The organism is Pseudoalteromonas sp. H103 (assembly GCF_001469205.1).
GTDB lineage: Bacteria > Pseudomonadota > Gammaproteobacteria > Enterobacterales > Alteromonadaceae > Pseudoalteromonas > Pseudoalteromonas carrageenovora.
Map to the genome: position 1 here is coordinate 428,560 of NZ_LOFG01000015.1, position 57,671 is coordinate 486,230.

General features: G+C 38.5%; 51 protein-coding genes and 1 tRNA gene (2 of these 52 only partly in view). 34 read left to right on the forward strand and 18 right to left on the reverse strand.

The genetic code is table 11. From position 1 onward, the window contains the following. On the reverse strand, positions 1-551 hold the 5' portion of the coding sequence (locus ATS74_RS11705) for a DUF1624 domain-containing protein (RefSeq protein WP_058549072.1). The gene continues 634 nt to the left of window position 1, outside the view; only the first 551 of its 1,185 coding nucleotides appear in the window; its start codon is at positions 549-551; its stop codon lies beyond the left edge, outside the window. Positions 552-691: 140 nt separating this feature from the next. Then, complete coding sequence (locus ATS74_RS11710; RefSeq protein ID WP_058549073.1) at positions 692-1,108, reverse strand: MgtC/SapB family protein; 417 nt, start codon at positions 1,106-1,108, stop codon at positions 692-694. 347 nt (positions 1,109-1,455) lie between these two features. Here ATS74_RS11710 and ATS74_RS11715 point away from each other — a divergent pair, with 347 nt between their 5' ends. Further along, complete coding sequence (locus tag ATS74_RS11715; RefSeq protein ID WP_235592008.1) at positions 1,456-2,961, forward strand: BCCT family transporter; 1,506 nt, start codon at positions 1,456-1,458, stop codon at positions 2,959-2,961. A gap of 154 nt (positions 2,962-3,115) precedes the next feature. Next, positions 3,116-3,490, forward strand: a complete 375-nt coding sequence (locus tag ATS74_RS11720; protein WP_058549075.1) for a hypothetical protein — start codon at positions 3,116-3,118, stop codon at positions 3,488-3,490. Here ATS74_RS11720 and fghA read toward each other — a convergent pair. Beyond that, a complete protein-coding gene (gene fghA, locus ATS74_RS11725; protein ID WP_058549076.1) occupies positions 3,444-4,286 on the reverse strand; it encodes an S-formylglutathione hydrolase in 843 nt (280 codons plus the stop codon). The genes ATS74_RS11720 and fghA overlap by 47 nt on opposite strands. Before the next feature lie 68 nt (positions 4,287-4,354). Continuing rightward, positions 4,355-5,476 carry an S-(hydroxymethyl)glutathione dehydrogenase/class III alcohol dehydrogenase gene (locus tag ATS74_RS11730; protein ID WP_058549077.1) on the reverse strand — a complete coding sequence of 374 codons (1,122 nt, stop codon included), beginning with the start codon at positions 5,474-5,476 and terminating at the stop codon, positions 4,355-4,357. Between the two features lie 131 nt (positions 5,477-5,607). Here ATS74_RS11730 and ATS74_RS11735 point away from each other — a divergent pair, with 131 nt between their 5' ends. The 5 genes from ATS74_RS11735 (at position 5,608) to ATS74_RS11755 (ending at position 10,332) form a co-directional block, all read left to right on the forward strand. Beyond that, positions 5,608-6,480 carry a LysR family transcriptional regulator gene (locus ATS74_RS11735; RefSeq protein WP_201023027.1) on the forward strand — a complete coding sequence of 291 codons (873 nt, stop codon included), beginning with the start codon at positions 5,608-5,610 and terminating at the stop codon, positions 6,478-6,480. A gap of 137 nt (positions 6,481-6,617) precedes the next feature. After that, positions 6,618-7,835: a lipoprotein-releasing ABC transporter permease subunit gene (locus ATS74_RS11740; RefSeq protein WP_058549079.1), complete on the forward strand. Its 1,218-nt coding sequence runs from the start codon at positions 6,618-6,620 to the stop codon at positions 7,833-7,835. Next, complete coding sequence (gene lolD, locus ATS74_RS11745; protein WP_058549080.1) at positions 7,828-8,526, forward strand: lipoprotein-releasing ABC transporter ATP-binding protein LolD; 699 nt, start codon at positions 7,828-7,830, stop codon at positions 8,524-8,526. Before ATS74_RS11740 ends, lolD begins: the two co-directional genes overlap by 8 nt. Then, positions 8,516-9,760 carry a lipoprotein-releasing ABC transporter permease subunit gene (locus tag ATS74_RS11750; protein ID WP_058549081.1) on the forward strand — a complete coding sequence of 415 codons (1,245 nt, stop codon included), beginning with the start codon at positions 8,516-8,518 and terminating at the stop codon, positions 9,758-9,760. The genes lolD and ATS74_RS11750 overlap by 11 nt, the downstream gene beginning before the upstream one ends. A 107-nt stretch (positions 9,761-9,867) precedes the next feature. Next, complete coding sequence (locus ATS74_RS11755; RefSeq protein ID WP_058549082.1) at positions 9,868-10,332, forward strand: DUF1456 family protein; 465 nt, start codon at positions 9,868-9,870, stop codon at positions 10,330-10,332. 104 nt (positions 10,333-10,436) lie between these two features. Here the strand turns inward: ATS74_RS11755 and ATS74_RS11760 are convergent, their stop codons facing one another. The 3 genes from ATS74_RS11760 to ATS74_RS11770 form a co-directional block, all read right to left on the reverse strand. Then, on the reverse strand, positions 10,437-12,170 hold the full coding sequence (locus ATS74_RS11760) for an AMP-binding protein (RefSeq protein ID WP_058549083.1): 1,734 nt from the start codon (positions 12,168-12,170) through the stop codon (positions 10,437-10,439). A 178-nt stretch (positions 12,171-12,348) separates the two neighbouring features. After that, positions 12,349-13,521, reverse strand: coding sequence for a zinc-binding metallopeptidase family protein (locus ATS74_RS11765; RefSeq protein ID WP_058549084.1), 1,173 nt, complete (start codon positions 13,519-13,521; stop codon positions 12,349-12,351). A gap of 74 nt (positions 13,522-13,595) precedes the next feature. Further along, positions 13,596-14,426, reverse strand: a complete 831-nt coding sequence (locus tag ATS74_RS11770; protein ID WP_058549085.1) for an SHOCT domain-containing protein — start codon at positions 14,424-14,426, stop codon at positions 13,596-13,598. Positions 14,427-15,022: 596 nt separating this feature from the next. Between ATS74_RS11770 and ATS74_RS11775 the strand changes: the two genes are divergently transcribed. The 5 genes from ATS74_RS11775 to ATS74_RS11795 all read left to right on the forward strand — a co-directional run bounded on the left by ATS74_RS11775 (position 15,023) and on the right by ATS74_RS11795 (position 24,275). Next, the gene (locus ATS74_RS11775; RefSeq protein ID WP_082660589.1) at positions 15,023-18,334 is read left to right on the forward strand and encodes a transglutaminase family protein; all 3,312 of its coding nucleotides are present in this window, start codon (positions 15,023-15,025) and stop codon (positions 18,332-18,334) included. 139 nt (positions 18,335-18,473) lie between these two features. Beyond that, positions 18,474-20,972 (forward strand): circularly permuted type 2 ATP-grasp protein, encoded by a 2,499-nt coding sequence (locus ATS74_RS11780; protein ID WP_235592009.1) that lies wholly within the window; start codon positions 18,474-18,476, stop codon positions 20,970-20,972. Further along, positions 20,969-21,847 carry a transglutaminase family protein gene (locus tag ATS74_RS11785; protein WP_058549086.1) on the forward strand — a complete coding sequence of 293 codons (879 nt, stop codon included), beginning with the start codon at positions 20,969-20,971 and terminating at the stop codon, positions 21,845-21,847. The genes ATS74_RS11780 and ATS74_RS11785 overlap by 4 nt, the downstream gene beginning before the upstream one ends. A gap of 42 nt (positions 21,848-21,889) precedes the next feature. Beyond that, positions 21,890-23,341, forward strand: coding sequence for a circularly permuted type 2 ATP-grasp protein (locus ATS74_RS11790; RefSeq protein ID WP_058549087.1), 1,452 nt, complete (start codon positions 21,890-21,892; stop codon positions 23,339-23,341). A 4-nt stretch (positions 23,342-23,345) separates the two neighbouring features. Next, positions 23,346-24,275 (forward strand): alpha-E domain-containing protein, encoded by a 930-nt coding sequence (locus tag ATS74_RS11795; RefSeq protein ID WP_058549088.1) that lies wholly within the window; start codon positions 23,346-23,348, stop codon positions 24,273-24,275. A 63-nt stretch (positions 24,276-24,338) separates the two neighbouring features. Here the strand turns inward: ATS74_RS11795 and ATS74_RS11800 are convergent, their stop codons facing one another. Then, a complete protein-coding gene (locus tag ATS74_RS11800) occupies positions 24,339-24,785 on the reverse strand; it encodes a DUF3010 family protein (RefSeq protein WP_058403926.1) in 447 nt (148 codons plus the stop codon). A 382-nt stretch (positions 24,786-25,167) separates the two neighbouring features. Here ATS74_RS11800 and thrS point away from each other — a divergent pair, with 382 nt between their 5' ends. From thrS to ATS74_RS11850, 10 genes are all read left to right on the forward strand, one after another. Beyond that, a complete protein-coding gene (gene thrS / locus ATS74_RS11805; RefSeq protein ID WP_058549089.1) occupies positions 25,168-27,078 on the forward strand; it encodes a threonine--tRNA ligase in 1,911 nt (636 codons plus the stop codon). 63 nt (positions 27,079-27,141) lie between these two features. Further along, the gene (infC, locus tag ATS74_RS11810) at positions 27,142-27,702 is read left to right on the forward strand and encodes a translation initiation factor IF-3 (RefSeq protein WP_008466946.1); all 561 of its coding nucleotides are present in this window, start codon (positions 27,142-27,144) and stop codon (positions 27,700-27,702) included. A 211-nt stretch (positions 27,703-27,913) separates the two neighbouring features. Then, the gene (rpmI, locus tag ATS74_RS11815; RefSeq protein ID WP_002960713.1) at positions 27,914-28,114 is read left to right on the forward strand and encodes a 50S ribosomal protein L35; all 201 of its coding nucleotides are present in this window, start codon (positions 27,914-27,916) and stop codon (positions 28,112-28,114) included. 15 nt (positions 28,115-28,129) lie between these two features. Next, positions 28,130-28,492, forward strand: a complete 363-nt coding sequence (rplT, locus tag ATS74_RS11820; protein WP_004587841.1) for a 50S ribosomal protein L20 — start codon at positions 28,130-28,132, stop codon at positions 28,490-28,492. Positions 28,493-29,205: 713 nt separating this feature from the next. Beyond that, positions 29,206-31,026, forward strand: a complete 1,821-nt coding sequence (locus ATS74_RS11825) for a M14 family metallopeptidase (protein ID WP_058549090.1) — start codon at positions 29,206-29,208, stop codon at positions 31,024-31,026. A gap of 1 nt (position 31,027) precedes the next feature. Beyond that, a complete protein-coding gene (locus tag ATS74_RS11830; RefSeq protein ID WP_058549091.1) occupies positions 31,028-31,669 on the forward strand; it encodes an MBL fold metallo-hydrolase in 642 nt (213 codons plus the stop codon). A gap of 108 nt (positions 31,670-31,777) precedes the next feature. Then, complete coding sequence (locus ATS74_RS11835; RefSeq protein ID WP_002960703.1) at positions 31,778-32,236, forward strand: Lrp/AsnC family transcriptional regulator; 459 nt, start codon at positions 31,778-31,780, stop codon at positions 32,234-32,236. Between the two features lie 117 nt (positions 32,237-32,353). Continuing rightward, positions 32,354-33,910, forward strand: coding sequence for a SulP family inorganic anion transporter (locus tag ATS74_RS11840; protein ID WP_058549092.1), 1,557 nt, complete (start codon positions 32,354-32,356; stop codon positions 33,908-33,910). Positions 33,911-34,135: 225 nt separating this feature from the next. Continuing rightward, a complete protein-coding gene (locus ATS74_RS11845; RefSeq protein ID WP_058549093.1) occupies positions 34,136-35,209 on the forward strand; it encodes a sensor histidine kinase in 1,074 nt (357 codons plus the stop codon). Then, positions 35,206-36,030: a LytR/AlgR family response regulator transcription factor gene (locus tag ATS74_RS11850; RefSeq protein ID WP_058549094.1), complete on the forward strand. Its 825-nt coding sequence runs from the start codon at positions 35,206-35,208 to the stop codon at positions 36,028-36,030. Before ATS74_RS11845 ends, ATS74_RS11850 begins: the two co-directional genes overlap by 4 nt. 71 nt (positions 36,031-36,101) lie before the next feature. Here ATS74_RS11850 and pyk read toward each other — a convergent pair whose 3' ends face one another. Further along, positions 36,102-37,538 (reverse strand): pyruvate kinase, encoded by a 1,437-nt coding sequence (gene pyk / locus ATS74_RS11855; protein WP_058549095.1) that lies wholly within the window; start codon positions 37,536-37,538, stop codon positions 36,102-36,104. A gap of 379 nt (positions 37,539-37,917) precedes the next feature. Here pyk and gndA point away from each other — a divergent pair, with 379 nt between their 5' ends. Beyond that, positions 37,918-39,291 carry an NADP-dependent phosphogluconate dehydrogenase gene (gene gndA / locus ATS74_RS11860; protein WP_058549096.1) on the forward strand — a complete coding sequence of 458 codons (1,374 nt, stop codon included), beginning with the start codon at positions 37,918-37,920 and terminating at the stop codon, positions 39,289-39,291. Positions 39,292-39,372: 81 nt separating this feature from the next. Here gndA and ansA read toward each other — a convergent pair whose 3' ends face one another. Both ansA and sppA read right to left on the reverse strand, forming a co-directional pair. Next, complete coding sequence (gene ansA, locus ATS74_RS11865; protein WP_058549174.1) at positions 39,373-40,383, reverse strand: asparaginase; 1,011 nt, start codon at positions 40,381-40,383, stop codon at positions 39,373-39,375. Between the two features lie 81 nt (positions 40,384-40,464). Next, the gene (gene sppA / locus ATS74_RS11870) at positions 40,465-42,330 is read right to left on the reverse strand and encodes a signal peptide peptidase SppA (protein WP_058549097.1); all 1,866 of its coding nucleotides are present in this window, start codon (positions 42,328-42,330) and stop codon (positions 40,465-40,467) included. A 219-nt stretch (positions 42,331-42,549) separates the two neighbouring features. Here sppA and ATS74_RS11875 point away from each other — a divergent pair, with 219 nt between their 5' ends. The 7 genes from ATS74_RS11875 to ATS74_RS11905 all read left to right on the forward strand — a co-directional run bounded on the left by ATS74_RS11875 (position 42,550) and on the right by ATS74_RS11905 (position 48,203). After that, a complete protein-coding gene (locus ATS74_RS11875; protein WP_058549098.1) occupies positions 42,550-44,511 on the forward strand; it encodes an oxidoreductase in 1,962 nt (653 codons plus the stop codon). Positions 44,512-44,604: 93 nt separating this feature from the next. After that, complete coding sequence (locus ATS74_RS11880) at positions 44,605-45,288, forward strand: HvfX family Cu-binding RiPP maturation protein (RefSeq protein ID WP_058549099.1); 684 nt, start codon at positions 44,605-44,607, stop codon at positions 45,286-45,288. A gap of 416 nt (positions 45,289-45,704) precedes the next feature. Beyond that, positions 45,705-46,253: an NAD(P)H nitroreductase gene (locus ATS74_RS11885; RefSeq protein WP_058549100.1), complete on the forward strand. Its 549-nt coding sequence runs from the start codon at positions 45,705-45,707 to the stop codon at positions 46,251-46,253. Positions 46,254-46,456: 203 nt separating this feature from the next. Next, complete coding sequence (locus ATS74_RS11890) at positions 46,457-46,834, forward strand: hypothetical protein (RefSeq protein ID WP_058549101.1); 378 nt, start codon at positions 46,457-46,459, stop codon at positions 46,832-46,834. Positions 46,835-46,983: 149 nt separating this feature from the next. Next, positions 46,984-47,074, forward strand: a tRNA-Ser gene (locus tag ATS74_RS11895). A gap of 52 nt (positions 47,075-47,126) precedes the next feature. After that, a complete protein-coding gene (locus ATS74_RS11900; RefSeq protein WP_082660590.1) occupies positions 47,127-47,513 on the forward strand; it encodes a hypothetical protein in 387 nt (128 codons plus the stop codon). Between the two features lie 69 nt (positions 47,514-47,582). Further along, positions 47,583-48,203 (forward strand): FKBP-type peptidyl-prolyl cis-trans isomerase, encoded by a 621-nt coding sequence (locus ATS74_RS11905; RefSeq protein WP_058549102.1) that lies wholly within the window; start codon positions 47,583-47,585, stop codon positions 48,201-48,203. A gap of 148 nt (positions 48,204-48,351) precedes the next feature. Here the strand turns inward: ATS74_RS11905 and ATS74_RS11910 are convergent, their stop codons facing one another. Continuing rightward, entirely contained in the window at positions 48,352-50,730 is a 2,379-nt protein-coding gene (locus ATS74_RS11910; protein WP_058549103.1) for a TonB-dependent receptor, read from the reverse strand. A gap of 133 nt (positions 50,731-50,863) precedes the next feature. Continuing rightward, a complete protein-coding gene (locus ATS74_RS11915; RefSeq protein WP_058549104.1) occupies positions 50,864-51,250 on the reverse strand; it encodes a YkgJ family cysteine cluster protein in 387 nt (128 codons plus the stop codon). A gap of 201 nt (positions 51,251-51,451) precedes the next feature. On the opposite strand from ATS74_RS11915, the gene ATS74_RS20025 reads away from it, so the two are divergent. Next, complete coding sequence (locus ATS74_RS20025; RefSeq protein ID WP_165491314.1) at positions 51,452-51,625, forward strand: hypothetical protein; 174 nt, start codon at positions 51,452-51,454, stop codon at positions 51,623-51,625. 265 nt (positions 51,626-51,890) lie between these two features. Continuing rightward, entirely contained in the window at positions 51,891-52,319 is a 429-nt protein-coding gene (locus ATS74_RS11920) for a hypothetical protein (RefSeq protein ID WP_058549105.1), read from the forward strand. Positions 52,320-52,447: 128 nt separating this feature from the next. Here the strand turns inward: ATS74_RS11920 and ATS74_RS11925 are convergent, their stop codons facing one another. Together ATS74_RS11925 and ATS74_RS11935 are read right to left on the reverse strand one after the other, a co-directional pair. After that, entirely contained in the window at positions 52,448-53,443 is a 996-nt protein-coding gene (locus tag ATS74_RS11925) for an alpha/beta fold hydrolase (RefSeq protein WP_058549106.1), read from the reverse strand. A gap of 564 nt (positions 53,444-54,007) precedes the next feature. After that, positions 54,008-54,427, reverse strand: coding sequence for a hypothetical protein (locus tag ATS74_RS11935; RefSeq protein WP_058549176.1), 420 nt, complete (start codon positions 54,425-54,427; stop codon positions 54,008-54,010). Positions 54,428-54,711: 284 nt separating this feature from the next. On the opposite strand from ATS74_RS11935, the gene ATS74_RS11940 reads away from it, so the two are divergent. Together ATS74_RS11940 and ATS74_RS11945 are read left to right on the forward strand one after the other, a co-directional pair. After that, positions 54,712-55,185, forward strand: coding sequence for a hypothetical protein (locus tag ATS74_RS11940; protein WP_058549108.1), 474 nt, complete (start codon positions 54,712-54,714; stop codon positions 55,183-55,185). A gap of 60 nt (positions 55,186-55,245) precedes the next feature. Then, positions 55,246-55,803 carry a DUF1287 domain-containing protein gene (locus ATS74_RS11945; RefSeq protein ID WP_370592839.1) on the forward strand — a complete coding sequence of 186 codons (558 nt, stop codon included), beginning with the start codon at positions 55,246-55,248 and terminating at the stop codon, positions 55,801-55,803. Between the two features lie 65 nt (positions 55,804-55,868). Here ATS74_RS11945 and yfaE read toward each other — a convergent pair whose 3' ends face one another. The 3 genes from yfaE to nrdA form a co-directional block, all read right to left on the reverse strand. Then, the gene (yfaE, locus tag ATS74_RS11950) at positions 55,869-56,141 is read right to left on the reverse strand and encodes a class I ribonucleotide reductase maintenance protein YfaE (RefSeq protein WP_058549110.1); all 273 of its coding nucleotides are present in this window, start codon (positions 56,139-56,141) and stop codon (positions 55,869-55,871) included. Further along, a complete protein-coding gene (gene nrdB / locus ATS74_RS11955) occupies positions 56,141-57,271 on the reverse strand; it encodes a class Ia ribonucleoside-diphosphate reductase subunit beta (protein ID WP_058549111.1) in 1,131 nt (376 codons plus the stop codon). Before nrdB ends, yfaE begins: the two co-directional genes overlap by 1 nt. Before the next feature lie 66 nt (positions 57,272-57,337). Further along, positions 57,338-57,671: the 3' portion of a class 1a ribonucleoside-diphosphate reductase subunit alpha gene (nrdA, locus tag ATS74_RS11960; RefSeq protein ID WP_058549112.1), read on the reverse strand. It continues 1,949 nt past the right edge of the window; only the last 334 of its 2,283 coding nucleotides appear in the window; its start codon lies off the right edge, out of view; the stop codon is at positions 57,338-57,340.

The window sequence follows — 57,671 nt, forward strand, 5'->3', positions numbered from 1 at the left end:
AGTTCGAGTACATTTTTTTGATGAGCGATAGACCAAAGCGTATTTGCTAGAGTATTAGGCTCAAAACTTACACCATCAAACATATTGTGGCCAAATACTAATAGCAAACCCGCTATAAATACAGCATGTAAGCCAATTAAACGAAGCAGCCCCAGCATTACAAAGCCCCAACCTATAGCCCAAATAACTTGTGCGTATAACATAGGAAATAACGGGTTAAAGCTCCACGACCATGAAACGATAGTAAATTCAAACAAAATAAGTACTAAACCGCGGACAATCAAGTTGAGTGAAAATGCTTTGGTAGAGGCGTATTTATGCTCGGTTATAGCCGCAGACAGCCCCGCTAAAAATACAAAAAGAGGCGCACAAAAGTGCGAAACAAAACGGGTGAAAAAGGTTAGCGGATCAGTCCCCGGAATAGTCATCGGATCGGTCACAGAATAATTTAGGCAGTAATACATGCCATGGTCTATAACCATAAATATTATGATAATACCTCGAAGTAAATCAATGTGATGCAGTCGAGGCGTAGCGGATGTGATTGACATTAATAAGTTCAAAACGCGTGATAAAAATTTGCCATTATTATATGTTATATAATAACGCCATGCGAGTTTGAGGGAGTTAGTTTATATACATTAAGCTAACTCTTTAAAGTTTGTAAAAAGTTTAGTATCCAGATTTGTGGCTATTTAAACTTTTTAACGTACCTGAGTGTTATAAAATTAATAACAGCGAGCAATATCGCTATTTCATAACGGCTATACGCTACAGCAATGCCAATTAACCCCATATTCCAAATACTTGCTGCGGTTGCAGTGCCTGATGTTGACTTATTATTTTTTAAAATTGCACCACCGCCTATAAAACCAATACCGGTTATTATGCCTTGCAGCATTTTAGATTGCGCCTCAGCACCATCTAGTACCGACATCGCTATTAGCGCATAACCACATGATGCTACGGCAACTAAAGGGAAAGTTCTTAATCCTGCACCATCGTGGCTGCGCTCTCTATCGTAAGCCATAGGAAGAGCAAGCAAATAGGCTATGCCAAGGTGAATTAAATTATCTATGATTTCATTCCACTGTAAATCAATTTCCATTGTTATTCCTGTTGGTAAAGTTTGTAAATTAATAGCAATAGATAAGCCAACTTAAAACTAATTATAAAACAGTGGTTTATTAGTTAATTGTGCCCCTAAAGTTAAAGGAACTAGAAACATTTACACAATCAGTTACGCTTTTACTCAATAATGAACATAAATAGCAATGTGCAGACGTTGCTTTTTAGAGAATTTTAATAATACGTTTTTCATTACTTCCGCCGAGGTTTTCACCTATAAAACCCTAAATTAGCTCACTTAATTAAGCAATTGGCAGAAGAACATTTGAACTGTGTATTAAAGCGCCTTATTCTTTTAAACATAAACAACATATGCGCGAGAGCCACTTGCACTTAACAACTTCAAAGCTTGAAAAAACAGCTTTATTACTTTGCATTAGTTTATCTATTGTCGCTTTTTTATTTCCTGAATTACTAACGACAAACTTACAGCCAGTTATTAATGATTTATTAGGCTTGTTAGGAGCACCATTTTTTATTTTGGTAAATTTTTTACTATTTGCGGTAATTGCCATTGCGATTAGCCCAATTGGGCAACGTAAAATGGGTGGAGAACATGCCCATATTGAATTTAGTCTGTTTGGCTGGCTTTCTATGCTTTTTGCGGCGGGTATGGGGTCTGGGTTAATTTTTTGGGGCGTAGCTGAACCTGCACTTCATTCAGTTAATTCTGTACTAAAACAAAGTTTATATGCAAACACTCAAACTAGTGGCTTGGCGCTTACACTTGTAAATTGGGGAGCGCATGCATGGGCACTGTATGCGGTGTTTGGTTTAGTTTTAGGAGAGCTTAGTACTAAAAGTGGTAACGCTGGCGATATAACCGCGCCTGTAATTAATGCAACCAAAGGGGTTATTAATAGAGGTTGGCAATTAAAGTTGAGCTTTAGTATTAAACTTATAGCCATATTTGCAATATTTTTTGGCGTCGTAGGGACTATTGCAAACTCAACGTTATTGCTTCGTAAAGGATTGGAGTTAAAGCTTGGCGTTGAGTCGGTATTGCTTTCAGGTTTTATTATAATTAGTTTGATCGTTATTTTATATACGGTTTCGGCAAAGCTTGGCCTGAAAAAGGGTGTTCAAGCGCTGAGTAAGTTTAATGTTTTTTTAGCTTTTGGGCTGATTATATGGTTATTATTTTATGTACCGATAAAACCAATTATTGATATAGCAATAGGGGGTACTTGGGATTATATTCAACTAATTACTACTGGTACTTGGCAATTAGAAAGCGTACTTAAAAACCCTGAGTGGGCAAATGGTTGGACCTATAATTATTACTTTTGGTGGTTAGCTTGGGGGCCATTTGTAGGTGTGTTTTTAGCTAAAATAAGCCAAGGTAGACCAGTCTGGCAATACATTGTAGGCGTAGTGTTAGTACCTACCTTTGTAACCATAATATGGTTTAGTGTTTTTTCGGGGTCGGCCATAGCGTGGGACCAAACGCATAATGCAGGTATTTTAGCGGCTATTAAAGCCGATTATACACAAGGACTATTTGTGTTTTTTGCACAATTAGGCTGGCAAGGAAGTATTTTAATTTGGTCAAGCTTGCTGCTTTTGCTAATTTTTGTAGCAACATCGGCAGACTCAGCAATACTTGTAATAAAAGAGTTAAGTTCGTCAAATAAAAATATGCATACTAATAACTCAGCTAGTTTATATGGGTGGTCTTTTGCTTTAGGTATATGTGCCTTTGTATTACTTGTTCAAAATAACGAACCACTCAATAGAAGTGTTGCCATTATTGGCGCGCTTCCCTTTTTGGTTATTTTTATTTTACAGCTGGTGGGTTTTATTAAAGAGTTTGTAAGTGAATTTAAGTACTAGGCGTATACTAATTTTAAAAACATGAGTAAGCATCGTATTAAATAGTAGATTTACTGTGTTCAAAATTAATTATATTGATTAGATATACATATTTTTACAATGCTGTTTGTAAAGTTGTATATAATTTAGGTAATATTTTTGATCAGGATGAATCATGAGAACGCTAACTTTATTTTTATGTGTTATTTACCTAAGTGGCTGCACTGTCGCCGGTGCTATAATTGATGGGCAAGCACAGTCAAATGCACGTGATAATAAATATAGTAATAGTCCTGCTCGTTCAGAGCCTTACAAAAATCCACTCGAACCTGTACCTACAGACAAAAATGGGTTCAGTTTTACCGATGTAGGGTTAAAAATAGATTCATTACTGATCAATTTAGTAAAAGGTGAGAGCAATACTGTACAAGTATGCAGGCAAGTGAGTAGGGTGTTGAAAGAGTGTGTAGAAGTAGATAAATCAAACCTACACACTAATGAGACTACGCAGTCAAAAACTGACTATGAAATAATAAGTGTTGGTCAATAAAGCTACTTATAAAAAAGTAACTATGATCGTACCCTTCTTGCATTTCAAGCGTCAACGGGTAAGCTTTCTCGTGAGCGACAGCTACTAGGTTTTGTGGTTTAAGTTGCTCTTCTAAAAACCCGTCTGCGCCTCCTTGAGTGGCTAGCATAGGTAGGTAATCGTCTTGCTTTGCTAGCTTCATAAGTTCGCACGTATCGTATTGTGCCCAAAGCGATTTATCATTGCCTAAATAACCTGTAAACGCTTTTATGCCCCAAGGGCAATTTATTGGGTTAACTATTGGGCTAAACGCAGAGGCACTTACATAAGCTTTTGGGTTTTTAAGTGCAACCATTAAAGCACCGTGCCCACCCATAGAATGACCACTAATTGCTTTGGTACTTGTTACCGGAAAGTGCTGCTCTATAAGTGCTGGTAGCTCATCAACCACGTAGTCGTACATATTAAAATGTGTATTAAAAGGTGCTTGCGTTGCATTTAGATAAAAGCCAGCACCTTGACCAAAGTCGTAATTATCATCATTGGGTACGTTATCGCCACGCGGGCTTGTATCAGGTGCAACGATTGCTATACCCAGCTCGGCGGCTTTTTTAAACGCGCCCGCTTTTTGCATAAAGTTTTCGTCTGTACAGGTTAAACCCGATAGCCAATAAAGCACAGGTACTTTGTTTGTTTCACTTGCACCTGGTGGTAAAAATACCGCAAAGCGCATAGTGCAATGTGTACTTGTTGCAGGATGAGTATATTGCTTATGCCAACCACCAGCTACTTTTGTACTTGAGATATTCTCTAACATAAAAATCCTTAAAAGCCGCAAACCTTTAGGTTTTACGGCTTTTTATTAAGTCGTTTACTAAGTACTTATTAGTAATGAATTACTGTACGAATACTTTTACCTTCGTGCATTAAATCAAATGAATCGTTAATTTGTTCAAGGCTCATTGTATGAGTAATAAAGTCGTTTAGGGCAAATTCACCCGCCATGTAGCGCTCAACTATTTCAGGAAGTTGCGAGCGGCCTTTAACGCCACCAAATGCGCTACCACGCCATACACGACCAGTAACCAGTTGGAAAGGGCGTGTAGAAATTTCTTGGCCAGCACCGGCTACACCAATAATTACCGACTCCCCCCAACCTTTATGACAACACTCAAGGGCAGAGCGCATTACATCAACATTACCAATACATTCAAACGAGTAGTCAACGCCACCGTCAGTCATTTCAACAATCACTTCTTGAACTGGCTTATCGAAATCTTTAGGGTTAATTAAATCTGTTGCGCCAAGTTTCGTCGCAAGGTCAAATTTACTGGTGTTAATATCAACACCAATAATACGACCAGCACCTGCCATTTTTGCACCAATAATTGCAGATAAACCAATACCACCCAGGCCAAAAATTGCAACTGTCTCGCCAGGTTTTACGTTTGCAGTATTTGTAACAGCGCCCATACCCGTTGTTACACCACACCCTAATAAACAAATTTCTTCAAGTGATGCTTCTTTATTTACTTTGGCTAATGAAATTTCTGGAAGTACTGTGTACTCAGAAAACGTTGAGCAACCCATGTAGTGGTAAATTGGTTGGCCCTCTTTAAAAAAACGTGTTGTGCCGTCTGGCATTAAGCCTTTACCTTGTGTTTCGCGTACTGCTGAACACAAGTTAGTTTTGCCAGATGTACACATTTTACAAACGCCACATTCAGCTGTGTATAAAGGAATTACATGATCGCCCACTTCAACACTCGTTACGCCTTCGCCAACTGCGTATACAACGCCTGCGCCTTCGTGGCCCAAAATAGCTGGGAATATACCTTCAGGATCTTCTCCTGATAAGGTAAATGCATCGGTATGACAAACACCAGTAGCGGTAATTTTTACCATTACTTCGCCTTTTTTAGGCATCATCACATCAACTTCTTCAACGCTTAAAGGTTGGTTAGGACCCCAAGCTATCGCCGCTTTTGATTTTATAAATTCAGACATGTGTTTATCCTTTGTAGTGGTATTAAATATCAATTGTAGACCCAATTTGTTTGGGTAATGCGACTATTGTATTTGTTTCTCGTATAGTGATAATCTCTGTTTTATTAAAACACTTTTACAGTATGGTAATAATGGCGCGTTGGGACGGGATTGACGAATTTATAGCAGTCGGTGAAGAAGGGAGCTTTACTGCTGCGGCAAAAACGCTAGGGCTTTCGGTTGCGCATATTAGCCGGCATGTAACCGCCCTTGAGCAACGTTTAAATACCCAGCTCTTAACGCGTACCACCCGAAAAGTTGTTCTTACCAAAGAAGGAGAGATTTTTTTACATCAAATAAAACACTTACAGCATGCAATGGACGATGCTACGCAAGGCCTTGCAACACATCAAACTACGCCTAAAGGAAAAATTAAGCTAACGGCCCCTGTTATGTATGGGGAGACATTTATTATGCCTATTGTGCACAATTTTATGCACGATCACCCTGAAGTAGAAGTTATTGCTACACTAAGTAACGAACAAGAAGATTTACTAGAAGGTGGGTTCGATTTAGCAATACGGTTAGGGCATTTAAAAGATTCAAGTTTAAAAGCACGAAGATTAAGTGCTCGGCGCTTTATTATGTGTGCATCACCTTCGTATTTAAGGCGCTTTGGTGAGCCGCATACCTTGGGGGAATTAAATAACCACCAATGCTTAATAGGTAATAGCAGTTATTGGCGTGTACACGAAAGTGAGCGTGAAAAACACATTAAAATTGCTGGCAGGCTACAGTGCAATAGTGGGTGGGCACTTGTTGATGGTGCTAAAAAAGGCTTAGGAATTGTGCAACTGCCTGACTACTACATAGGGAACGAAATTAACAGTGGGGAGCTTGTGCCTATTTTAACGTCATATCAACCTAAGCAAGAAGGTGTGTGGGGCATTTATCCGCCGCGTCAATTTGTAGCTACTAATGTACGTGTATTGCTAGACTATTTAGTTGCTGGCCTTAAAGAATAAATTGCACTAAATAAATTGCTGAAAAATAAGCCAAGTCTCAGATTTATAAATTATTTCTTACATTTATGGTCATATTCAATAGCGCTAACTTCGTGCTATTATAGCCGCACACTTTTAACATAAATGTTTTAAATAATATGTTTCAACCGGTTAGCTTATTTATAGGACTTAGATACAGCCGCTCCTCAAAAGGGAACGCGTTTATATCGTTTATTTCGTTTTTTTCTATTGCCGGTATTGCTATTGGTTTAATGGCTTTATTTACTGTAAGTAGTGTAATGAATGGCTTTGAGAATAGCTTAAAAACAAATATGTTAGGGCTTATACCGCACGTAGAGGTTCAAGCAAACAAACACACCAACGCGCAAATGACAGAGCTTAAGTTAAGCTTAGAGCAATCTCCTTATGTAAATCATGTCAGCCTTTATAGGCACGGCGAAGCTATATTACAGACTAACAATGACCTTCATGGTGTGTTGTTACAAGGATTATTTGACGACAATGGCTCGATTTATAAAGTTACGGATAAAATAGTTCAAGGTGATTGGCAAAGCGTTGTGAACAGTAATTACAACATTGCAATTAGTCGTTACTTGAGCCGAAAATTAGGGGTAGGAGTAGGCGAGAAGCTTCGTGTAATTATGCCTAATGCTTCAACGTATACGCCTCTTGGTCGTGTGCCTAGCCAACGTTTATTTAAAGTGGCTGCTATTTACGAAACCGGCTCTGAAATAGACATGGCTCTTGCATTTACAAGCGGTGCGTCGTTACAACGAGTATTAAAGCTTAGTAAAAATACTGCACCAAATTTAAGCGTATCGTTATATGAGCCTTTTGAGCTTGATGAATTTATTAAAGCAAGCCAGTTTATTTTAAAAGAGTATACCCATACCGATTGGCGCAGCACCCAAGGAACACTTTTCGCTGCTGTAGCAATGGAAAAACGCATTATGACTATGTTACTTGGGCTTATAGTGCTAGTGGCAGTGTTTAATATTGTCTCGGCGCTCACAATGATGGTGAGTGAGAAACAAGGTGAAGTCGCTATTTTACAAACCCTTGGTTTAACGCCCTCACAAGTGCAAAAAGTATTTATGGTACAAGGGTTATATAACGGTGTAATAGGTACTGCTATTGGCGCTTTTTTAGGTGTGCTATTTAGTTTATATATTAACGAACTACTGGCTTTTGTAGGCTTGAACTTATTAGCTGGGGCTGAGCTTCCGGTTAAATTTAATGCATTAAGCCTTACTATTATTGCGTTAGGTAGTATTGCAATGAGCTTTTTAGCTACTTTATATCCTGCGCGCAAAGCCGCAAAAGTAAAACCAGCAGAGGTACTGCGTTATGAATGATTTAGTTATTAGCTGCGAAAATTTAAGTAAAGTTTATCAAGATGGCAACAACAAAGTTGAAGTTTTAAAAGGTGTTGATTTAGCACTGCAGCAAGGAGAAATGCTTGCTATCGTAGGCAGTTCTGGCTCTGGTAAAAGTACGTTGTTGCATATTTTAGGCACCCTTGATAGCGCAACTTCGGGCAGTGCAAAAATTAAAAACCAAGAAGTAGCTAAGCTCTCACGCACTCAACAAGCTGCATTTAGAAATCAAAATTTGGGTTTTATTTATCAGTTTCACCATTTATTGATGGAGTTTAGTGCCGTAGAAAACGTAGCAATGCCACTACTCATTAAAGGGTTAAGCGCAAAGGCTGCAAAATTACAAGCGCTGGAGATGCTAGATAAAGTAGGCCTTGCTCATAGAAGTGCGCATAAACCTTCAGCACTTTCTGGTGGTGAGCGGCAACGCGTTGCTATAGCGCGTGCTTTGGTAACTAAACCTGCATTAGTACTTGCAGATGAACCTACTGGTAATTTAGATAAACAAAATGCGATTAAAATTTACGATTTAATTAATGAGCTAAATAAAAGTTTAAATACCAGCTTTGTGGTTGTAACACATGATTTAGAGCTCGCAGATAAGCTTGGAAAAATAGCATATTTAGATGATGGAAAATTATTAATTAAAGAGTCGCAGCATGTTGCTTAGTGCATTTTTAAGTGAACGCTTTAGAGCCTATTCAGGCCATAAAGACGAAAAAAATGGATTTGTTAGTTTTATAGCTAAAGCCTCTACTGTGGGGATTTTACTAGGGGTTGCGGTTTTAATCGTTGCACTGTCGGTAATAAATGGCTTTGAGCAACAATTAGTGCATCGCTTATTAAGTGTTGTACCGCAAGTAGAGTATGTAGCGCCAAGCAGGCCAATTGCCAATTGGCCTGAAAAAGTTGAACGATTAGAGCAGCAGCCACATGTAACAGGCGCTGCACCATTTATAGCTGTAAATGGTATGGCACAATTTAAAAGCCAATTAAAAGCAGTTGAAATAAGAGGTGTCGAACCATCACTTGAAGGAAATGTATCGGCTGTTAATCAGTTTGCAGGTGGTACTTTAGTAAGCCAGCTTGGCCAAGAAGATGTAATTTTAGGCAAGCAAATAGCTGTGCAGCTTGATGCTCACATTGGCGATAATGTCACTTTATTAATTCCGCAAATAAGTCAAAAAGGGCAATCACTACTTGCACCTAAACGTGTAACGCTTACTTTAGCTGGCTTAATAGAAATGGGTGGGCCAATAGATAGCACTGCTGCGTTTATTCATTTAAATAAAGCGCAAAGCGTTTTAGGCTACGATAGCAGCCAAGTTACTGGGCTTCGCCTGAGGGTTGATGATGTGTTTTCGGCTCACCAAATAGCGCTCAAAGTAGGGCAAAGTATTAGTGATTATGTTTATGTGTCTAGTTGGTTTAGAACGCAAGGCAGCTTGTATCAAGATATTCAAATGGTGCGCACTATCGTTTATATAGTGGTGTTTTTAATAATTGCTGTAGCGAGTTTTAATATTGTGTCCTCTTTGGTAATGGAAGTACGAGAAAAACAAGGCAATATAGCTATTTTAAAAACCATGGGCGCTAAAGACAGCACTATTTTAGCTACTTTTGTAATGCAAGGTTTAACCCAGGCTTTAGTTGGTGTTCTTTTGGGTACTTTAGTTGGGGTTGTACTTGCATTAAATATTAGTGAACTATTTACTTGGGTAAGCCAATTGTTTGGTGCTAACCCGCTTGAGGGCGTGTACTTTATTGAGTTTTTACCAAGTAAATTAGTACTTAGCGATATTGGTATAACTGTAATAGTCACATTTGTATTAGCAATATTTGCCACTATTTACCCTGCATGGCAAGCTACACGTGTTGATCCCGCCAAGGTACTTGGCAATTAACCTTACTAAAACAATAGGGTCGGGTTTGTAAAGCTGCTAAACTGCGCGTTTATAAAATGTTGAGCGCTATTGCTTAGCCTTACTACCCCCTTACTCAGGAAATTACTTTGACAAATAACGATATTTTACGCCGTCTTCGCTACACCTTTAACTTAACAGATACTGCCATGGTTGATATTTTTGCTGCAGCAGAGGCTACAGTAACCACAGAGCAAGTCATTGCATGGTTAATAAAAGAGGGCGAGCAAGAGTTTGTTAAAATTTCAGACACTGAGTTTGCAACGTTCTTAAACGGGTTTATTAATACTAAACGCGGTAAGCGTGACGGCGAACAACCAATACCAGAAAGTAAGCTAAATAATAATATTATTTTTATGAAGCTGCGTATTGCGCTAAACATGAAAGCAGAAGATGTAATAGCAACGCTTGCACTTGTTGACTTTGATTTGAGTAAACACGAATTAAGTGCGTTTTCTCGTAAGGTAGAAAACAAACATTACCGAGTGTGTAACGATCAAATACTACGTTTATTTTTAACTGGCGTTCAGCAGCAATACCGCCCTGCAGAGTAAATAAAGCGAGTGACTGTTAACCTCTTTGTAAATTTAATCTTTAAAGGTCAACAGATCCTAACAGCTCAGCAAATGCTGAGCTTTTTTGTATTTAGGGACTGAGATTAAGAGAAGGCTTGGTCTGATAGCGCTTCTTGCATTTGCTCACGCATTTTGAATTTTTGTAGTTTGCCCGTTACTGTCATTGGGTAACTTTCTACAAAACGAATATACCGAGGCATTTTAAAGTAGGCCAATTTGTCTTTTAAAAATGCACGAATTGCTTGCTCATCAAGTATTGCATCTTCTTTTGGCTGAATCCACGCACACACTTCCTCACCGTATTTTTCATCGCTAATACCAAATATAGCGGCATCTTGTATACCGGGGTATGTATAAAGGACCTCTTCAATTTCTCGAGGGTAGACGTTTTCACCACCACGAATAATCATGTCTTTAATTCGCCCAACAATGCTAACAAACCCTTCGCTATCCATAACACCTAGATCGCCTGAATGAAGCCAGCCGTCACTATCTATTGTGGCTTTTGTTTTTTCTTCGTCATTCCAATAACAGCGCATTATGCCTGCGCCTTTAGAGCAAACTTCACCGGGTAAACCTATTTTTTGAATATTACCCAGTTCATCAATAATTTTAACCTCAGTATGAGCAAGGGCGCGCCCAACGGTGGTTACTTGGCGCTCTATTGATGAGTCTGTTTCAGTTATATTATTTATAGGGCTGCATTCTGTTTGTCCATACGCAATTAAAACCTGATGCATATTCATTTGGGTTTGAACTTTACGCATGACTTGTTCAGGGCAAGTAGAGCCTGCCATAACCCCCGTTCTAAGTGACCTTAAGTCATATTCATTAAAGGTGCTGAGCTCAAGTTGACTAATAAACATAGTGGGAACACCGTGCAGTGCTGTACAACCTTCTTGTTCAATTACATCAAGCGTTGTTTTTGCATCAAACGAATCACTTGGATAAATAGCTGCTGCTCCTTTTGCAACACATAACAAACTGCCAAGCACCATTGCAAAGCAGTGATATAAAGGAATGGGAATACATAACTTGTCTTGCTCAGTAAAATGCATGGACTCTGCTACAAATAGCGCATTGTTTAATATGTTTTTATGAGTAAGCGTTGCACCTTTTGGGTTACCTGTTGTGCCCGAAGTAAATTGAATATTTATGTCCTGATCGGCACTTAAATTTGTAGCAATAGCGTTAAGTTCAAGCTCATGAGCTGACGTGGCCATCTTCATAATATCTGAAAACGAAAACATGCCAGCGCTTATCTCATCACCAATGCGGATCACATTTTTAAGACTAGGTAAGGCTTGAGCTGAAAGCTTGCCATTGTCACAATGTTTAAGTTCTGGCGCTAAACTATTTAGCATATCTATATAGTTGCTGCCTTTAAACTGTGAAGCCGTAATGAGTGTAGAGCATTCAACGCTATTTAATGCATATTGAAGCTCGTTTGGCCGATAGGCTGGGTTGATGCATACCATAATGGCACCAATTTTTGCGGTAGCAAATTGAGTTAGGCACCACTGAATATTATTTGGTGACCATATTCCTACCCGATCTCCTGGCTTAACGCCTATGGCTAATAACCCCATAGCGAGTTGATTTACTTCTTTTTGAAACTCTTTATAGGTTAAACGGATGTTTTGATGATTTACTACCACCGCGAGCGAATTGGGATTTTTGTCGACAATAAAATCAAAGTAGGCACCAATGGTTTTATTGGTTAAAGGTGTATTTCGTGAGCCTTTAAAATAGCTTTGTGACAACGGCAATGTGTTTATAAGTTCCACTTCTTTAACCGCTTTATGTTGTGTGTGCATGTGTTTCTCCGTGTCGATGTGTGTGACGTACATAAACTAAAGTTTAAATAAACATATATTGTCGACAAAGAGAAGGGTGGTTAGACTAATGTATTAGCTATAATTGTGAGGTAGTATATAAGGGTTGCATCTAAAGCGAGGCATAAGTTTCTTAATACCTTATGCCAAATACGCTAAGTTAGTCAGTATGTGTGTTAACTAAATTGGGCATTAAGTTAAGTCTGTTGTGAATCGCATGATGAATAAATTCAAGCTTTGTTCTTACTGCTTGCGTTAACACAAACGGATAGGCATCGGCTAACCCCATGCTACGGTTAAGAGAATTTAATATAATCGAAAACTCCATCCAACTATCTAAAATTGATGTTATTGAAGTTTGCCCATAAAAATAGTGTGAATTTTGTGGCAGTCTTAGCTCATCAGCTTCATCTATTTCATATTCGCTACCAGTAATAGAGCCTGTAATTGAAAAGTTTTTTGCAGTCTCTAGTGTGTCAATAATATGCATGTAGTGAGCCCATGTTTCAGCCCAGTCTTCAAATGGGTGCATAGTGGCATACTCGCTAATAAAGTTTTCATGCCAATTAGCGGGTGCACCATTTTTATAATGTATGTCGAGGGCTTCTTGGTAATCAAGCGCATCATCGCCAAAGTATTGCTTACATAAAGCATGTTTCTCTGGTGAGTTGGCAATGAGTTGATCAAAATAATAATGGCCTAATTCATGGCGAAAATGCCCTAGTAAAGTACGGTAACGTTCACCCATTGCATGCTTTGTATGTGAGCGCGCTATATCATCTGCTTCAGCTAAATTTATAGTGATATGCCCACAATTATGTCCGGTAAATACATCCTCATGACCAGCGAGCTTTGTGACAAAGTGATCGTTTACGTTTCTGTCTGTTATAAAGTCAAAACTTAAACCATTTACAGGGTCTTGGTTTAAGTTATTAAGCGGAACACAAAGTGCCTTTAAAGTATATAAAGCACGGCGCTTAGCCGTTTCCATATTGCGCCAAAGCGGAATATGTTTGTCTATAGTTAAATCGGGAACTGTTTCATTAAAGCGACACGCAAAACAGAGCGTTTCGTCTTTATCTACGGGGGGGTCAAACGTATTCAAATTAACCATGCCATTACATGCGCCAAAGTGTGCGTTGTTATCACATTTTTGATAAGGCACATCGGGTTGCTCTGCCTTGAAATATAACCCTGTTTCCTCGTTAAATTCGTAGGGTTCAACAAGGTCAAAATTGTCGTCAATTCCTAAAGTACGACCACAGGCTAAACAATGACTACTTTCAAAAAAAATGGTGAGGTTATCTTTACAGTTACATTTAAAGGTTTTCATATTTTTACCGTACTAGCAAAAAGGGCATAAACAACAAAACGGGTTATGCACGTGAATAGTCGCAAAGTTACGCACTATATGCGTTGTAATAATTCAGTCTTTTTAGTATTAAACTCACTTTCACTTAGCGCACCTAACTCTTTTAAATGCGCAAGCTTTTCGATTATTTCGAGGGTTTCAGCTACCGAAAAGGGCAAAACATTCCCTTGTGTATTTATTATATTATTTACCGCTTTTTGTGGCTCAATTTGTTGCGTTTGCTGAGCTTGTTGATCACTTGCTGGGTTATTTACAGGTTGCTCAATAGGGGCTTGTGTTGCTTGTGCGAAATTTTGTTGCTCAGGCTGAATAATAGTATCTGTTGGTTGTGAAATTAATGGCAAACTATTTACGCTAATGTTTCCCCACTGGCTGTTAAACGTAAGGGAAGTTTCGCTACCTTGTTGCTGGCTTACACCACTAATTTGGTGATCAAGCGTATCGTAAATAGTTATTTGACCATTTAGCTCAACGGCTAACCTGTTTGGGAATACCGCATAACGGATATTATTTTGCGCGCCACTACTAAAGGGGCTACCCAAATCAGTTGGCCACCATTGAGCGCTACCTGGTGTACCTGCTGGTATTACAGGAAATACCTGGTTAGCACTTAAAAGGTTAGCCAGTTCATTACATAAGTTATCGACGGTATTTTTTAACCCGTTATTAAACATATCACCAACCATGGTCATACCGCCTCGCATCCACTGACCCGAACCACCAAGCTCAGGGCAATTAAACTGTGCCATTGAGCCACCACCATGATTTACTGCTATTAGCATATGCACTACGGCATCGTAGCTAAGGCCATAACGCGCAGATATACCTTTTACTAAATTATCGCCAGTATCAGTTAGCGTTTGCATAAAATAGGTGTCCTTTAAATTAAGGGTGTGTCATTTGCACATTTCCATGGTGCATTTGATGATAATAAAAGCGTGAAGATTAATATTACTTTAATCGTTTTGCTTTAATCTGAGTTTGACTAATTCTTAAAACATAAATGGTTAAAAATCGCTCCACTATAACAGCTTTATAAATTTAAATAGCAGTATTTAGTATGAACTATTTTTTAATGCTCGGCGTGCTTATTTAAAGTGAAATAATTTAAATCAGTTGTTTTTTATTTAGCCATAAATGGTTTTATAGAATACAGTTAGTAAAACATTAATGGATATTTTTCTTTGTTAATATTCAATATTTTAAATTGTTGTAATTTAATAAAGACTAAATTTTTGTCTTTTTTGGTGCAGCATTTGCACCAAAACAAAGGCAAATTTTTTAATTACGTAAATTTGTGAAAGCTAATATCTATGTGAATGGCCAATGGGTGTTTTTTAGCTGTTTTTAAGGCCTCGTATAAGTAAAAATTTTATGGAATATAAATTGCACAATATTGCTTAGGATAAGTCATATTTTGTAATACCTAACTGGCTATACATTATTAAAGGGGAATTAATCAATGACAATTACTGTTGGTATAGCGCACCATACTCAATACAAGTACGACCGAGCGGTAAACATGGGGCCACATATCTTTCGTTTACGTCCTGCTCCGCATAGCCGCACAAAAATAAAAAGCTACTCGATTAAAATAGTCCCTGAAGATCACTATATAAATTGGCAACAAGACCCTTTTGGCAATTATCAAGCAAGGGTTGTGTTTAATAAGCCTACAACAGAGTTTAGCTTTACGGTTGACCTTGTTGCTGAAATGACGGTGATTAACCCTTTTGACTTCTTTTTAGAAGAATACGCAGAAGAATTCCCTTTTAAATACGATAAAGTGTCAAAAGCAGAGCTTAATCCTTATTTAAAAAAGCGAAAGCCAAGCCCTAAATTCGTCGATTTAATTGAGTCTTTACGCCCTGAAAAGCCTATTAGAAGTGTTGATTTTTTAGTAGCGGTTAACCAAGCTATTTATAACTTGGTAGGGTATGGCATTCGTTTAGAGCCTGGCGTTCAAACGGCAAATGAAACACTAACTAAAGGTACTGGTTCGTGTAGAGATTCTGCATGGTTATTAGTGCAACTTTTTCGCCATTTAGGCTTAGCTGCTCGCTTTGTTTCTGGTTATTTAATTCAACTAACGTCAGATCAAAAATCATTAGATGGTCCAAGCGGCCCTGAAGAGGATTTTACCGACTTACACGCATGGACTGAGGTTTACATTCCTGGTGCTGGTTGGATAGGGCTCGATCCAACGTCAGGCTTATTTGCAGGCGAAGGGCATATCCCGCTTGCGTGCACGCCTGAGCCAAGCTCTGCTGCACCGGTATCGGGTGGTATTGATGAATGTGAATCTGAGTTTAGTTTTTATAATAAAGTGACGCGTGTTCATGAAGACCCGCGTGTGACTAAGCCATACTCTGAAACACAGTGGAGCGCTATAAACCGTTTAGGTTTACAAGTTGATGATATTTACAATCAAGAAGGGATCCATTTAACCATGGGCGGTGAACCTACGTTTATTTCAATAGACGATATGGAGCACCCGCAATGGAATACAGAAGCAGACGGCAAAGAAAAGCGCGTACTTGCCCAAAACTTATTTGTTGCTATGAATAAGGTATATACAAAAGGCGGCTTTACACATTACGGACAAGGCAAGTGGTACCCAGGCGAACCATTACCTCGTTGGCAATATGCATGTTATTGGCGCAAAGACGGACAAGCGCTTTGGAAAGATACAAACTTACTCGCTGATCCTAATAAAGACTATAAATTAGATCACACAGACACCAAACGCTTTACCGAAAAGCTCTGCGAGCAAATAGGCTTAGAAACAAAAGCAATTACGACTGCCTATGAGGATATTTTATATCATTTATGGCAAGAGGCCTCACTACCTAAAGAGGTCGGCCCAAAAGAGCCTGAGTTGTTAAATGCCATGAGCCGAAAAGGCTTTTTAGCAAAAATGGAAAAAGGAATAGAAAACCCTGTAGGTTATGTGCTGCCATTACAATTTAATGAAAGTAAATACTGCTGGCAATCCTGCCTGTGGGAATTTAAACGTGAACACTGTTTTTTACTACCTGGTGAATCACCGCTGGGCTATCGACTTCCACTTGATAGTTTACAGTGGAGCGGCAATATAATTGACCGCGACCCATTTGATATACCAGCAAGTTTTGAGAAGACTAAAAAACTTAAAAAAGGCTTTATTGGTAGTGAAATGATCAAAACGGCTATGGCACTTGAAGTGCGAGAAGGGCGTTTATATATTTTTATGCCACCAACGAGTCATTTTGAACATTACATCGCATTATTAAATGCAATAGAAAGCACGGCTAAAGCGCTTTCAATACCCGTTGTTATAGAAGGCTACAGCCCGCCGAAAGACAGCCGTATAGAAAAATATGCAGTCACACCTGACCCTGGTGTTATTGAAGTAAATATACACCCTTCAACCTCATGGAAGCAGCTAGTTGATAGAACAACAACACTGTATGAGCTTGCTAAACAAACGCGCTTAGGTACCGATAAGTTTATGGCAGATGGTCGCCATACAGGTACTGGTGGTGGTAATCATGTAACACTTGGCGGCGAAACGCCTGATCAAAGCCCATTTTTACGTCGTCCAGATATATTAAGAAGCTTTATTACCTATTGGCAGCATCATCCGGGGTTATCTTATTTATTTTCAGGTTTATTTATAGGCCCTACAAGCCAAGCACCACGTGTAGATGAAGCGCGTGATGAGCTGCTTTATGAACTTGAAATTGCCTTTTCGCATATGCCTGAGGGCGAAGTGCCTGAGCCATGGCTAGTGGACAGACTACTACGTAATTTATTGGTCGATTTAACAGGTAATACGCACAGAGCTGAGTTTTGTATTGATAAACTGTATTCACCTGATTCACCAACGGGGCGCTTAGGTATTGTCGAGTTTAGAGGTTTTGAAATGCCGCCGCACTCGCAAATGAGCCTAGTGCAAATGTTATTACTGCGTACCTTACTTGCTTGGTTTTGGAAAAAACCTTACCACAAACCATTGGTACGGTGGGGTACAGAGCTTCATGATAAGTTTTTATTGCCTCAGTATGTTGAAGACGACTTAGCTGAAGTAACGCGTGACTTACAAGAAGCAGGTTTTGCGTTTCAATTAAGCTGGCTTAATCCATTTTTTGAATTTAGGTTTCCGGTTTGTGGCACACGCGAACTCGATAACGTAACGCTAGAATTAAGAACCGCAATAGAGCCTTGGCATGTACTAGGTGAAGAGGCGAGTGCATCAGGTACTGCACGTTATGTAGATTCATCCCTTGAGCGTGTACAAATAAAAGTAAAAGGCGCTATAAGCGATAGATACATTGTTACTTGTAATAGCCGTAGAGTGCCGTTAAAAGGGGTTAAAGGAAAAGGGCATGATGAACTTGTGGCGGGGATTCGCTACCGAGCTTGGCAGCCACCTACAGCACTGCATCCTACTATTGGTGTACATGCACCATTAGTCTTTGATTTAATTGATACCTGGGAAGGGCGCTCATTAGGCGGATTTGTTTATCATGTAAGCCATGCCGGAGGACGCAACCCTGAAACGTTACCTGTTAATGCATTTGAAGCAGAAGGGCGTAGAGTCGCACGTTTTTGGGAACACGGTCACACGCCATCGTTGTTAGCATCTGATCAACCAAGTTGGAGCCCATCAGCCGCTACACGTACGTTTACTAGTGCAGAGACGGTGAGTGACTTTGTAGTACCTGATGAAGAAAACGTTAATATGGATTATCCAAATACGCTTGATTTAAGACGACAACCACGATTTAAATAAAGCATAAATAAGCTCAATAATGATGTTATTCCATTTTTAAATTAATTAAAGTGGAATAATCTATATTCAATTCTAGCCTTAAAGTTAATGTTATAGTTTTAAGGTGGAGCACTTTAATTTGTACATAAATAATAACGCAATGCCTGAGTTACCACAGTGGTTGTCTTTGTATCTTGAAAAAGGCCACGGGCATGACGAGTTAGCAAATCACAGTGGTTTGAGTCCTGAGCATTGGGATACATTATTTAATCGTTTATCAAGCTTAACGGGCGAAGATCTCAGTAGTCGTGCAATTGAAATTCGTCAGCTTCTTCAAAATGGCAATATTAAAAGTGAAAGTAATCAACAATGGCACTTAGATCCACTGCCATTTATGTTCTCCGGCAATGATTGGAAAGCCCTTGAAAAAGGGATCAAGCAACGCACCTCATTACTTAACAAGGTGCAGAACGATATTTATTCTGAGCAAAAGCTACTTTTAAATGGGCACATTAGTGCCGAAAACCTGTATCAAGACAGTCACTTTATGCGTGAGGGCTTTAGTTTACCTAAAGACGAGCTTAAACTATTTTTTACGGCACTTGATGTGTATCGAACGCCTTCTGGCGAATTTAAAGTATTAAAAGATCACTGCCAATGCCCACTTGGCCTTGGGTTATTACTAAAAAGCAGAATTATTGCGCGTCGCGTAATGGCCGAAGAATTTGCCGAATGTAATGTGCAGCAAATAAAAGATTTTTTAAACTTATTTCAAGAGGGTATTAATGAATATATTCATTATATGGATGACCCTCGAATTGTTATTTTAACCCAAGGCATAGACGATCCTAACTATAATGAGCATGCGTTTTTATCAACCTACTTTGGCTATACCTTAGTACAAAGCGCCGACTTAACGGTTAGAAACGGCGAAGTGTGGCTAAAGTCATTGCAGGGGCTTGGAAAAATTAACGTGATTTTGCGTTGGATCCCCGACAATAGCATTGACTCATTAGAACAAACTGAATATTCATTGCACGGTATTGCAGGGTTATTGCAAGCTGTACGCGAGGGTACCGTTAAAGTTTTAAATCCGTTTGGTAGTGGTGTTTTGTCATCTGCAGCGATTCAATTTAATTTAGATAAGCTATGTGAGCAGCTTTTAGGTGAGCCATTATTAATTCCAGGGGCTAAGTATTATAAGGCCACTGAAGCTGAGGATTTAGATTGGAGTACACTTGAATTCACAAGCTTCAAAAATCCTGAGTTTAAGCTCGATGGTGAATTAGATGCAAAAAAAATTAAACAACACATTCAACAAAATCCAGATGCGTACTACTTTCAAGAAAAGCCTGTATTTAGTAGTGCCCCCTTTTGGCAAGACGGTAAATTAATAGCCAAACCTGTCATTTTTAGATGTTATGCGTTAACTACAGAGCATGGCATAGAAGTACTGCCCTCGGCCTTGTGTTTATCTACACAGGCACGAAATTTAGCCGGTAAATCGGGGTGGCTCAAAGATACATGGGTAAACACGGTCGATAATATTGACTTAGAAGAACAAAATGCACCGGTACCTATTCGTAAAAGAATGGACGTTACTCTGCTCGAAGGAATTATTTCAAGTAGGACCGCTGAGCATTTATTTTGGCTTGGCCGTTACTTAGAACGCTGTGAAAATACGATTAGGATTCTACGTATTTTTATCGACCGCTATACCGAACTTGCTATATATCCCGATTTAATAAGGCGTAATATTGTTGCTAGGTTACTCACTGCTATCAAGTCGCAGCATATTGTATACCCGTATATTGAGCAAAGTATTACAAATGAGGAGTTTGAGACCCGTGATGCTAAGCAAAGTGCTTTTGTGTTACTTGCAGATGAGCAATGTGCTGGAAGTATTATTAATACGCTTAAATATTTAGCTAATGCATCGGTACAAGTACAAGAGCTATTATCACATGATAGTCGTCGTATTATTGACGAAATGAACGAGCAAATAAAAATACTTAAGCACGTTAATATCAATATATCTACGCGCACCATTCAAAGTATTTTAGATAAAGTGATTGGCCTTATTATGGCTTTTAATGGCTCTCTGGCAGATTGTATGCCAAACAGTAATGGCTGGTTTTTACTTGAGATAGGTAGACGCATAGAGCGCAGCCTACAAATAACGTCTTTGGGAAATACATTACTCACCCAAAAACTAGATGAACCTGAAGAGCTAGGTTTATTAGAGGCCGTACTCAGTAGCCAAGTGAGTTTAGTAACCCATAAACGCCGCTATAGAATGTATCAAACAATAGGCACGGGGCTTGAGTTATTATTGCTAGATGCAGAGTACCCCCGCTCATTATTATTTCAACTTGAACAAATAAATCAGCTTTGCCAGCATTTACCCAATAAACGCAGGCAAGGCGTAATTGCAGCTCATGAAAAAGCTATTTTACTCTCCAAAACGAGCTGTTATGTAACCGAAAAAGATTACCTGCAAACAACAGAAAACGGACAGCGCAAACATTTAATTGAATTTAGCCATAACATAAGAATAAACCTAGATACTTTTTGTGATGTATTATTACTACAGTATTTTTCTCATACACAAACGGCTAATAAATTGAACTGGACTAATATTGAGCAAGCTCAATCGTGAAATATAAAATTAAGCATTCGACAACGTATAACTATACTGATTTTGTAAGTTTGTGCCAAAACCAAGCACGTTTAACACCTAAAACTAATCGTGGGCAGATTTGTCATAGTAGCCACATAGAGATAGAGCCCATTGCTAACTATGTTCAAGAGTTTACAGATTACTTTGATAATAAAGTCACTGCGTTTGAAATAGCAACGCAACATAAAAAACTAACAGTGACCATGATAAGTGAAGTTGAGCTAATTACGACTGTAAATAAAAACTTAAATACTGCTGTTATTAGCTGGGAAGAAGCGCGTGATTTTTTAGCAAAACCAAATACAGCACAATTATTAAAAATATCTGAATTTATTTTGCCCTCTCAGCTTACACCTATTGAGGAAGCCTATAAGGATTATGCGTTAGTGTCGTTCTTAGCTAATGCTAATTTAATAGATGCCTGTAAAGATTTAATGGCACGAATATTTCATGAGTTTCACTATGATCCCGGTTTTACAACTATAAGCACACCTTTAAGTGTTGTTTTTGCACAAAAAAGGGGCGTCTGCCAAGACTTTGCACACTTTGCACTCGCGTGTTTACGCAGCATAGGCTTAGCTGCTAGGTATGTTAGTGGCTATATAGAAACACTACCACCTGAAGGCGAAGAAAAGCTTGAAGGTGCAGATGCAACCCATGCATGGTTTGCACTGTTTGTTCCTGATTTTGGCTGGGTAGACTTTGATCCAACAAATAATATTTTACCAAGTGGGCAACATGTAACACTTGCAGTAGGGCGTGATTTTTCTGATGTAACACCGCTTAAAGGTGTTGTATTTGGTGGGGGTTCTCAACTACTTGACGTAGCTGTAGATATGATTCGATTAGAATAAATTAACAACTTCATAGTTATTATGGATAAGACGGAAGGGTGTATGAAAATTGATTGGAAAGCGTACCAAACGAATGGCTTTTTTGATGAATTAATAGACGCACAAGGAAATATTCGATCACATGGCAAACAACTTGCGCAATTTTTTGCTGGTTTATCTGAAGAAGAACTCATAAAAGCCAGAGCGGTTGCTGATTTAGCGATTAAGGAAATGGGTATTACCTTTACGGTTTACAACGAAGGTAACATGATCGATAGAGCATGGCCGTTTGATATTATCCCACGCACTATTGGTAAAAAAGAATGGCAAAGTGTAGAAGTTGGTTTAAAACAGCGCGTTGAGGCTTTAAATTTATTTATTGATGATTTATATCACGATCAAAAAATTATAAAAGATGGGGTTTTCCCAAAAGGACTCCTAGAAAAGTCCGTTAACTTTCGTACTCAGTGTGTTGGCATTAACCCACCTAATAAAATTTGGGCACACATTTGTGGCTCTGATTTAGTGCGCGATGGCAACGGCACTATGTACGTACTTGAAGATAACCTGCGGGTGCCTTCTGGCGTATCCTACATGCTTGAAAACCGCTCTGTAATGAAGCGGGTTTTTCCTGAACTATTTGAACAAGCCACTATTTTACCTGTTGATGATTATCCATCGCAATTGTTTGATATGTTAGCGGCTATGTCTCCACGTAAGCAAGATAAACCCGAAGTGGTCGTACTTACGCCTGGCGTATTTAACTCGGCATATTTTGAGCATTGTTACCTTGCTCAAGAAATGGGGTGTGAGCTGGTGGAAGGCAGAGATTTAGTCGTCGAAAAAGACGACTGTGTATACATGCGAACCATAACTGGATTACAACGAGTTGATGTAATTTACCGTCGAATAGATGACTTATTTTTAGACCCAGAAGCATTTTTACCTGAGTCCCAATTAGGTGTCCCTGGTTTGATGCGTGCCTGGTCTAAAGGGAACGTAGCTCTTGTGAATGCACCTGGTGCAGGTGTTGCCGATGATAAAGTTGTTTATGCATATGTACCTGAAATAATAAAATATTATTTGGGTGAGGAAGCTAAGCTTGAAAACGTACCAACCTTTAAATGCCTCGATCCTAAAGAGTGTGACCATGTTATTAAAAACATTGATAAGCTTGTTGTAAAGCCAGCTAACGAGTCTGGTGGTTATGGATTATTAATTGGCCCTAAAGCGACTAAAAAAGAACAACAAGAAACGATTGCTCAAATCAAAGCGGATCCGCGCAACTGGGTGGCACAGCCAACACTTGATTTATCAACTGTCCCTACGCTTGATGGAACGCAAGTAGATGGGCGCCACGCTGATTTAAGGCCGTTTATTTTATCATCAGGTAAAGATACACAAATAACGACAGGCGGTTTAACGCGAGTTGCTATGGTGAAAGGCTCTTTAGTCGTTAATTCATCACAAGGCGGTGGCAGCAAAGATACATGGATTGTGGACGAGGAGGCTTAATAATATGTTATCAAGAGTAGGTGAAACTTTATATTGGGTTGCTCGCTATGTTGAACGTGCTGAAAATGTGGCCCGTTTGATCAACGTAAATAACATGCTAATGATGGACTTACCAAAAGGTGTTTGTACTGGGTGGGAGCCGTTAATAGATATTATTGGCGCACGAAAAGCATACCAAGAAAACCATACCGATTATAGCGAGCAAAAAGCACTGCGTTATTTATTGGTAGGTAGCGATAATAACTCCTCGATATTGAACTCGATTATTAGTGCTCGCGAAAGCGCACGTACCATTCGTGACGTTATCCCGCGTGATGTATGGGAAGAAATTAACTCTTTGTATTATTATGTAAAAGATAACCAAAAAGAAGGGTTAACAAAGCGCGGTCGATTTGCTTATTTAAAACAAATTATCGAGTCAGCTCATTTAATTTTTGGTGCGTTAGATGCGACAATTAACCACGATCATGGATTTACTTTTATACGCTTTGGCTCATTAATAGAGCGCGCAGATATGACCTCGCGAATTTTAGATATTCGCTCAGAAACACTTATTACTAGCGATGAGGCAAAACCATTTGAAAATATTCAATGGATAAGTTTATTACGTTCACTCAGTGCTTATCAAATGTACCGACAAGAGATGGGTGTGCGCGTGCAGCGCTCAGATGTGCTTGAATTTGTAATGCACAGTGAAGTGTTTCCTCGCTCTATAATGTTTTGTTTAATGGAGTTAAAAAAGCAGGTAAGTGTTTTACCAAACTCAAAAGGTATTATCGATTTAATTGAGATTGCAATTAAAGAGTTAAAATCAGAAGAAGTCAGACAATTAAAAAATGGTTTTTTGCATAAATATATTGACCAAATACAAATTGAATTAGCGGGTATTCATAATGAACTTGCACAAACTTACTTTTTAAAGCCAGCTGAGTAACTTTAGGTTTTATACAAAAAAAACGCGCCATTTAGGCGCGTTTTTACTTTAAAGCTTGTTAAATTACATTTCGTCACTACGGTACGTTTTTTTCATAATGTATACGTAGGCATTAACAAATGCATTTTCTTGATATTTTTTAAGGCCGGTTTCTTCAAAAGCAATAGGGATAGGGTTACGCTTAACTTGCTCTTTAATCTCGGTTGTTGAGAACACGCGAACATCTAAGTTTTCAATTAACTGAATAGCAGTTTCCATTTTGAAACCTTTAGCGCTGCCTGCAAATTTACCTTTAGGTTGGCGTTCGCGAATAGCCACAGAGTCAATTTGGTAATCTTGCATTAGCTTTGCAAAATCAAATTGAAATTTGCGCATTACTTCAGTGTCATTGCCATTACCTAAGGTAAAACGTGTTTGGCGCACATCGCGAATATCAAATACGTCATTATCTTTACTTAAAATACAAAGTAGTACGTCACTACCGGTAATTTCTACACCACATGTTCTCATTGCTGTTCTCTAATATAACTTAATTGCTTCGTATTATACCCAACCTCTATTAAATTGCGAGGACAAGCAATTAACTGTTGTTTAATTAATGCGATATTTAAAATTGTCACATTATTGATTTAAATTACTTAACGCAGCACTAAAAATAGCTTAATAAGGTAAAATAACGCTGAATGTAGGCGCTTTAAACTTGTAATTGTTACTCTATCACGCGACAATATCTTTTTTGTAGTTGAGCAGACTCAGCATCTACATTAGCCAACTAAGGCGAAAAATAGTCAATGCTTATTCGTAAGAGCGTTGTCGAGTCATTCTCATTTAATTTTATTAGAAAATACACGTGATACATTGTAGGTGTCACCACTGTATGTAAGGATTTATAATGCCAGTTATTACTCTCCCTGACGGCAGTCAGCGTAGTTTCGAAAACCCTGTAAGTACTCTTGATGTAGCAAACGATATTGGCCCTGGTCTTGCTAAGGCAACCATTGCAGGTCGTGTTAATGGCGATCGTGTTGATGCGTGTGATCTTATTAGTGAAGATTCTCGTCTTGAAATCATCACCGCTAAAGATGACGACGGCTTAGAAATTATTCGTCACTCTTGTGCTCACTTGATTGGACATGCAGTTAAGCAACTTTTCCCTGAAGCTAAAATGGCTATTGGTCCAACTATTGATAACGGTTTTTACTACGATATCGATATGGAACATTCTTTGTCACAAGATGACTTAGACGCCATTGAAAAGCGTATGCTGCAACTTGCAAAAACAAACTACGACGTAGTGAAAAAAACAGTAAGCTGGCAAGAAGCACGCGATACGTTTGAAGCGCGTGGCGAAATATACAAAATTGAAATTTTGGACGAGAACATTGCAAAAGATGACCGTCCAGGATTATATCATCACGAAGAATATGTAGACATGTGTCGTGGTCCTCACGTACCAAACATGAAATTCTGCCAAAACTTTAAAATAATGAAGGTAGCAGGTGCATACTGGCGTGGTGATTCTGAAAACAAAATGCTACAACGTATTTATGGCACAGCGTGGGGCGATAAAAAGCAACTTAAAGCGTACTTAAAGCGTTTAGAAGAAGCTGAAAAACGCGATCACCGTCGTATTGGTAAAGCACTTGATTTGTGGCATTGGCAAGAAGAAGCGCCAGGCATGGTATTTTGGCACAACGATGGTTGGAGCATTTACCGTGAGCTTGAAGAGTTTGTTCGTGAAAAACTACGTGAATACAGCTACGAAGAAGTAAAAGGTCCAATGATGATGGACCGTTCATTATGGGAAAAATCAGGTCACTGGGAAAAATATTCAGACGCAATGTTTACCACTGAGTCTGAAAAGCGCGAATATGCGATTAAACCAATGAACTGCCCAGGCCACGTACAAATTTTTAACCAAGGTTTAAAATCGTACCGTGACTTACCGCTTCGTATGGCTGAATTTGGCTGTTGTCACCGTAATGAACCATCAGGTGCATTACATGGCTTAATGCGTGTACGTGGCTTTACACAAGATGACGCTCACGTTTTCTGTACTGAAGAACAAGTAATGGACGAAGTGTCAGCGTGTATTAAGATGGTTTATGATACATATGAGACGTTCGGTTTTGAAAAAATTGTAGTTAAGCTTTCAACTCGCCCTGAACAACGCATTGGCGACGATGAAGTGTGGGATAAAGCTGAGCTAGCATTAGCTGATGCACTTAAAGCAAACGACATTGAATTTGATTACCTTCCGGGTGAAGGGGCGTTTTATGGTCCTAAAATTGAATTTACTTTGTACGATTGTTTAGACAGAGCGTGGCAGTGTGGTACAGTGCAACTAGATTTTGCATTACCAGGTCGTTTAGGAGCTACTTATGTAGCTGAAAACAACGAACGACGCACTCCAGTTATGATACACCGTGCTATATTAGGCTCTATTGAGCGCTTTATTGGTATTTTAACTGAAGAGTATGCTGGTTTATTCCCAACGTGGCTTGCACCAAAGCAAGTTGTGATTATGAATATCACCGATAAACAAGCACCTTATGTGCAGGAAATTGTACAAAAATTAAATAAACTTGGAATTAGAGCCGCAGCTGACTTGAGAAATGAGAAGATTGGCTTTAAAATCCGAGAACATACACTTAAGCGTATTCCTTACTTACTTGTTGTTGGCGATAAAGAAGTTGAACAACAAGAAGTAGCAGTACGTACTCGCACAGGTGAAGACCTAGGCAAATTTAATGTTGATGATTTTGTAGCTAAAATTAGCGAAGAAATTAAAAGTCGACAGTAAAAAAAATCGAGTGTGTAGGGCATATACAAACAGCCAAACTACACACTTATATTATTGATATTCTTGGAGGAACGTACTATTAGAGGCGGCAAGAAAGGGCAACAAACAGCTCAAAAAAATCGTATTAACGAAGAAATTACAGCTCAAGAAGTTCGTTTAATCGACATCGACGGCGAACAAGCTGGAATTCAGTCATTAAAAGACGCACAAGCTATGGCTGATGCAGCGGGTGTTGATCTCGTAGAGATTAGCCCAAATGCTGAGCCGCCTGTTTGTAAGGTTATGGACTACGGTAAGTTCATCTTTGAAAAAAGCAAAGAACTAAAAGAGCAGAAGAAGAAGCAAAAGCAAATCCAGATTAAAGAAATCAAATTCCGTCCTGGCACGGATGAAGGTGACTATCAGGTTAAGCTTCGCAACTTACGTAAGTTCTTAGAAGCTGGCGATAAAGCTAAAATTACGATCCGCTTCCGTGGTCGCGAAATGGCTCACCAAGAAATTGGTATAGAATTATTAAACCGTATCAAAACCGATTTAGAAGAGTTAGCAGTAGTTGAGTCTTTCCCAAATCGTGTTGAAGGCCGCCAAATGGTTATGATGATGGCGCCTGTTGCTAAAAAATAATTTTTAGGCGATAATACGCACCGAATTTAGCTCAGGTACCCAAGTAATATGCAAATATTCACCTGTGCTAACCGGTTTTAAAGTAAAATTGCGGCATTTATGCTGGGTTTTCACCGGAATATGGCAGTAAGTTAGGCCTAAAAGTGGAGCTATAGAAATATATCTCACGCCTGCTTACTAATTTTAAAGCAATACATTTGGAGTTATTGCAATGGCTTACAAGCTAAAAAGTCACAGTGGCGCTGCTAAGCGTTTCAAAAAGACTGCTTCTGGCGGTTTCAAGCGTAAACAAGCGCATCTTCGTCATATTCTGACTAAGAAAACTTCTAAGCGTAAGTTACACCTACGTCCTAAGATGATGGTTCATAAAAATGACCATGGTCTAGTTTCACGTATGTTACCATTCGCTTAATAGGGGTTTTTAGAAATGGCAAGAGTTAAACGCGGCGTTGTCGCACGTGCACGTCACAAAAAAGTTTTAAAACAAGCGAAAGGTTACTACGGAGCACGTTCACGTGTTTATCGCGTAGCTTTCCAGGCTGTTACTAAAGCGGGTCAATACGCTTACCGTGACCGCCGTGCGAAGAAACGTACTTTCCGTCAATTATGGATTGCACGTATCAATGCAGCTTCACGTCAAAATGGTCTGTCTTACAGCCGTTTTATCAATGGTCTTAAGAAGACGTCTGTAGAAATCGATCGTAAGATCCTTGCAGATATCGCTGTTTACGACCAGGTTGCATTTGCAGCGCTTGTAGAAAAAGCAAAAGAAGGCCTAGCGGCAGCTTAAGTTTTTTCATATAAGTATTAAAAAGGAGCCCATGGCTCCTTTTTTTGTGTCTAAAATTTGAGTATCTTCAAAATATTAACTAATAAAAATGCGTAATAATGCTCAATCAATTTAAGGGGCTAAACGTATCGCCCCCTTCGTTAATAAATTTTTATGTAGGACAACAAAATAGCGAGTATTTTGGTTAGCTAACAACACGTTTCTTCACCTTTAAAATAGATCACTTAATTAAGCGAATGGGTATTAGGGCGTGTTGCTCTTTGCGGATTGAAATTTGTTCAATCTAGGGGCGATTAAATCGCGGCGCGAGGTTTGTAACCTAGTGGGCTAAGTAAAAGCCGAGTAACAAAGAGTTTATCGCCCCTAGGCAGAACCCGAAGGGCAGCGCATGTTTGGCATTTATGCTACGTTATCGCCTATTTATGGGAGTAACCACACTTCATAGGCTCTGCCTTGCCTAAAAACCAAACATGCTGCTGCAAATTCAACCATCAAAGATCAATACGCCCTAGCTATACAGGCGTAAATTTACTCATAAACGGTAGAAAAAATATATAAGGTTTATGGATATACTCATTTTATTGACGTTAGCATTATTCATTTTATAAGTTACTGTTATTGGCTGTGTATTTTTGTTGAATCACCGCAGTTTTAAAATATAAAAAACTTTAATTGATATAATTTTGTTATTAGAGCGTTTGTTAGAGAATAATATGTTTGCAAGTCTTTTGGTTTTGTCTGCGAGTGTGGCATATGACGCACATTTACCACCCCTAATACAGTGGCAAGGTAAAAGAAGCAGTGAGTTACTACAAAAAGAAGGTCCGTTAACAACAGACTTTGAATTATCTGCAGGTGAAATTTCACCAAACTACGAAGACACTATGGCATTTGTAGATAGGCTAGTTGCAGCAAACCCTACTCAATTTAAATCTCAAACCATAGGTTACAGCAATAGCAAACGTGCGATAAAGATGTTGGTTGCGAGCGAGCAAGGTTTTTTTGAAGCTGGGCAAATGGCTAATAGCACTAAACCGACTATTTTTATTCAAGCTGGTATTCATGCCGGTGAGATAGATGGCAAAGATGCTATGTTTATGTTGCTGCGTGATATTGCAACAGGAAAACGCCGCGATATTTTAAAAAAGGTAAATATATTATTTATTCCTATTTTAAATGTCGATGGGCACGAGCGTAGCAGTGCCTTTAATCGCATAAATCAGCGCGGCCCTGCAAAGATGGGTTTTCGTACGAACGCTAATAACCTCAATTTAAATCGTGATTTTACTAAACTAGATACCCCCGAAGTCAAAAGCGTTTTAAAGGTTATTAATGCCTATAACCCAAATTTATATGTTGATGTTCATGTAACTGATGGCGCAGATTACCAGTACGATGTGACCTATGGGTATAACCCTGTATTTGCGAGTGAGTCTCCGGCAGTATCAGATACATTAAATCATTACTTTAAGCCGTTAATAGATGAAAAGCTTGCTGAGCAGGGGCATACCCCTGGGCAACTTGTATTTGTTATGGATAAACGCGATTTTAAAAAAGGGCTAGCGGGCTGGGTAGCGACGCCTCGCTTCTCAAATGGATGGGGAGATTTAAAATCATTACCTACAATTTTAGTTGAAAACCATTCTCTAAAGCCTTACAAACAACGCGTTTTAGGAACTTATGTATTTTTAGATGGTGCGATTAATGCATTATCACAACATAGCCATGTACTAGCTAATGCGGTAAAAAAAGAACAAGAATTTGTACCTAAGCAGTTAATAGTTAAACGTGGTTATTCAAAACAAGCTGATAAAATTAGTGAATTTAAAGGTATTGAGTATTCCTCAAGTATGAATGCGCTTTCAGGGCAAAACGAGGTTAAGTATATTGGCAAACCTCATACATATTCAGACTTACCTATATATTGGCAAAAAGAAGTAATTAGCACAGTAGAAGTACCAAAGGCGTTTTTCATTCCACCAGTTTATAGCAATATTATTGAAAAGCTAAAGTTACATGGAGTATCAGTTAACAAGCTAGAAGGGGCTAATACCCAGCCTTTAAAAAAGGCCAAAGTTATTGATTATGTATTTGATAAAGCTCCATTTGAAGGGCGCTTTAGGGTGTCGGCAAGCTTTGATTACCTCCCCGCAATAAATGTTGATTTAGATGGATGGTATCAAGTCAATACTCAGCAAAAGGCCGGTGAGTTGGCGGTACATTTATTACACCCTGAAGCACCAGATTCATTTTTTGCGTGGGGTGAGTTTAATACTATTTTTCAGCGTACAGAATACATGGAAAATTATGCACTTATTCCGTTTGCACGCCAAATGCTTAAAGATAATCCTAAGCTTGCACTTAAGTTTGACGAAAAATTAAAAGATAAATCATTTTCTGAGGATGCTGATGCACGCTTAAATTGGCTATATGAACAAAGCCCGTTTTACGACCAAGCATATTTAAAATACCCAATACTAATGTCGTTTGAAGAGCCTGTTGTTATTCCAGATCAAAAGAGTAAAGAGATATAACATGCAAGTTATTACTATACCGGTTACCCCTTTTGCTCAAAACAGCCGAATTGTTATATGTAATGAAACTAACCAAGCTGTGGTGATAGACCCAGGTGGTGATACAGATAAGATAATTACTGCGCTGAATGACAGGCAGTTAGATTTAAAAGCTATTTGGCTAACTCATGGTCACTTAGATCATGTTGGTGGTGCCGATATATTGCGCAAGCACTTTAACATACAAATAATTGGCCCTCAGAAAGATGAAGTTTTTTGGTTCGAAAACTTACCAATGCAAGCCCAAATGTTTGGCTTTACACCTATAGCTCCATTTTACCCTGATATTTGGTTAAATCATGACGATGTTGTAAGCGTAGGTAAGCTTAGCTTTGTTGTTAAACATTGCCCAGGCCACACGCCAGGGCATATTGTTTTTTACCAACCGCAATACGAAACCATGATTGTCGGAGATGTCATTTTTAAGGGCTCAATAGGGCGCACAGACTTTCCTAAAGGAGACAGTCAGCAGCTTATAGAGTCTATACGAGCGCACATTCTTACCTTGCCAGATAACACAAAAATTCTTTCTGGACATGGAAGCGACACCACCGTGAGTTTTGAAAAACAAACAAATCCATTTGTAAGCGGTAAATTTGGCTAAATAGCGTTATCTAATGCTTAAAATGGTTATAAAAATTCAAAAATATGCAGACTGTTTTTTAAAATGGCTGTATAATTTAACCAGTTTATTTGATAAATAAGAAATAAAATGTCTCTAAATCACGTAGATCGCCAAATATTGGCACTTTTACAACAAGATGCTAGTTTATCAACCGCAGAAATTGCCGATAAAGTAGGTTTGTCTCAGTCTCCATGCTGGCGCCGAATTGCTAAGCTTGAGCAAGATGGTTATATAAAAAGCAAAGTTGCTCTTCTAGATGAGAAAAAGCTCGGCTTTGATATGCTAGTATATGCACATGTTCGCTTATCTAATCATGGTAAAAAGAACCTTGCTGAGTTTGAAAAACTAATTATGAGTTACGATGAAGTAACCGAATGCTACACAATGGCCGGTACTATGGATTTTATGCTACGCATAATTTCTCAAGGCATTGAGGGTTACGAGCATTTTGTACGCGATAACCTATTAAGTTTAGAATACGTACAAGAAGTTCATTCAAACGTAACAATGACGTGTGTAAAACGCAGTACTTCTCTTCCTTTATAAAAAGCACTTCCTGTTTGGCTAAATCTTAGCTTAACCACATAATGACAATTGTTAACTGAGCGCTAATTTGATAAAATTTAGCGCTTTTTTTGATACCGATAACACCTGAGGAACTCAATGTTTAACTTACTCAGTAGAGCCCCAAGCTCTGCTAAAAACGATATTCTATCTGGTTTAACCGTGGCGCTTGCCTTGGTACCAGAAGCTGTTGCGTTTGCCTTTGTTGCAAATGTAGAACCTTTAGTTGGTCTATATGCCGCGTTTATCGTTGGTTTAATTACGGCAATATTTGGTGGCCGTCCTGGGATGATTTCAGGTGCTACCGGTGCACTTGCTGTTGTAATGGTAAGTTTAGTACTTGATCATGGTGTTGAGTATTTATTTGCAACCGTTTTACTCATGGGAATACTGCAAATTCTTGCAGGGGTCTTTAAGCTTGGTAAGTTTATTCGTATGGTTCCTCACCCGGTAATGCTCGGCTTTGTAAATGGCCTAGCTATTGTTATATTTTTAGCACAACTAGGGCAATTTAAAGTGCCTGATGGTGCCGGTGGGCAGCAGTGGATGACAGGCAGTCCGCTTTTCATCATGCTTGGTTTAGTTGCACTGACTATGGCTATAATTCATTTTTTACCTAAATTAACTACCGCTGTGCCATCTTCATTGGTAGCTATTGTAACCGTCACTGGTTTAGTAATCGGTTTTGACTTAGAAGCACACACCGTACTTGATTTCTTAAAAGGTATGACAGGTAATGAAGCGGCAACTATTGCCGGTGGCTTACCAGAATTTCACATTCCTATGGTGCCGTTTACTCTAGATACACTGTATATTATTTTCCCGTATGCACTTATTTTAGCCGCTATTGGTTTAATTGAATCTTTATTAACACTTAGCTTAATAGACGAAATTACTGAAACTCGTGGCCATTCTAACAAAGAATGTATAGGCCAAGGCGCAGCAAACGTAACGTGTGGCTTTTTTGGTGCGATGGGCGGTTGTGCAATGATTGGCCAATCAATGATCAACATTAATTCAGGTGGTCGCTCACGTTTATCAGGTATAAGCGCGGCATTAATGTTACTAGCCTTTATTATTTTCGCATCGAGCTTAATAGAAATGATCCCACTTGCTGCCTTAGTAGGTGTTATGTTTATGGTTGTGCTTGGTACATTTGAATGGGCAAGCTTTAAGATGATGAAGCGTGTACCGCTATCTGACGCTTTTGTTATTGTGCTTGTATCGGGAGTAACGGTTATTACCGATTTAGCTATTGCAGTATGCGTAGGTGTTATTGTATCGGCATTAGTATTTGCTTGGCAGCACGCAAAACACATTTACACTACAAACTATATTGATGAACAAGGTGCAAAAGTATATGAGCTGCACGGGCCGTTATTTTTCGGCTCAGTTAAAAACTTTTCAGAGTTATTTGATGTTAAAAATGACCCTAAAGACGTGATAGTCGAGTTTAAACACAGTCGTGTTTCTGATCACAGTGCAATAGAAGCAATAGACAGCCTTGCTGATAAATATACTAAAGCGGGTAAACAACTTCATTTACGTCACTTAAGTAAAGACTGTACACAGTTATTGCATAAAGCCCGTGATTTAGTTGAAGTTAACGTGATTGAAGATCCAACATATAAAGTTGCATCAGACAAACTAGCTTAACCTGTAGTAAGTGAAGCAAATTTAAAAAGCGAGAGGATAAAACCTTTCGCTTTTTTAGTGCGATGATAAATGTTTGCGGTAAGACTCGCATAAAGCAAGATAGGTGGTACTGCTAAGCAAACGGATAAATCTATATAATAATGAAAGCTGACTTTAAGCTACACAATAAAAATAATCGAGCCTAATATAAAGTTAGTATTTAACTATACGGAGTAAATGTAAATTTTGAACTGGCAATCCTTAGTCGATAACAGACAACGCTTTTTTTGGCTTTTGCAAATTGCAGGTTGGATAGGTTATGCGTTAGTAAATTACATTGGCTCTAAAGTATTTGAAATGCGCGACATCTACGTATTTGTTATTTTACTAAACGCGTATGCTGGCTGTTTAATGACTGTGCCACTTAGGTACATTTATCGTAAAATTTGGAACGCCTCACCATGGGTGTTAATGATTGTTGTATTTGGTGCTTCGTATATTACGGGCACTTTATGGGCGGTTGTTCAAAAATTTAATTTATGGGAAATATACCGTCATGGGTATAGGCCTGAAGAGTGGTTTTATTACCTACAACAAGGTTTAGATTCTGTTTATATTATTTTATGTTGGAGTGGTTTGTACTTTGGCGTTAAATATTATCAGCTACTACAAAGTGAGCGACAAAAAGCGCTAAAAGCCACAACTATGGCACACGAAGCGCAATTAAAAATGCTCAGGTACCAGCTTAATCCTCATTTTTTATTCAATACACTAAACGCTATCTCTACATTAATTTTGGTGAAAGAAAACAAAGATGCTAACTTAATGGTAGCAAGGCTAAGTGACTTTTTACGCTATACACTAAATACCGATCCAATTAAAAAAGTACCTCTTGAGCAAGAGCTACATGCATTAATGCTTTATCTTGAAATAGAGCGGGTACGTTTTGATGAACGATTAAAAGTAAATGTAGATATAAGCGAACAAGCCAAAGAGGCATTAGTGCCAAGCTTAATTTTGCAACCAATTATTGAAAACGCAATTAAATACGCTATTGCCCATTTAGCGCAAGGTGGTGTGATAGATATAAAAGCACAAGTATTTGCAAACGAATTATTATTAGAAGTTGGCGATAATGGCCCCGGCACCGAAATACTCGATGGCCAATTAGTAAATGCCCAAGGGGTAGGGGTTGCTAACACCAAAGATAGATTAAAAACGTTGTATGAAAATAATTATTCGTTTGTATTATCACATAATACGCCAAGTGGATTAAAAGTTAATCTGCGAGTACCGTTTGAAAAGGCTGTGAAGAAATGACTAAAATAAAAACACTTATCGTTGATGACGAACCCTTAGCAAGAAAAGGTTTAGCAGTAAGACTAGACGAGTTTGCTGATATTGAAGTGATAAAATTATGTAGCTCAGGCGCAGATGCAATTGAAATGTGCCAAAGTGAAAAAATAGATTTGGTTTTTTTAGATATTCAAATGCCAGGCATGAATGGCTTTGAAGTAGCAAGAGCGCTAAGCGAAAGTACAAAAGCATTACCTGCGATTGTATTTGTAACTGCTTTTGATCAGTTTGCTGTTAAAGCGTTCGAAATTCATGCGCTAGATTACATTTTAAAACCCGTTGACGATAACAGACTAAAACAGGCGGTAGAAAAAGTGCATACCTATTTAAAAACGCAGCAAGACAACGCCCATAAGAAAAAACTAGCGAGTTTTGTAGCCGGAATTACTGGTAATAATTGCGAAGAAATATTAAAAAAATTAGCCACAGGCGATACGCTAACGGATAGACGCTACCCAGAGTCATTGGCTGTAAAAGAGCAAGGTGAAATAATACGTGTCCCAGTGGCAACTATTCAATGGGTAGATGCAGCGGGTGATTATATGTGTTTACATTGCCAAGACGGACAAACACATATATTACGTAAAACGATGAAGGAGCTTGAGCAAGAGCTCGACCCTCATTTATTTGTTCGCGTACATCGCAGTGCAATCGTTAATACAAAGCAAATAAGTAAACTGGTTACGCAAGTAAGTGGTGAATATTTATTAGTACTTGAAAACGGACAAGAGCTTAAAGTGAGCCGAAGCTACCGCGATAAAGTAAAAGCAGCGCTAGCCAGTTAGTTTGATGTTTTACAAACATAAAAAATGCGAGCTTAGCTCGCATTTTTTATATTAGACGTTTTATTACGCTATTATGCAACAGTCACAATTTTCATTGTATTAGTTGCACCCACAGTTTCCATTGAATCACCGTGAGTAATAATAACTGTATCGCCAGACTGTAATGAGCCTTGAGCTACAAGCGTATCAAGTGCAGCTTTTACCATGCCGTCTTTTTCAGTTTTTGTAGAATCAAAAAACACAGGGTAAACACCACGGTAAAGTGCTGTTTGACCAAGTGTGCTTGCATGGCGTGAAAGCGAGTAGATTGGTAAACCTGAGCTTATACGCGACATTAATTTAGCTGTGCTACCTGACTCAGTAAGTGTAACAATCGCTTTTACAGAGTCTAAGTGGTTAGCAGCATACATAGCTGAAAGGGCGATAGATTCTGCATTGTTAGAAAAACGACTGTCTAAACGGTGCTTAGATACGTGCGTTTCTTTTTGCGATTCAGCACCTAAACAAACACGTGCCATTGTAGCTACTGTTTCTTCTGGGTAATCGCCTGCAGCAGTTTCAGCTGAAAGCATAACCGCATCGGTACCATCAAGTACCGCGTTTGCCACATCCATAACTTCTGCGCGCGTTGGCATAGGGTTATCGATCATCGATTCCATCATTTGCGTAGCAGTAACCACTGTACGGTTTAATGAACGAGCACGACGAATAATAAGTTTTTGCTTACCCATTAACGCGGCATCACCAATCTCAACACCTAAATCACCACGAGCAACCATTACAGCGTCAGATGCTAAAACGATATCATCAACAGCTTCTTGCGTTTCAACTGCTTCTGCACGTTCAATTTTTGCAAGTAGCTGTGCTTTTGAGCCCGCAGCCTCTGCAAGTGAGCGCACATAGCGCATATCGTCACCACTACGTGGGAATGATACCGCAATGTAATCTACGTCAATTTCAGCCGCAGTGATTAAATCTTCTTTATCTTTTTCAGTAAACGCAGGAGCAGTTAAGCCACCACCTAAACGGTTAATACCTTTATTATTAGATAATACGCCGCCAACAGTTACGCTACAGTGCACTAAATGACCGTCAACTTCTTCAACAGTAAGTTGGATTAAACCATCATTTAATAGTAATAAATCACCTGGCGTTACATCTTGTGGTAATTCTTTGTAATCAATACCTACCGCGTTTACATCGCCTTCGCCTTTTTCCATTTTGGCATCAAGGGTAAACTTTGCACCTACAGCAAGTGTTACTTTACCTTCTTTAAAAGTAGAAACACGGATTTTAGGGCCTTGAAGGTCTGCAAGAATTGCAATGTGCTTACCTAATTTTTTGGCGATATCGCGAACAGCTTGTGCGCGGTCTTTATGATCTTGGGCAACACCATGTGAGAAGTTTAAACGTACTACATTAGCCCCAGCGATAATAATTTTTTCTAGGTTGTTATCTCTATCGGTAGCAGGCCCAAGGGTAGCGACTATTTTTGTGCGTCTTAGCATCAATTTCTCCTGTGTGCTTGGTGAAAGCAGGTTGACTGTTATTTTGTTTACTAAAAATATCTATATTAGAATAAAACGTTTTTAGTTGTAGGCAAACTTCAAAGGTTTACCACTATTTTATACAAAACTATTGTGTCATCATTATGACACCGGTGTCAGAATGCGTCAATGATCTTAATTTCAAATAGCGGTGCTTTTAGTCACCCCTAGAGCATTGATGTTTGATATAATTACGTAGCTTATTTATCTGTAATAAAAAAGCATGTTGTATTGGCTCATGGTTAGCATTTTATGACTGCATGAGTATAATGCACGCGGTATTATTTAATTTATACACTGAATTTTCTAACCAAATAGTTGTTACCGAGGAGGACACTAAATGCAAGTTGCATTAGTAGGGTTAGGCGTTATGGGAAAAAATCTTGCCCTAAACTTGATAGAAAAAGGGATAACGCTAGTCGCTTATGACAAAAACCCACATGCGGGTGAAGAGTTACTAAGTTGTGCTAAATCTCAAGGCATGGCTGATCGACTTCACATTGTTTCTGATTTAAGAGACATGGTAAGACGTTTAGAAGCACCTCGTTCTATTTTATTACTTGTTCCTGCTGGAGAACTAGTTGATGCTGTTTGTAATGAACTAGTAGAAGCGGGCGTAGAGTGTAACGATATCATTGTAGATTGCGGTAACAGCAATTATAAAGATGGTATAACGCGTAAACTTAAATACCAAAACAAATTTGAATTTGCCACCATGGGCATCTCAGGTGGGGCCGAAGGCGCTCGCCACGGTCCAGCTATGATGGCGAGTGGTTCTGAAGGTGGTTGGGGAAGAATTGAACCGTGGTTTGAAAAAGCAGCTGCGAGTTTTAATGGTGAATCTTGCTTTGCACGCGTTGGTCAATCTGCCAGTGGCCATTTTGTAAAAATGGTTCACAACGGTATTGAATATGCTCTTATGCAGCTTATTGCAGAAGTATATCAACTACTTCGTATTGGCACGGGGCGATCACCTAAAGAAGTTGCTGAAATATTTAACGATTGGTCTCAGGGTCAATTAAACAGCTACTTATTGTCTATTTCTAGCCACATTTTATCTCTTGAAAATCAAAATAATGTGCCTCTTGCAGATTTAATTGATAACAAAGTAGGCGCTAAAGGTACAGGCCTTTGGACTGCGCAAAATGCATTAGAGCTAGGTATTGCCGTGCCATCACTTGTAGCTGCAGTGCAGGCTCGTCATTTAACTAACGCGTGTAACACGACTGCTGCACAAGAAATGTCGTACGCAGCGAAATCTACCAATAATGTTGATATTGATTTAGAAGAGTTAAAAGACGCGTTCTTACTTGCAAGCTTGTTAGCTTATCGTCAAGGTTTAGCGCTTATTAAAGGTGCATCGCGTACTCACCAGTGGAAAGTTGATTTATCTAAAACACTTCAAACGTGGCGTGCTGGTTGTATTATTCGTGCTGATTACCTAGATAGCGTTGCGCAAGGTGTTGAATTTATTGACACCCTTGAAAAAGAGTCAAACTCTTTACGTAAAATCACCGGCCAAGCAGTAATGACTGGTTTAGCATTCCCGGTATTGGGTGCTACGCAAACGTATTTAGCAACACTTACAACACCTAGTAATGGGCATTTAGTACAAGCCCAGCGTGATTACTTTGGTGAGCACGGTGTAAAAACTCACAGTGGCGAGGCTTGTCACTTAACTGACTTAGTGGATTTAGACGCTAAAGTTAGATAATTATTCCCTAACCAATGTTTGGTTACGTAATACAATAAAGGCACGCTAAATAGCGTGCCTTTTGCCTTTTGGTAAACAATGTTACCGGCTTAATTCACCGCGTAAATTGTCCTGCATTAAATGGCGTATAGTTTCTACTTCAAGGTTTTGGCTAAGTAAGTAATGCAACTTAGTTAAACACGCCTCTAAAGTCATATCGTAACCACTAATTACACCAATATTTAAAAGTGCATTGCCGGTTGCATAGCCGCCCATATTTACATGGCCTTTTAAGCACTGGGTTAAATTAATAATGACTACGCCACGTTTACTTGCTTGCTCAAGTATGGCTAAAAACTCTGGATCTTGCGGGGCATTACCTACACCAAAACTGAGTAGTACTAATGCTTTTATACTGCCGTTAACTAGGCTTTCAACAACTTCTTTACTTATACCTGGGTATAAATAAAGTACACCAATTGGCTGTGGTGTAATTGAGGTTACCTGTAACTCGTTTTCAACATACGGGCTAAGCTGGCCTTTAATGAGCTGAATATTAATACCAGATAATGCTAAAGGCTCAAGGTTGGGTGATGCAAACGCATTAAAACCATCAGCATGTGCTTTGGTAGCTCGGTTGCCTCTAAATAACTGATTATTAAAAAATAAACTTACTTCAGCTATTGGATAATTAGCAGCTAAATACATTGCATTTAGTAAGTTTACTTGCCCATCAGAGCGCAGCTGAGACAGTGGTATTTGTGAGCCAGTTACAATAACCGGTTTTGTTAAGTTCTCGAACATAAACGACAGTGCCGATGCAGTGTATGCCATCGTGTCTGTACCATGAAGTACAACAAAGCCATCATAATCTTGGTATTTACTTTTAATATCATTAGCAATAAGTTGCCAATGCTCGGGCGACATATCTGAAGAGTCGATAAGAGGGCAGTATTCGTGAATATCAAATAAAGGCATTTCTTCACGATTAAATTCTGCGTTATTAACTACAGTTTCGGTTAAAAAGCCTTCAGCTGGGATATAGCCACGGCTCGATTTTTTCATCCCTATAGTACCGCCGGTGTAAGCGATATAAATGCGTTTACGTTTCATAAAAAAGCCCAGTAAAAAAACTGGGCTTAGTATAACGTTAAGCAGCTTTAAATACAGCTGCTTAGGCAAGAAGATGCACTTTTATTGTGCAACACTACAGACTAAACAGCGAGCGTATACACCTTGTGGATCGTTGTAATCTTTAAGATTTTCTACTTCAGTGCTTAATTGGCTAATAACGCTTTGTAAATTAGCTTGCGTCGCTAACACTGACGTTTTTTGTGTTTGTAAACCAAGCATTGATTTAATTGACGCATTACCAAAAATATCTTGAATCATTTTTTCTTGCGGGCTTAAATCTTGTTTGATTGTTTTAACTTCATAATGATTAAGCTTAGCAAGTGCAGCGGCTGCTTCAATTGCGTCTTGCTTATCACCTAGTTTATCAACCAAGCCAAGCTCTTGCGCTTTAGAGGCAATCCAAACTCGACCTTGAGCAATTTCATCTACTTGCTCTGGGGTCATGTTACGCGCATCGGCAACTACAGCTAAAAAGCGACCATAAGCTTCTTCAACGCTCATTTGAATAACTTCAGCCATTTTTTCGTTTAACGGGCGAGTAATTGAAAAACCAGCCATTTCGGTTGTAGCAACACCGTCTGAATAAACACCAATTTTAGACAGGGTGTTTTCAAATGTCATAAAGGTACCAAATACACCTATTGAGCCTGTAATTGTACTTGGTGCTGCCCAAATTTCGTTAGCTGCTGAGGCTATCCAATAACCGCCAGAAGCAGCAACAGAGCTCATAGATGCAATAACGGGTTTACCGGCTGATTTTAATGCAAGTACTTCGGCGCGAATAACTTCAGAAGCAAACATGCTGCCGCCACCTGAATCTATACGCAGAACAACAGCTTTAACTTTATCATCAAGGCGAGCTTTACGAAGCAGGGCCGCAGTAGAATCACCACCAATTTCACCTGCTTTACGTTCGCCATCTACAATAGTGCCTTTAGCAACCACTACAGCCACTTTTTCGGTAATAGGATTATCAAATTCGATAGGCGGTTTAACTAAGCTTAAGTACTCACGAAATGATACTTGCTTAAATGTTTTACCATCTTCTTGTGCACCTACTAAATCTATTAATTGTTGACGAACTTGTTGATTTGTTTTTAAAGAATCAACCCACTGGTGATCAAGTGCATATTTACCTGCATCGCCATCGGCTGCTTTCATTTTTGCTAGGTATACATCCATTGTTTCATCAAAGTTTGACTCATCAAAAGGGCGTACTGCTGAAACATCTTGTTTGTACTCGCTCCAAAGCGCTCCTAACCATACACTATTAGCTTCTTTAGCTGCATCAGACATATCATTACGGATAAACGGCTCTACCGCAGATTTAAATGTACCAACACGGAAAATATGCTGCGTTACTTCTAGTTTTTCTAGAGCATCTTTAAAGTAAAGTGGGTACATGCCGTAGCCTTCTATAGCTACGCTTCCGTAAGGGTGCATTGCAACTTCATCAGCATGCGATGCTATATAATACTGCGCTTGAGTATAGTAATACCCAGATGCAATAACCTTTTTACCTGCTTGTTTAAACGCATCGATGGCATTTGTAATTTGCTTGAGTTTATTTAAATGCGCTTTAGGCATTTTTTGTAAATCAAGCAGCATGACAGTAATACGGTCATCATTGGTTGCTTCATTTATTACTTCGACAACATCGTCGAGTAGAATTTCGCTTGGTGCTTCAGAGCCAGAAGTTGCATCGTTTATTGCGGCTTCGACTGGATCTACATATGTTTTTTCTTCAACAATGGGGCCATTGAGGTTAAGCCTAAGCACAGAACCGTTTTCTATAATTATTTCATCGTCATCACTTGAAAGCGAAACGAAAAATACAATGACTAGTAATAAAAACAAAATGTTGAGTATCAAACGGCGAGAAAAGTTTATTCCAGCCCAAATACCTTTAAATACCTTTGCTATCAAAATAGCTCCTTAATTTGGTACAGCTAATACATTAGTTCCATATTAGCCTAGAATAAAAATAAATTTAACTGCTAAATCGTAACGAAGTGTTTATGAGAGACTATAAATGTAAGTTTCGACTACATTTTTTAATTAAATGCTGGCACATATTGCTTATTACTTGCCATTGAAGCAGAATTAGCTAATGTATACAGGTTAGACCAGTTAACGGGGCACAGGATGTTAGAACAACAATTAGAATTAAAACACACACAATTACGCAACCGCTTAGTGATGGGGTCAATGCACACAGGCCTAGAAGAAGGGTGGTATAATCGTAAACGCTTACGCGCTTTTTATGAAGCACGTGCCAAAGGCGGTACGGCCATGCTAATTACCGGTGGTTACAGCCCTAACTTACGTGGCAAATTAACGCCAATCTCCTCTTCTTTTAACAGCTACTACGATGTATTTAAACATCGTGCGTACACAGACGCTGTACATAAACATGGTGGTAAAATTTGTTTGCAATTGTTGCATGCAGGGCGCTATGCGTATCATCCATTCAATCAAGCACCAAGTGCAATTAAAGCGCCTATTAATCCTTATAAACCTAAAGCTATGTCACTTAGCTCAATTAAAAAAACTATTAAAGACTTTGCTCACTCAGCTTATATGGCTGAAAAAGCAGGTTACGATGGCGTAGAGGTTATGGGTTCAGAAGGTTATTTAATCAATGAGTTTATGGCGCCGCACACGAATAAACGTGAAGATGAGTTTGGTGGCAGCCTAGAAAACAGAATGCGACTTGCGCTTGAAATAGTTAAAGCTGTTAGAGCAAAAGTTTCTGAACAATTTTTAATTATCTTTAGATTATCGGTCATTGATTTAATCCCTAATGGCTCAACACCAGATGAAGTTGTTATTCAAGCCACTGAACTTGAAAAAGCAGGTGTAGATATTTTTAATACAGGCATTGGCTGGCATGAAGCACGTGTACCAACAATTGCGAGTATGGTGCCGCCTGGGGCATTTAAAGAAGCATCAAAACGCTTAAAAGATGTAGTGAATGTGCCAGTTATTGCGGTAAATCGTATTAATACCCCTGATATAGCAAACGATATTTTAAATGCCGGCGAAGCCGATTTAATTTCAATGGCGAGGCCATTATTGGCTGATCCTGAGTTTTTTAATAAATATGCTAACCAACAATCAAAGCAAATTAATATATGTATTGGTTGTAACCAAGGTTGTTTAGATCACGTATTTAAAAATAAACGTGCAACTTGTTTAGTTAATCCCCAAGCTGCGTTTGAGCTAGATTACCCATTAGATCAAGCTGCTAAGGCCAAAAATGTACTTGTTGTAGGTGCAGGTCCTGCAGGGTTGTCAGCTAGCTGTTACTTGGCTCAAAAAGGGCATAAGGTTACGTTAATTGATCAAAAAACTCAGATGGGTGGCCAATTTAACTTAGCAATGCAAATACCTGGTAAAGAAGATTTTAATCATACATTGGCATACTTTACTAATGAACTTGAGCGTTTAAAGATAAATGTTGAACTAGGTAAAGTGTATGACGACTCAATGCTTAACAACTACGACGATATTGTGTTTGCAACGGGTGTACGCCCTCGTGAAGCATCCGTTAAGTGTAGTGACGGCAAACGAGTATTTGCTTATGATGAAGTTATACGTGGTGAAGTAGAGCTAGGTAAATCAATTGCTATTCTAGGGGCTGGCGGTATCGGCTTTGATATGGTGGCATTTTTAAGCGAACATAAGTCACAAACTATTAGCGACTTTAAATCACAATGGGGTATTGAGTGTGAGCCACAACCGCATAAAGATGACCGCCAATTATTTATGCTTAAAAGAAGCGCAGGTCGCTTTGGTAGTGAACTTGGTAAAACGACAGGTTGGATACACCGCCAAGTAGCGAAGCAGCATGGTGTTAAACAAATTGCTGACTGTCAGTATCAAAGCTTTGACAATAACGGTTTAACTATTACGGTAGCAGGTGAAACACAAGTACTTCCTGTTGACACGGTTATTGCTTGTATTGGCCAAGTTTCTAATGATGAAGTGCTAAAAGAGCATGGCGAAAACGCTAAAGTACATGTTATTGGTGGTGCTAAACTCGCTGCTGCTATTGATGCTAAACGTGCTATTTTTGAAGCATTACAAATAGCGAGAAGCATTTAACATTTGTAAGTAAAATGAAATAGTTTTTTAATTCATGCGGTCTTTGTTGTTTATAGTCTATAACTTAATAAACATTGAACACACAGGATACGCATGAAAAAACTAACCCACCTTTATGAATCAGCAATAGGTAAATTATCGTTTTTAGATGGTTTACCGGCTTTACTTTTTCGCCTTATTTTAGCTCCGGTTATGATCATTGCAGGTTATAACAAGCTTGCTATAAGTGGCGATACCCAAGGTTTTTTTAATAATTTATTAGCGTCACCTGATGTTGTGCAATGGTTTGGAAATAGTGAATGGGGATTAGGTTTACCATTTCCTGATGTACTGGCTTTTTTAGCCGGTTGGAGTGAGTTTTTAGGTGGTTGGTTTTTATTATTTGGCCTGTTAACTCGCTTGGTCAGTATCCCGCTTATGTTTACAATGGTTGTAGCTGCAACATCAGTACATTGGCATAATGGTTGGTTTGCCATTGCACCCACTAACCCCGACACGAGTGCAGCACAAGTACTTGATTGGTTATCTATCCCTGGAGCAAAAGAAAGCCTCGAAAATTCACTTGAAGTACAAGAGCGCATAGGCAAAATTCGCGGGTTAGTTGATGAACATGGTTTTCCTGATTATTTATATGAAAAAGGCAAACCTTCAATTTTAAACAATGGCATTGAATTTTCAGCCATTTACTTTGCGATGCTGCTTAGCTTGTTTTTTGTAGGTGGAGGGCGCTTTGTAAGTGTAGATTATTGGCTAAAACGAACCGTTGTAAAACAATAGTGTGGTTTAAATATATTAAAACGGCTGTATAAATATTTTATACGGCCGTGTGCGTTTTATGCTGGTAATATTTATATCCAATGATATTTATCTACTGAACTATTTTATTAATTGAATAATTTCTAGCTGTGTTATACCAAGCTGCAATAATACTGAATTATTTTTTTGGGTTATACGTGTCGCTATCTGTGTTAAAAATCTCATTTACGACTGCATGGATGCAGAAGGTAGAGCAATTCAGGAACAATTGCCGAGAACAACGAAATAACAATTTTTTTGCTTAGCTATCAACACGTTTTCCATCCTAAAAATAGATCACTTAGTTAAGTGAGTTGGTATTAAACGTGTATATAAGTAGATTGGTAATATTAAGGTTTTAAATGCTATTCTAGCATTTTGAATTTTGAGATATTATTATGAATGCTATCGAGCTTTTACTTACTCGCCAATCAGATTCTAAACTTACTGAGCCTGGCCCATCACCTGAGCAACTCGACATAATAAAACAAGCAGCACTGCGTGTACCTGATCATGGCTGTATTGCACCGTGGCAGTTTATTATTGTACAAGGCGGCGCACGCCAAAAATTAGGTGAAATATATCATCAATGTGCTCTAGCCGAGCAGCAACCAGAAAAAGTAATTAATCGAGCTAAAGAGCTCCCCCTTCGAGCACCAATGATTGTAGTTGCTATTGCTAAATACGAAGAGCATCCAAAGGTGCCGCGTATTGAGCAGGTGCAAAGCGCAGGGTGTAGTGTGCTTGCAATGCAGCAAGCCGCGTTTGCACAAGGTTTAGGGGGCGTATGGCGAACAGGTTATTTTGCTCAAAGCCAAGGTGTTAAACAAGCGCTAAAACTCAATGAACAAGACGAAATTGTTGGATATCTTTACTTAGGTACCCCAGAGGTTGATTGCAAAAAGCCTGCGCGACATAAGCCTGAAAATTATTTTACCTTTTTGTGAAATAGTATGAACTTTTTGCAATTTGCATAGTCATATTTCATTAAGGTTACAAATAGTAGTATAAATAGGTTAATGGCTTGGCTGTGAGAAGCGCTCGGAAGCATCAAATTTACTAATTCTTCTTCAGTTTGTTTTTTAATCGGTTGTTTTTTGATACATTATGGAAAGTCTTAATAAAAATAACGATAAAGAAGACGAAAACTATGGGAAATTTATTTTTACGTGAAAAAGAAAACTGGCTAGCGTGGTCAATTTGGGGAATTATTGGTGCCTTTGTTACTTTATATGTTGCAATGAGTACAAATGCATCTCATTTTATGGTTATCTCAGCGATGGGAATGCTGGCACTACTCACAGTGTGGATGCAGCAAACTAAACGGTTCGACTTTGGTCGCGCGTTTAAAGTGTGCTGCTATGTTTTATTGCTAAGCATTTTACCTGCCTTTATGTTTGTTGTTGTACCCAGTGATGATTTAAATCGTTTTGATTTAATTTTTCAAAGCGTCACCTTTACTGCATTAAGCTTGTTAGCATGTTTAATATGTTCATGGATTGCACGCCGACCAAAACAATACTACTAACACTTGTTAATCCATTAACTGATTTTTATAAATATGAGTTATTAAATAGAGTAGGGTGACTGTATTTTCATCAATAAATTAATATTTTATATAAATATATATTTAGCTCTTTACAAATAATGCGTTTAGCCATATCATGCGCGCCGTACGGAGAGATGGCAGAGTGGTCGAATGCACCGGTCTTGAAAACCGGCATGGGTTTATAGCCCATCTAGGGTTCAAATCCCTATCTCTCCACCATTATTTAAAAAACCGCCTTATGGGCGGTTTTTTGCTATGTGGAGTTTAATAAATGAAAAACACAACAAATCTATCAACCTCACAGCGATTAATTAAGCATATTTTATTATGGACTGTGTTTGGTTATTGTTATCAAAGTGCTGTTAACTTATTAGTTAAAATGGCCCTAGATGCGCAGCCAGACTACCCAATGGCAACTGCACTTATTTATGGATTGGGTTTTAATATTTTAACTGCTCACTTAATTACAAAATACGATACGGTTTGGCCTGTAATTGCAGCTGCATTTATCGGTTTTGTAGGGCTGATTGCAGTACCATTTATACTCTTTGGTGGTTCAGGATTACTAGCAACCCCTTTACTTGTTGGAATTTTATTCAGTTTGCCGCTGTGTAGTTATATTGTTGGCCTAATTAAGGTAAAACTCAGCAAAAACTAGCCCCAAACGGCTTTTATTTTGTGTTAGCATGTACGCGTCTTTTAACTAACAAAACGTGAAATACACATTATGTCAGATAATTTTACTACAGATGCTGAAAAAGCAAGTTACGGTATTGGCTTACAAATGGGTGAGCAACTTAAGTCTAATCCTTTTGAAGGCTTAAACCTAAATTCAGTGTTTGAAGGCATGAAAGATGCGTACGCTGGTAGCGCTTTTCAAGTTGAGATCCCTGAGATCCAAGCTGCGTTCGAAAAAATCAACGAAGAGATCAAAGCTCGTCGTGAAGAAGAATCTAAAGTACTTTCTGCAGAAGGTATTGCTTTCTTAGAAGAAAACGCAAAACGTCCTGAAATCACTGTTACTGAATCTGGTCTTCAATATGAAGTACTAGCAACTGGCGAAGGCGAAAAGCCTACTGCTGAGTCTACAGTACGTGTTGATTACCACGGAACATTAATTAACGGTACTGTTTTTGATAGCTCTTACGAGCGCGGTCAACCTGCTGAGTTTCCAGTTGGTGGCGTAATCAAAGGCTGGACTGAAGCATTACAAATGATGCCTGTAGGTACTAAATGGCGCATCTACGTTCCTCATGAGCTTGCTTATGGTGAACGTGGCGCAGGTGCTGCAATTGCACCTTTCTCAACGCTTGTATTTGACGTTGAGCTACATGAAATCCTTTCTTAATTATTAATTAAGAATTTAAAAAGCCGTGTTCAAATTGAACACGGCTTTTTTGTGTCTGTAATTTAGGAGTTTTATCTATTCTAAAAATAAAAAACCGCATTAATAAAATGCGGTTTTAAAATATATAAACTAAAGAGCTTGTTAGTTGTTAAAAGTAGCCGCGAACACCAAAGCGGAAGTTTCTACCTGGTAATGGTGCTTTATCTTTGATAAATGAGCTGTGCACAAAACCTAATTCGTCGGTAATGTTATCTACATTTATATAAAGCTGCGCATCTACCGTACCTAAACCTAGTTGGTAATTAGCTTGGGCATCAAATAACGTATAGCCATCGGTTTTTGTTTCAAATGCGGTTACATCATTTTGATCAAAGTAGTGAGTACCAGTGAGTGTTAGCTGTAAATCGCCTAAATCATATTGTAATTCAGAGCCTAACTTATTAGCTGGAATACGTGGTAGGTTACCTTCATCGTCTTTTAGCTTTGCACGAGTTGAATCACCAAACACTTTAACCATAGCACTAGATGTTAGTTGGTAATGAGCGTCAAATTCAATACCATAAAGTTCTGCGTCTTTACTTGTGAATTGGTAAACCGCAACAGCATCATCATGCGCGCCAATCGCTGACTCTAACCCGTCTTCTTCATCGTAAACTAAACCTGTATTTTCTTGAAAATAAAAGTTTTCAATATCGTTATAGAAAAAGTTAACTGTATAGCCAAAATTACCGTTAAAACGTCTAAAGCTTAAATCAAGGTTTGTTGATTTTTCTTGTTCAATGTCTTCTGGTTCAAAGTGGGCTTCGTTGTCTTCTATGTGGTAGCCTAAGCCAAGTTCGTAGGTACCTGTAGCAATATGTAAACCATTAGATAAAAGCTCAGCTGAAAGTGGCGCTCGTTCAGAGTGAGATAAGCTCAATGCTACGCTTTGTCCGGGCGTGTATTGCCAAATAGCACCGGCAGATGCACTTACGTTTGTAAAGCGTTTGCTATAAGCAATGCTTTCTTCTTCGTCATGATCTTCCTCTTCTTCATCATGATCGTGGTCGTGCTCAGACTCAGTAATGTTGCTTTTTATCTTATAGTCTTCAACACGGGCACCAAGCTCAATGGTTACATCACCAAATTCACGCTCTTCAAGTAAATATAAAGCATGAGTAGTCGTCACACTTGCAGGTGTAAATGCTTCTTCGCCAATAGCGTCGTAGTCAGACTCGCTATAGTGATAGCCAATCATACCGTGCCATTGGCCTAGTTTGTGTTCAACATTTAATCTCGTTTCAGTGGTTTCATTTTTAAAAGTTGTACCAATTTCACCGTCTTCAATTTCGCTATGTGAATAGTCTGTGTAGCCAACGCGTAAATTAATATTTTCTACCCAGCTATTATCTACAGCGTAACTAATTAAACCCTGCCAACGGTCTTGTTCTAGCTTTGCATAAACCGACTCTTCTGCTTCTTCATCTTCATGCTCTTCGTGTTCTTCTTCGGTTTCACCTTCGTGATCATGCTCATGATGCTCATGTCCCGGAATACCGTAATCGGTATCAATACTACCGTAAGAAAAGCCAACCGTTAGGTGCTCTCCAACATAACTAGTACCAAAGTTAAGCGTTTCACTATCAATAAAAGTATTTTCTACAGAGTTTTCTGTTTCTACATCGCCATCATCATCGGTAATAGTAAATGTTGGTGTTTGGTAATCGTCACCACTGCGTTTTGTGCCATCAAAATGAAAGTTAAAGCCTTCATTACCCGTTTCAAGCTTTGCAGCAACGGTGTTTGAATTTGATATTGTATCGTGGCTGTATTCAGCTGAACCGGTTAAATCGTCAATATTACTTGTAGGAATGCGGTTATCAACTACGTTTACCACACCGCCAATAGCACCAGATCCGTAAAGTAGTGTACTTGGACCGCGAAGAACTTCAATTTGTTCAGCTGCTAAGCTGTCACTTGATGTTGCATGATCAGGGCCAATACGTGATGCGTCACTTGCATCCAAACCGTTTTGAGTAATTTTAACGCGAGGTCCATCTAAGCCACGAATAATTGGACTTGATGACACAGGGCCAAAATAACTTGCATTTACACCAGGTAAACCTTTGAGTGTTTCACCAAGTGTTGGCTTTGATTTATTTCTTAATTCATCACCAGAAAGAACGCTTACTGGCGAAATCATTTCTAGACTATTTTTATGAAGCGCAGAGGCGTAAACAACGACAGTTTCAACCGATGTTGGCTTAAGTGAAACTGTGACATTATTAGAAGATTCTGTAACGGCAATGCGAGAGTCGATGTAGTTATCTTTACTGATATGAAGCTGGCTATTAGCGTCAACTTCAATAGCAAACTCGCCTAACTCATTACTTTTAACACCTTGGTTTTTGCCATGTACATGGACAGAGGCATTTTTTATAGGTTGATTTTTATCATCGGTTACTTTACCCGTAACCGTTGCAGCAAGTGCTGTTTGAGAACATAAAACAGAAAAAATAGCAGAAGAGATTAATGTTAACTTTGTCATGGGGATTTTGTTTCGAAGTTACTATGTTGTGATATAATATAACACCGTAAAATTGACGAATCAACAATGTTATACTATAGCTCTATACTTCGCGTTTAAACAGCAAAAATCATAGATAAACAGCTTTGTTTATTTATCTACTGTCTATCATGAGTATATCGAGTTTTTGCTGAGCTCTAGTTTGGTTTTTTATGTCACTTGGTTCGATCATTTCGCACTCATCTCGGATCATTTCGGGTATAAGGCTAGGGTAGTGTCGGCAGTCTTCTGGGCGGTCGAGATAAATACTGCATGTGTACATATTTTTAGCAAGAGGCTCTTTTTTGGGGGCTATTTCTAAAAATGGGCAGGTAGACAAACGCATACCTGTTTTTGGGTCGAACCAAATTTCATTGTTTTTAACGTATTCATAAATTTCGGGATTAAAAAGCTCCCATAAGTCTATTTCTTCTTTTGATGCGCTTAAATCGCCACCGCCGTACTTAATACAGCATTTACCACACTGGTTACATTCTTTCATAATTTAGTTGGTTGTTAACGAATTTAAGTTAGCTGCTAGTGTAGCACTGAATTTATTTTTAGCTGTTCTAAAAGGTTAGCATTTTTGATAATAAACTAATCATAATACTGATTACACACCTTGTTACCCTTTATAGCGTGCACATCAATATGAATAGTTTAGGCTGAATGTCTATTAGGAATAAATTAGCAGGGAGTAACCATGAAAGACGCTTTAGATAATTTTAAGACAGAATTTAATGCAAAACGCTTGTATTGGAAAAATCTGAAAAGCTACAAAGCAAAAGTGTTCATTATTCTCTTATTTGTAGCTGTTATTGCGCTAAAAATATTTACGACTGTTTTTACCTTCGATTGGATAGTGGGTTTGTTTTAGTACCTTTTTCCGTTTCTACCTGAGTACGTTAAGTTATTGCCCTAATTTGAATGAAATTTTAACCACAAAGCGTTTAACGTCTACGCTATGGTCATTATTAATGTATTATTACGCCATACAGCTAATTCAATAAATCAGTGGTTAAAATAAGCTTTTAATCACTGAAAACACTATTTTTACTAAAGTAAAAGGCATTAAACTGAATAACCTACTCAAGGTTAGAGAGTAAAAGCATTTAGTTTAGTAACCTAAAGGATACCTCGCAATGATGAACACAAAAGTATATAAAGCGGTACATGACCTTGCAGAAGATTTAATGGCGGCAGCTAATAAAAACAACCGCGAAAAGTTTGAATCGTTATTTGCTGAGCTAAAAGCTATTTGTATAGAAAATGAAAACACATCCAAAGATCACCCAGTACAGTGGGAAACCCTAGCCGATTTTACTGAAGAGCTAGAAGAGGCAATCACCACTTACGAAAAAGCACTAGCAAAATCTGTTGCCATTAATAACAAAGATCATATGTCATCGGTGGCTTATTCAATGGCGACATTACAGCTAGAGCTTGGTCAAAAAGATGAAGCTATTAAAAATCTGCAAAGTGCTAAAGTTAGTGCTAATAAAATTGAAGACAAAGAACTTAAAGCTGAAATACACGACCTACTAGAGTCACTTATTGAAGAAGAAGGTTAAATAGATAACTTATCCATATTAAATGTGATTCTTGTGGATTTAGCTTGAGCTTAATAAAGCGCTGATTGTTTATACCCTCAGCGCTTTTTTATGTTCGCTATAAATACTAAACCAAAAGAAAAGGCTTACTATTGAGTTAGCTTATTCATAAAATCGACAATGTACTTTGCAATTTCTACTGGTTTTTCTTCAACACTAAAGTGCCCTGAATCGAGTAAATGTAGTTCAGCGTTCGGTACATCTTTTAAGTATGCTTTAGCGCCTGCGGCTATAAACGCAGGGTCGTTTTTACCCCATACAATTAACGTTGGTGGTTGGTACTTGCGTAAATAAGCTTGCCATTTTGGATAGTCGAGAAGGTTGTTGTAGTAATCTTGTAGCAATTGGACTTGAATTACTCTATCGGATTTGGTTTGTAAAAAGTGAAGATCGTGAGTCCAGCTATCTGGGCTCATCACTTCTGGGTTACTTTGTACGTCTCGTAAATATTGCTTATTAATAATGGCTTTATTAGACGTGAACGAATAAATTTTATCCCTCTGCGCTTGTGTTTTGTCCTCATTCGCGGCTTTAAAAAACGCTTGCCTCGCTAGGGTTAACCCTTCTAAATACGCATTGCCATTTTGTACAATAAGTGCATCAAGCCTATTTGGGTTATTTAACAACATTCTAAATCCCACAGGTGCTCCAAAGTCTTGTATATATAGGCTGTAGCGTTTTATTTTTAGCGTTGTTAGTAACCCTTCAACGTATTGAGCTAGTAATTCAAAAGTATATTTTTGAGTTTCTGGGTTTGGGCGTGCGCTATAACCAGAACCTAGATAATCAGGCGCTATTATATGAAAGCGACCGGATAAAAGAGGGATTAGTTCGCGATAGCTGTGAGATGAGGACGGATAGCCATGCAACAACACAATGGTTTGTTCATGTTGCGTACCCGCTTCTCGGTAGAATATTTTTTTACCGTCGACGTTTGCATATTTATAAATAGTTTTTGAAGGCCATGCTGCATCTGTTGTATATACTTTAGCAGTAAGTGTCGACATAGAAATTAGTAAAAACACAATAATAGAAACGATGTGAGCAGGTTTTATTTTAAGTTTTTTTTGTATATTTGGATGCATAAGTAAACTCGTGTTTTTTGTAATAACGCTTTATTAATTTACTAGACCTGTTATTTACACATTTATATTCAGATTATAACGTTGTAGTTTCACAGCAAAGAAGGGTACAGCAGAAGTAAGTGTAGCTTTGGATCTTACAAGATACTTATGAGCTAACAGTAGGTTAGGGCGTTAGCTCTTTATTCGCCGCTTTTTTGTATTTGAAATAGCTTATTAAATAAACGGCTATAGGAATCGTTGGGCTTAAAAAGATGTGAGGATGAAAATAGATACCACGTTCGTCATATAGAAACACATATAACACGACCGCAAACGTTGAAGGTAAGGGAAAGATGATTGCACCGTGCCCAACAGCCGCAAATAGTGTCCACGAGAAAACACTAGGCCAAAGCACTGCTCTGATGTAAGCACCTTTATTAGTCGCTTTAGCCTTTTTAGCGTAATTACGTGAAAAAAAATAAGATATTATCGTTGGAAACAAAGTTAAAATGATACTTAGCAGTATAAGCATAGTGATTCAATTCCTTTTGATATTATTTTCATAACCCAGTTTTTCACAACTTATTAATTGGTTTGAGTTGATACCGTTTTTAAAGCAGCAATTTGCTTAATTTCAACAGCTGTTAATGCCTGATATAACCTAGGATAGGGCCAACCATAGCCCCATCTGAAAGTCGATGGTATATAAGGGCTGCCACCAAATCGAACTCCAACAAGCATAAGGTTCGCTATACTCGTTTCGCCGGCTTCAATAACACACTGTTGCAAGGCTTTATCTGCTGCTAAACGTTGCCAATAAGTGCCACCTTGCCAGTAGGCGTAGTCGTGCGCTTTACAACATGCAAGCCACAACTTTTTATGTTTTGTGGTGCCGTCCGGAAAAGCACTACAGCCATCTGATGTGAACGGTTTTATATTTTCAGCATTTGCTGTATTACTTAATATGACCAGTAAGACAATGGGACTGAAACGCAATATTTTCATGCGAAATAGTGTATTAGTAAAATTATACATGATTTTAAGTGTTGCTATTTTAGTTACAAATGATAACACTTTAAAAAATATAAAAAAGATTTTTACTGTTTATAGACCAGTTATGCTTATATGATAATTTTGATTAAGAGCTTTTTGTTTAGATACTCTATGCGTTCTATTTTCTTAGATAGTTGAGAGGTGATAATACTAAAAGTTCTGGTTAAAAAATTTACTACAATATTTGGTTAAGGTTTACACATGGTGTGTTGCATTTGTACTTTAGGGGATAAGCTGTGCTAGAACAGATAGAAAATTGGATTGACTCTACAAATTTAAAATACAGTAGTCAAAAAGTGAGTTGTGATAAATTCAGTAGTGAATTTGATGGGTTTTATCCTACCGAGTTTTTAAAAAACGCATATTACGTTGTTGTAGACCAAATACCAAAGCCAGACTTTGTGGGTCTACGAGAAATGGGCCTAGGTGATTTTGTCGATATGGACGCGGCGGGTATAACGTATAAAAATACTTATTATATACTTCCCCACGTCGCTACTAATTTAAGGGTTCATTTTCATGAACTTGTTCATGTTGCGCAGTGGCTTGAGTTAGGCGCTGACGCATTTATGCATCGTTACATTAGTGAAATTCAACGTGTGGGATATCACCATGCTCCGCTCGAAAAGATGGCATACGCGCTTGACGAGCAATTTGCTAGTCGTGGTAAAAAAATAGATGTGCCAAAATATGTAAGTCATACGTTGTAATTAGCGCTGAATTTTAAAGGAATTTTTATGAACAAAACGTTAGGATGCTTTTTTACTTTAATGTGTATTGATGCACAAGCTGTCACGTTTGAAGAAAGTATAGTATCAGCCTTACTAGAGCGAACAAAACACAATATTACCTACGACGGGGCTTATCACTCAATTGCTTACCCTGGTGGTGATGTGCCTGAAAATATTGGGGTATGTACCGACGTTATAATCAGAAGTTATAGAAAGTTAGGTATAGATTTACAAAAACGTGTACACGAAGATATGTTGCAAAACTTTGCATTGTATCCTTCTAAACGTATATGGGGTTTAACTAAGCCGGATAAAAATATAGACCACCGAAGAGTGCCTAATTTACAAACTTATTTTAAAAGACATGGGCACATGTTGAGTATCTCTGCTAACCCAGCAGATTATGAAGCTGGAGATATAGTTACATGGATGTTACCGGGCAATTTACCGCACATTGGTATGGTGATTGATGAGCACTCAAAAGAGACAGGCAATCCGTTTATAGTTCATAATATTGGTCGAGGGCCCCAAAAAAGCGATATGCTTTTTAATTATAAAATTACAGGGCATTATCGCTTCGTACCAGAAGGCTTTTAGCTAAGGCATTAATATTTAACTTAAACTCTGTACTATAAATTTCCTCAAGCAGAATTTAAAAATGCTTATTTTAAACTAATACTTATATTTCCATTGGGTTTACAGCAGCACAGCAGGATTTCACCTTCGCGTACAAAGGCTAAAGGCTCTTCGTTGTATTCAACATTACCTGTGAGTAAGGTCGCTCTACACGCTCCACAATAGCCTTCGCGGCATTGATACGCTACGTCTATTTTTTGGGATTCTAAGCACAGTAAAACTGAAGGGCAGCCAGTGGTAAATTCTATACACTGGCTGTTATCTGCAAGCGTTATGCTTGCAGTGGGTTTGTCACTCATTATAAATCAAAGTCACCAAATTCTGAGGCATCTACTTGTGAATCAATTTGACCAACAAGGTATGAGCTAATTTCAGCTTCTTGTGGTGCTACTTGCACGTTGTCTGATACAAGCCATGAGTTGATCCATGGAATAGGGTTGCTGTTGTTATCAAACTGAGCAGGTAGGCCAATAGCGGTCATACGTGCATTAGTAATGTATTCAACATACTGACATAAAATGTGTTTGTTTAAACCAATCATAGAGCCATCTTTGAATAAGTACTCTGCCCATTCTTTTTCTTGCTCAGCTGCTTCTACAAACATTTTAATGGCTTCGTCGCGGCACTGCGCAGCAACAATCGCCATTTCTGGGTCGTCTTTACCATCTTGCATAATGTTTAAAATATGCTGAGTACCCGAAAGGTGAAGTGCTTCATCACGTGCGATTAGCTTGATGATTTTAGCGTTACCTTCCATTAATTCACGTTCAGCAAACGCAAACGAACATGCAAAGCTAACGTAAAAACGAATTGCTTCAAGAATGTTTACCGACATCATAGCAAGGTAAAGTTTCTTTTTAAGTTCGAATAAATTAACAATAACTGTTTTACCGTTAATCTCGTGTTTGCCTTCGCCATATAGGTTGTAAAGCGATACAGAATTAATTAAATCATCGTAGTACGTTGTTACTGCATCAGCACGCTCGCTGATCTTGTCATTACTCACAATATCATCAAAAATAAGCTCTGGTGATTGCGTTACGTTACGAATGATGTGCGTGTATGAGCGACTGTGAATTGTTTCACTAAATGCCCATGTTTCTATCCACGTTTCTAGCTCTGGAATAGATACAATAGGAAGTAGGGCAACGTTAGGCGATCGCCCTTGAACACTATCAAGCAATGTTTGATATTTTAAGTTACTTAAAAATATGTGCTTTTCGTGATCTGGTAATGCTTGAAAGTCTAACCGGTCTTTACTTACATCTACTTCCTCAGGACGCCAAAAGAAAGACAGTTGCTTTTCAATTAACTTTTCGAAAATAGGGTATTTTTGTTGATCGTAACGCGATACGTTTACAGTTTGGCCAAAAAACATTGGCTCTTGCATTTGGTTATTATGATTACGGCTAAAAGTAGTATAAGACATGTTTATCACTCAAAAAACTATCAGAACAAAGCGGGCTAAACGCCCGCTTAAAATTAAAATCAGCAACTATATTTTACACGCGCCGCCTGCACAATCGTCATCTTCGACTTCTGGCGTGTCGTCTTGTGCATCAGATGCACCATCGCGTGTATTATGGTAGTACAAGGTTTTAACACCTAATTTGTAGGCGCCTAGTAAGTCTTTTAATAAGACTTTCATAGGTACTTTACCACCTTCGAATTTGTTTGGATCATAATTAGTATTGGCCGAGATAGTTTGGTCAATAAATTTTTGCATTATGCCTACAAGTTGCAAGTAACCATCGTTTGATGGAATATCCCACAATAGCTCGTAATTATCTTTCAAACGTTCGTACTCAGGTACTACTTGCTTCAAAATA

Excerpts from the sequence above, each read along its gene's own strand:
- fghA (WP_058549076.1), bottom strand. The coding sequence starts at position 4,286 with ATGTTAGAGAATATCTCAAGTACAAAAGTAGCTGGTGGTTGGCATAAG.
- ATS74_RS11910 (WP_058549103.1), bottom strand. The coding sequence starts at position 50,730 with ATGACAAAGTTAACATTAATCTCTTCTGCTATTTTTTCTGTTTTATGT.
- ATS74_RS11795 (WP_058549088.1), top strand. The coding sequence starts at position 23,346 with ATGTTATCAAGAGTAGGTGAAACTTTATATTGGGTTGCTCGCTATGTT.
- ATS74_RS11830 (WP_058549091.1), top strand. The coding sequence starts at position 31,028 with ATGCAAGTTATTACTATACCGGTTACCCCTTTTGCTCAAAACAGCCGA.
- ATS74_RS11780 (WP_235592009.1), top strand. The coding sequence starts at position 18,474 with ATGCCTGAGTTACCACAGTGGTTGTCTTTGTATCTTGAAAAAGGCCAC.
- ATS74_RS11800 (WP_058403926.1), bottom strand. The coding sequence starts at position 24,785 with ATGAGAACATGTGGTGTAGAAATTACCGGTAGTGACGTACTACTTTGT.
- ATS74_RS11760 (WP_058549083.1), bottom strand. The coding sequence starts at position 12,170 with ATGCACACACAACATAAAGCGGTTAAAGAAGTGGAACTTATAAACACA.
- ATS74_RS11890 (WP_058549101.1), top strand. The coding sequence starts at position 46,457 with ATGGGAAATTTATTTTTACGTGAAAAAGAAAACTGGCTAGCGTGGTCA.
- ATS74_RS11945 (WP_370592839.1), top strand. The coding sequence starts at position 55,246 with ATGTGTATTGATGCACAAGCTGTCACGTTTGAAGAAAGTATAGTATCA.
- rplT (WP_004587841.1), top strand. The coding sequence starts at position 28,130 with ATGGCAAGAGTTAAACGCGGCGTTGTCGCACGTGCACGTCACAAAAAA.
- ATS74_RS11740 (WP_058549079.1), top strand. The coding sequence starts at position 6,618 with ATGTTTCAACCGGTTAGCTTATTTATAGGACTTAGATACAGCCGCTCC.
- ATS74_RS11885 (WP_058549100.1), top strand. The coding sequence starts at position 45,705 with ATGAATGCTATCGAGCTTTTACTTACTCGCCAATCAGATTCTAAACTT.
- ATS74_RS11880 (WP_058549099.1), top strand. The coding sequence starts at position 44,605 with ATGAAAAAACTAACCCACCTTTATGAATCAGCAATAGGTAAATTATCG.
- ATS74_RS11915 (WP_058549104.1), bottom strand. The coding sequence starts at position 51,250 with ATGAAAGAATGTAACCAGTGTGGTAAATGCTGTATTAAGTACGGCGGT.
- thrS (WP_058549089.1), top strand. The coding sequence starts at position 25,168 with ATGCCAGTTATTACTCTCCCTGACGGCAGTCAGCGTAGTTTCGAAAAC.
- ATS74_RS11790 (WP_058549087.1), top strand. The coding sequence starts at position 21,890 with ATGAAAATTGATTGGAAAGCGTACCAAACGAATGGCTTTTTTGATGAA.
- gndA (WP_058549096.1), top strand. The coding sequence starts at position 37,918 with ATGCAAGTTGCATTAGTAGGGTTAGGCGTTATGGGAAAAAATCTTGCC.
- ATS74_RS20025 (WP_165491314.1), top strand. The coding sequence starts at position 51,452 with ATGAAAGACGCTTTAGATAATTTTAAGACAGAATTTAATGCAAAACGC.
- rpmI (WP_002960713.1), top strand. The coding sequence starts at position 27,914 with ATGGCTTACAAGCTAAAAAGTCACAGTGGCGCTGCTAAGCGTTTCAAA.
- ATS74_RS11710 (WP_058549073.1), bottom strand. The coding sequence starts at position 1,108 with ATGGAAATTGATTTACAGTGGAATGAAATCATAGATAATTTAATTCAC.
- ATS74_RS11935 (WP_058549176.1), bottom strand. The coding sequence starts at position 54,427 with ATGAAAATATTGCGTTTCAGTCCCATTGTCTTACTGGTCATATTAAGT.
- ATS74_RS11920 (WP_058549105.1), top strand. The coding sequence starts at position 51,891 with ATGATGAACACAAAAGTATATAAAGCGGTACATGACCTTGCAGAAGAT.
- ATS74_RS11925 (WP_058549106.1), bottom strand. The coding sequence starts at position 53,443 with ATGCATCCAAATATACAAAAAAAACTTAAAATAAAACCTGCTCACATC.
- ATS74_RS11770 (WP_058549085.1), bottom strand. The coding sequence starts at position 14,426 with ATGCAAACGCTAACTGATACTGGCGATAATTTAGTAAAAGGTATATCT.
- ATS74_RS11765 (WP_058549084.1), bottom strand. The coding sequence starts at position 13,521 with ATGAAAACCTTTAAATGTAACTGTAAAGATAACCTCACCATTTTTTTT.
- lolD (WP_058549080.1), top strand. The coding sequence starts at position 7,828 with ATGAATGATTTAGTTATTAGCTGCGAAAATTTAAGTAAAGTTTATCAA.
- ATS74_RS11825 (WP_058549090.1), top strand. The coding sequence starts at position 29,206 with ATGTTTGCAAGTCTTTTGGTTTTGTCTGCGAGTGTGGCATATGACGCA.
- ATS74_RS11775 (WP_082660589.1), top strand. The coding sequence starts at position 15,023 with ATGACAATTACTGTTGGTATAGCGCACCATACTCAATACAAGTACGAC.
- pyk (WP_058549095.1), bottom strand. The coding sequence starts at position 37,538 with ATGCTAAGACGCACAAAAATAGTCGCTACCCTTGGGCCTGCTACCGAT.
- ansA (WP_058549174.1), bottom strand. The coding sequence starts at position 40,383 with ATGAAACGTAAACGCATTTATATCGCTTACACCGGCGGTACTATAGGG.
- ATS74_RS11875 (WP_058549098.1), top strand. The coding sequence starts at position 42,550 with ATGTTAGAACAACAATTAGAATTAAAACACACACAATTACGCAACCGC.
- ATS74_RS11835 (WP_002960703.1), top strand. The coding sequence starts at position 31,778 with ATGTCTCTAAATCACGTAGATCGCCAAATATTGGCACTTTTACAACAA.
- ATS74_RS11850 (WP_058549094.1), top strand. The coding sequence starts at position 35,206 with ATGACTAAAATAAAAACACTTATCGTTGATGACGAACCCTTAGCAAGA.
- ATS74_RS11720 (WP_058549075.1), top strand. The coding sequence starts at position 3,116 with ATGAGAACGCTAACTTTATTTTTATGTGTTATTTACCTAAGTGGCTGC.
- nrdB (WP_058549111.1), bottom strand. The coding sequence starts at position 57,271 with ATGTCTTATACTACTTTTAGCCGTAATCATAATAACCAAATGCAAGAG.
- ATS74_RS11905 (WP_058549102.1), top strand. The coding sequence starts at position 47,583 with ATGTCAGATAATTTTACTACAGATGCTGAAAAAGCAAGTTACGGTATT.
- yfaE (WP_058549110.1), bottom strand. The coding sequence starts at position 56,141 with ATGAGTGACAAACCCACTGCAAGCATAACGCTTGCAGATAACAGCCAG.
- ATS74_RS11900 (WP_082660590.1), top strand. The coding sequence starts at position 47,127 with ATGAAAAACACAACAAATCTATCAACCTCACAGCGATTAATTAAGCAT.
- ATS74_RS11750 (WP_058549081.1), top strand. The coding sequence starts at position 8,516 with ATGTTGCTTAGTGCATTTTTAAGTGAACGCTTTAGAGCCTATTCAGGC.
- ATS74_RS11730 (WP_058549077.1), bottom strand. The coding sequence starts at position 5,476 with ATGTCTGAATTTATAAAATCAAAAGCGGCGATAGCTTGGGGTCCTAAC.
- ATS74_RS11840 (WP_058549092.1), top strand. The coding sequence starts at position 32,354 with ATGTTTAACTTACTCAGTAGAGCCCCAAGCTCTGCTAAAAACGATATT.
- ATS74_RS11735 (WP_201023027.1), top strand. The coding sequence starts at position 5,608 with ATGGCGCGTTGGGACGGGATTGACGAATTTATAGCAGTCGGTGAAGAA.